43 protein-coding genes and 1 riboswitch (1 of these 44 running past the window's edge) are annotated in these 57671 nt (G+C 58.6%); of the genes, 37 read left to right on the top strand and 6 right to left on the bottom strand.

Translation table 11 applies throughout. The features are described 5' to 3' along the window. On the bottom strand, nucleotides 1-1063 hold the 5' portion of the coding sequence (locus KTAU_RS18605; RefSeq protein WP_151729788.1) for an MFS transporter. 293 nt of this gene lie to the left of the window's left edge; 1063 of the gene's 1356 nt are visible here — the first part of the coding sequence; the start codon lies at nucleotides 1061-1063; its stop codon lies off the left edge, out of view. A 177-nt stretch (nucleotides 1064-1240) separates the two neighbouring features. Continuing rightward, nucleotides 1241-1346: riboswitch (Fluoride riboswitch) on the top strand. 140 nt (nucleotides 1347-1486) lie between these two features. On the opposite strand from KTAU_RS18605, the gene KTAU_RS22230 reads away from it, so the two are divergent. The 3 genes from KTAU_RS22230 (at nucleotide 1487) to KTAU_RS18595 (ending at nucleotide 4065) form a co-directional block, all read left to right on the top strand. After that, nucleotides 1487-1801 (top strand): cation:proton antiporter domain-containing protein, encoded by a 315-nt coding sequence (locus KTAU_RS22230; protein WP_265576355.1) that lies wholly within the window; start codon nucleotides 1487-1489, stop codon nucleotides 1799-1801. After that, nucleotides 1795-2634 (top strand): cation:proton antiporter, encoded by an 840-nt coding sequence (locus KTAU_RS18600; protein ID WP_308789054.1) that lies wholly within the window; start codon nucleotides 1795-1797, stop codon nucleotides 2632-2634. The genes KTAU_RS22230 and KTAU_RS18600 overlap by 7 nt, the downstream gene beginning before the upstream one ends. Before the next feature lie 246 nt (nucleotides 2635-2880). After that, nucleotides 2881-4065, top strand: a complete 1185-nt coding sequence (locus KTAU_RS18595) for an MFS transporter (RefSeq protein WP_151729787.1) — start codon at nucleotides 2881-2883, stop codon at nucleotides 4063-4065. Between the two features lie 73 nt (nucleotides 4066-4138). Here the strand turns inward: KTAU_RS18595 and cobU are convergent, their stop codons facing one another. After that, nucleotides 4139-4786: a bifunctional adenosylcobinamide kinase/adenosylcobinamide-phosphate guanylyltransferase gene (gene cobU, locus KTAU_RS18590; protein WP_151729786.1), complete on the bottom strand. Its 648-nt coding sequence runs from the start codon at nucleotides 4784-4786 to the stop codon at nucleotides 4139-4141. Between the two features lie 24 nt (nucleotides 4787-4810). Then, complete coding sequence (gene cobS / locus KTAU_RS18585) at nucleotides 4811-5662, bottom strand: adenosylcobinamide-GDP ribazoletransferase (RefSeq protein ID WP_151729785.1); 852 nt, start codon at nucleotides 5660-5662, stop codon at nucleotides 4811-4813. A gap of 519 nt (nucleotides 5663-6181) precedes the next feature. On the opposite strand from cobS, the gene KTAU_RS18580 reads away from it, so the two are divergent. The 10 genes from KTAU_RS18580 to KTAU_RS18540 all read left to right on the top strand — a co-directional run bounded on the left by KTAU_RS18580 (nucleotide 6182) and on the right by KTAU_RS18540 (nucleotide 17064). Continuing rightward, nucleotides 6182-7420, top strand: a complete 1239-nt coding sequence (locus tag KTAU_RS18580) for an amino acid ABC transporter substrate-binding protein (RefSeq protein WP_170293422.1) — start codon at nucleotides 6182-6184, stop codon at nucleotides 7418-7420. A 144-nt stretch (nucleotides 7421-7564) separates the two neighbouring features. Then, nucleotides 7565-8437, top strand: coding sequence for a branched-chain amino acid ABC transporter permease (locus KTAU_RS18575; protein ID WP_112427330.1), 873 nt, complete (start codon nucleotides 7565-7567; stop codon nucleotides 8435-8437). A 42-nt stretch (nucleotides 8438-8479) separates the two neighbouring features. Further along, on the top strand, nucleotides 8480-9559 hold the full coding sequence (locus tag KTAU_RS18570) for a branched-chain amino acid ABC transporter permease (RefSeq protein WP_170293421.1): 1080 nt from the start codon (nucleotides 8480-8482) through the stop codon (nucleotides 9557-9559). Between the two features lie 37 nt (nucleotides 9560-9596). Next, on the top strand, nucleotides 9597-10385 hold the full coding sequence (locus KTAU_RS18565) for an ABC transporter ATP-binding protein (protein ID WP_151729900.1): 789 nt from the start codon (nucleotides 9597-9599) through the stop codon (nucleotides 10383-10385). A gap of 107 nt (nucleotides 10386-10492) precedes the next feature. Continuing rightward, the gene (locus KTAU_RS18560; RefSeq protein WP_371875120.1) at nucleotides 10493-11206 is read left to right on the top strand and encodes an ABC transporter ATP-binding protein; all 714 of its coding nucleotides are present in this window, start codon (nucleotides 10493-10495) and stop codon (nucleotides 11204-11206) included. 235 nt (nucleotides 11207-11441) lie between these two features. Further along, nucleotides 11442-12533, top strand: a complete 1092-nt coding sequence (locus KTAU_RS18555) for a LacI family DNA-binding transcriptional regulator (protein WP_151729781.1) — start codon at nucleotides 11442-11444, stop codon at nucleotides 12531-12533. Nucleotides 12534-12584: 51 nt separating this feature from the next. Beyond that, nucleotides 12585-12719, top strand: coding sequence for a hypothetical protein (locus KTAU_RS22225; protein ID WP_265576354.1), 135 nt, complete (start codon nucleotides 12585-12587; stop codon nucleotides 12717-12719). 513 nt (nucleotides 12720-13232) lie between these two features. Next, nucleotides 13233-14654: a GH1 family beta-glucosidase gene (locus KTAU_RS18550; RefSeq protein ID WP_151729780.1), complete on the top strand. Its 1422-nt coding sequence runs from the start codon at nucleotides 13233-13235 to the stop codon at nucleotides 14652-14654. Between the two features lie 765 nt (nucleotides 14655-15419). Beyond that, nucleotides 15420-16142 carry a zinc ribbon domain-containing protein gene (locus tag KTAU_RS18545; protein ID WP_151729779.1) on the top strand — a complete coding sequence of 241 codons (723 nt, stop codon included), beginning with the start codon at nucleotides 15420-15422 and terminating at the stop codon, nucleotides 16140-16142. Between the two features lie 190 nt (nucleotides 16143-16332). After that, a complete protein-coding gene (locus tag KTAU_RS18540; RefSeq protein ID WP_151729778.1) occupies nucleotides 16333-17064 on the top strand; it encodes a metal-dependent transcriptional regulator in 732 nt (243 codons plus the stop codon). Nucleotides 17065-17125: 61 nt separating this feature from the next. On the opposite strand, the gene KTAU_RS18535 is transcribed toward KTAU_RS18540, so the two are convergent. Both KTAU_RS18535 and KTAU_RS18530 read right to left on the bottom strand, forming a co-directional pair. Next, a complete protein-coding gene (locus KTAU_RS18535; protein WP_151729777.1) occupies nucleotides 17126-18169 on the bottom strand; it encodes a universal stress protein in 1044 nt (347 codons plus the stop codon). Between the two features lie 4 nt (nucleotides 18170-18173). Beyond that, nucleotides 18174-19487, bottom strand: coding sequence for an Nramp family divalent metal transporter (locus tag KTAU_RS18530; RefSeq protein ID WP_151729776.1), 1314 nt, complete (start codon nucleotides 19485-19487; stop codon nucleotides 18174-18176). Between the two features lie 449 nt (nucleotides 19488-19936). Here KTAU_RS18530 and KTAU_RS18525 point away from each other — a divergent pair, with 449 nt between their 5' ends. From KTAU_RS18525 to KTAU_RS18495, 7 genes are all read left to right on the top strand, one after another. Beyond that, the gene (locus KTAU_RS18525) at nucleotides 19937-20158 is read left to right on the top strand and encodes a hypothetical protein (protein ID WP_084659063.1); all 222 of its coding nucleotides are present in this window, start codon (nucleotides 19937-19939) and stop codon (nucleotides 20156-20158) included. A gap of 1017 nt (nucleotides 20159-21175) precedes the next feature. Then, the gene (locus KTAU_RS18520) at nucleotides 21176-22657 is read left to right on the top strand and encodes a vWA domain-containing protein (RefSeq protein WP_151729775.1); all 1482 of its coding nucleotides are present in this window, start codon (nucleotides 21176-21178) and stop codon (nucleotides 22655-22657) included. Nucleotides 22658-22946: 289 nt separating this feature from the next. Beyond that, on the top strand, nucleotides 22947-24047 hold the full coding sequence (locus tag KTAU_RS18515) for a hypothetical protein (protein WP_151729774.1): 1101 nt from the start codon (nucleotides 22947-22949) through the stop codon (nucleotides 24045-24047). After that, nucleotides 24044-24733 (top strand): ThiF family adenylyltransferase, encoded by a 690-nt coding sequence (locus KTAU_RS18510; RefSeq protein WP_151729773.1) that lies wholly within the window; start codon nucleotides 24044-24046, stop codon nucleotides 24731-24733. Before KTAU_RS18515 ends, KTAU_RS18510 begins: the two co-directional genes overlap by 4 nt. Before the next feature lie 48 nt (nucleotides 24734-24781). Further along, entirely contained in the window at nucleotides 24782-25621 is an 840-nt protein-coding gene (locus KTAU_RS18505; protein WP_151729772.1) for an SDR family oxidoreductase, read from the top strand. A gap of 179 nt (nucleotides 25622-25800) precedes the next feature. Next, complete coding sequence (locus tag KTAU_RS18500; RefSeq protein WP_151729771.1) at nucleotides 25801-26805, top strand: GAF domain-containing protein; 1005 nt, start codon at nucleotides 25801-25803, stop codon at nucleotides 26803-26805. Between the two features lie 273 nt (nucleotides 26806-27078). Next, the gene (locus KTAU_RS18495) at nucleotides 27079-28338 is read left to right on the top strand and encodes a lactate racemase domain-containing protein (protein ID WP_151729770.1); all 1260 of its coding nucleotides are present in this window, start codon (nucleotides 27079-27081) and stop codon (nucleotides 28336-28338) included. Nucleotides 28339-28535: 197 nt separating this feature from the next. On the opposite strand, the gene KTAU_RS18490 is transcribed toward KTAU_RS18495, so the two are convergent. Beyond that, complete coding sequence (locus tag KTAU_RS18490) at nucleotides 28536-29024, bottom strand: hypothetical protein (protein ID WP_151729769.1); 489 nt, start codon at nucleotides 29022-29024, stop codon at nucleotides 28536-28538. Between the two features lie 858 nt (nucleotides 29025-29882). Here KTAU_RS18490 and KTAU_RS18485 point away from each other — a divergent pair. The 17 genes from KTAU_RS18485 to KTAU_RS18405 form a co-directional block, all read left to right on the top strand. Further along, nucleotides 29883-31010: a DegT/DnrJ/EryC1/StrS family aminotransferase gene (locus KTAU_RS18485; RefSeq protein WP_151729768.1), complete on the top strand. Its 1128-nt coding sequence runs from the start codon at nucleotides 29883-29885 to the stop codon at nucleotides 31008-31010. Then, nucleotides 31001-32182 carry a Gfo/Idh/MocA family protein gene (locus KTAU_RS18480; RefSeq protein WP_151729767.1) on the top strand — a complete coding sequence of 394 codons (1182 nt, stop codon included), beginning with the start codon at nucleotides 31001-31003 and terminating at the stop codon, nucleotides 32180-32182. Before KTAU_RS18485 ends, KTAU_RS18480 begins: the two co-directional genes overlap by 10 nt. Before the next feature lie 33 nt (nucleotides 32183-32215). Beyond that, nucleotides 32216-33679, top strand: a complete 1464-nt coding sequence (locus tag KTAU_RS18475) for a nucleotide sugar dehydrogenase (protein ID WP_151729766.1) — start codon at nucleotides 32216-32218, stop codon at nucleotides 33677-33679. Between the two features lie 71 nt (nucleotides 33680-33750). Beyond that, nucleotides 33751-35064 carry a glycosyltransferase family 4 protein gene (locus tag KTAU_RS18470; protein ID WP_151729765.1) on the top strand — a complete coding sequence of 438 codons (1314 nt, stop codon included), beginning with the start codon at nucleotides 33751-33753 and terminating at the stop codon, nucleotides 35062-35064. A gap of 51 nt (nucleotides 35065-35115) precedes the next feature. Then, on the top strand, nucleotides 35116-36657 hold the full coding sequence (locus KTAU_RS18465) for an exopolysaccharide biosynthesis polyprenyl glycosylphosphotransferase (protein WP_151729764.1): 1542 nt from the start codon (nucleotides 35116-35118) through the stop codon (nucleotides 36655-36657). 253 nt (nucleotides 36658-36910) lie between these two features. Next, complete coding sequence (locus tag KTAU_RS18460; RefSeq protein ID WP_151729763.1) at nucleotides 36911-38968, top strand: tyrosine-protein kinase domain-containing protein; 2058 nt, start codon at nucleotides 36911-36913, stop codon at nucleotides 38966-38968. 5 nt (nucleotides 38969-38973) lie between these two features. Then, nucleotides 38974-40494 carry an O-antigen ligase family protein gene (locus KTAU_RS18455; RefSeq protein ID WP_151729762.1) on the top strand — a complete coding sequence of 507 codons (1521 nt, stop codon included), beginning with the start codon at nucleotides 38974-38976 and terminating at the stop codon, nucleotides 40492-40494. Nucleotides 40495-40541: 47 nt separating this feature from the next. Next, entirely contained in the window at nucleotides 40542-42788 is a 2247-nt protein-coding gene (locus KTAU_RS18450; protein WP_151729761.1) for a glycosyltransferase, read from the top strand. Next, on the top strand, nucleotides 42785-44431 hold the full coding sequence (locus tag KTAU_RS18445; protein ID WP_151729760.1) for a lipopolysaccharide biosynthesis protein: 1647 nt from the start codon (nucleotides 42785-42787) through the stop codon (nucleotides 44429-44431). The genes KTAU_RS18450 and KTAU_RS18445 overlap by 4 nt, the downstream gene beginning before the upstream one ends. Next, a complete protein-coding gene (locus tag KTAU_RS18440; protein ID WP_151729759.1) occupies nucleotides 44428-45696 on the top strand; it encodes a glycosyltransferase in 1269 nt (422 codons plus the stop codon). Before KTAU_RS18445 ends, KTAU_RS18440 begins: the two co-directional genes overlap by 4 nt. Beyond that, on the top strand, nucleotides 45693-46949 hold the full coding sequence (locus KTAU_RS18435; protein WP_151729758.1) for a glycosyltransferase family 4 protein: 1257 nt from the start codon (nucleotides 45693-45695) through the stop codon (nucleotides 46947-46949). Before KTAU_RS18440 ends, KTAU_RS18435 begins: the two co-directional genes overlap by 4 nt. 57 nt (nucleotides 46950-47006) lie before the next feature. After that, nucleotides 47007-47738, top strand: coding sequence for a polysaccharide deacetylase family protein (locus tag KTAU_RS18430; protein ID WP_151729757.1), 732 nt, complete (start codon nucleotides 47007-47009; stop codon nucleotides 47736-47738). 95 nt (nucleotides 47739-47833) lie between these two features. After that, nucleotides 47834-48988, top strand: a complete 1155-nt coding sequence (locus KTAU_RS18425) for a hypothetical protein (protein ID WP_151729756.1) — start codon at nucleotides 47834-47836, stop codon at nucleotides 48986-48988. 364 nt (nucleotides 48989-49352) lie between these two features. Continuing rightward, on the top strand, nucleotides 49353-51398 hold the full coding sequence (locus KTAU_RS18420; protein WP_151729755.1) for a non-ribosomal peptide synthetase: 2046 nt from the start codon (nucleotides 49353-49355) through the stop codon (nucleotides 51396-51398). 127 nt (nucleotides 51399-51525) lie between these two features. Then, entirely contained in the window at nucleotides 51526-52773 is a 1248-nt protein-coding gene (locus KTAU_RS18415) for a cytochrome P450 (protein WP_151729754.1), read from the top strand. Nucleotides 52774-52783: 10 nt separating this feature from the next. After that, nucleotides 52784-56158, top strand: coding sequence for a non-ribosomal peptide synthetase (locus KTAU_RS22475; RefSeq protein ID WP_151729753.1), 3375 nt, complete (start codon nucleotides 52784-52786; stop codon nucleotides 56156-56158). A gap of 72 nt (nucleotides 56159-56230) precedes the next feature. Then, nucleotides 56231-57671 (top strand): condensation domain-containing protein (locus KTAU_RS18405; protein ID WP_228026532.1); only part of this gene is annotated, 1441 nt, incomplete at its 3' end.

Below are 57671 nucleotides of genomic sequence, written 5' to 3'. Positions count from 1 at the left end.
AAGCGGGCAATGCTACTCCGAGGGTGAAAACGAGGGCGGAGCCAGCGCCAATGAGAGCCGCCCAGATAACTTCCAGCCCGGCAGGCGAGAGGAGCCAGCCTATGAGGGAGATGGCACAAACGATGCCTGCCCCAATAAAGGGCCAGCGCCTCCCCGCCAATTGCTGGGCGAAAAGAGTAACCGCCAGACTCGATGGGAGCTGAGCGGTGTTGAGAACGCCCAGCACCAGGGGCGTGACGGCTGCTCGTTGTAGGGCTGCGTTATAGGGGGCAATCCAGGCATTCATGCCGAAATAGATAAGGCTTCCTCCGCCCAGCAAGATGCCCAGGTGCCAGGCATTAACACGTCGCCCTTGCCTTGCCTTTCCAAGATGAGCCTCTGCTTCCTGAGCGGATCGCTGCGTTATCGCCGGCTGGGGTGCTGGAGGCGCTGGTGGCGGCTCTCGAAGCTGTCTGCCCGGTGTACGTGGCGCGAACACCAGCCAGCCCAGTAGCAGGACAAGCGCTGGCACTCCCCAAAAAATAAAGGTGGCTCGCCAGTTGCCAGGACCAAAGAAGCGCTGCATCAGGGGCACGGTTAGTCCAGCAGCCAGCGCTTCGCCGATGATGAGGCCGTCGCTGAAGAGGGCCGTTACCAGGCCCACGGAGCGCGGGAACCAGTGGCGCGCCAGAGGTGGGACGGCTGTCTGAGCAAGCACGATGCCAAGACAGAGCAGCAGGGTAAAGCAAAAGAGCGTCACCGCCGACGGCCACAAGGCTCGCAGGATCGCCCCTATACCAAGCAGAAGCAGACCAAGGGCGACGCAGGTCCGCTCTCCAAGGCGCTCGACAACAAGGCCAAGCGACCAGGCGCTTGCGCCAAGAGTCAGCGGCGGGAGCGCCGTCAACAGGCCAACCTCGAAATAAGAGAGCGCCAGATCATGCTGCACCAGTGGTAGCACTGGAGGGACTCCGAGGATGATGGATCGGAGATTTAACCCAACCAGGGTCAACAGGCCGCAACAGAGAATCATACGCCAGTTGGAGAGGGAACGGACCTCTGCATCAGCTACTACCTGTTTCAATGCTCTGCTCCAGAGATGAGGTTTGAGGGGAAAGGAAGATAACGCTTGCTTCCATCGTGAGCAGCTGCCCTTTCATTATAGGCCGCCGGCTATCCACATCGCAAATCTCCCCCCGCTTCTTGCAAGCTATGGTATAATTACCAAAGCAGTTGAGAGAACAAGCAGCTGCATGCAAAGTATGGGAAAGGCGATGGAGTCCGCCGCGCCACCTGACTTGCGCTGAGCGAGCGAAGTGGCGAAACCGCAGAGGACAACCAGCACTGCTGATGGCTCCTGATTTACGCCTGGCGGCGCAAATCAGGGGTTTTTTGTCTCTCCCGCCAGAGAAGCCTCTCCCCCACTCTCTTCTTCCTCTGTCTGCGTCTCCCAGGCCCTGTCTGTTTGCCAGCAATCACTGGTTCTGTGCCAATCAGGAGGAGAAGAGTGTCGGAAAACCTGTGGTTCATCGCGGCTATCTGGATGGCGCTGGCTCTCTTAGCCAGCTTGATCTCGATTCGCCCGGGCCTGGCTGTTGGCCTGGTGGAAATCGTTCTGGGGGTCATCGGCGGCAATAGCCATCTGCTCTACTCGACGGCCTGGAGTGACTTTCTGGCAAGCCTCGGTTCGGTCTTGCTGGCCTTCCTAGCAGGAGCAGAAATCGAGCCGACAGTTTTTCGTCGTCATCTCGGGCCCAGTCTGCTCATCGGCTGCACCTCGTTTATGGTACCCCCGCTGGGGCTTTTGCCTTCACGTTGTTGATCAGCCACTGGAGCTGGCAAGCCTCAGAGCGGGCCGGGATAGCTCTTTCAACGACATCCGTAGCCGTGATGTACGCGGTGATGGTCGAGACGGGCCTCAATCGAGGCGAGATTGGCAAGCTCATTCTGGCAGCCTGTTTTGTGACTGACCTGGGAACAGTGCTGGCCTCGGGACTACTCTTTGTCGGCTCCTCGCTCTGGATGCTGGCCTTCATCTCAGTCACTGCCCTCGTACTCTGGAGCCTGCCAGCATTTGCCAGCTGGAGTTTTCTCCATCAGGGAGGAGGAGTGAGTGAGTTCGAGGTAAAGCTCTTGCGGCTCGTGCTCTTCGCCCTTGGCGGCCTGGCCAGTCTGGCTGGAAGCAAGGCGGCCTTGCCCGCCTATCTCATCGGGTTGGTAATGGCTGGCCTCTTTGAGCACGAGCGCGCACTGATGCAGCGGCTGCGCTCAATAGCCTTTGCCTTCCTGACGCCCTTTTTCTTCTTGAAAGCCGGTATGTATATCCCGCTATCAGCACTGATAAGCGGAGCCTTCTTGATTCTCAGCCTCTTCTGCATGAAGCTTGGCACGAAGTTCGCTGGTGTATGGCCTCTGGCCCACGCCTTCAGGCTCCAGGCACGCGAGGGAACCTACACAACGCTGCTCATGTCCACTGGCCTGACTTTGGGGAGCATCGCGACTCTCTATGGCTTAACCCACCAGATTATTGGGCAGGAACAGTATACGGCGCTGGCGACCGTGGTTGTGCCTTCGGCTTTCGTACCGACGCTCATCGCTCAGACCCGGTTCTTGCCACGGCATGAGGCTCTGCCCGCACGGAGGATGATCCGCTAATAGAGCTAGTCGAGGCTGAGCATGAGACCCGTGGCTGAAGATCAGATAAGAGGCCACCAGGATCAGAAGAGAGACAAGGAGTCTTTCCCCCTCTTCCTGTGTGGGTGTATGAACGCATAGAATAAGGAGCAGCGGCATGGCGGTAGTCACTTTACCCAACTCCCGTTGTGCCCTGAGCCAAAAGACTTCGTTTTGACAACGACCGATTATTCTCGCCCCGTGAACCGGTGAGGAGAAAGGCTGATTATGAGTAGCCTGACGCTCAAAAGAGCGGCCTTTCGCTTTGTGCTGTTGATCGGTATATTGAGCTTCTTTGCGGACTTCACCTATGAAGGAGCCCGGGGCATCCTCGGTCCCTATCTGGCGCTGCTCGGGGCTGGGGCGGCTTTGATCGGCGTCGTAACCGGGCTGGGTGAGCTACTTGGCTACGGCCTGCGTCTCGTCTCTGGCCCTCTGAGTGATCGCACTGGCCAATACTGGCCGGTCACAATTGTGGGCTATGTCGTGCAGATGGTCTCAGTTCCCTTGCTGGCTGTAGCGGGTAGCTGGCCATTGGCCGCCTTATTGATCATCCTCGAACGAGCCGGCAAGGCGATCCGCAATCCACCGCGAGATGTCATGCTGTCGCAGGCCGCTCATGAGATGGGCTATGGCTGGGCTTTCGGTTTTCACGAGGCCCTCGATCAGTTTGGGGCCTTGCTGGGGCCACTCGCTGTAGCTGCGGTACTGGCCTGGCGGGGGAACTACCGCCTGGCCTTTGCTTCGCTGGCAGTCAGTGCTGCGTTAACCTTGCTGCTTCTTTTGCTTGCTCGTCTGCTCTACCCTCGTCCTCACGAGCTGGCCCCCGCCCCCCAGGTGGCCACCCCCCAAGCGCTGCCAGCTACGTACTGGGTCTATCTGGTCGGGGCCGTTCTGGTGGCCGCCGGTTTCGCCGATTTCCCTCTGATAGCCTATCATTTCGCCCGTGTCTCCAGCGTGCCCTCCACGCTGGTCCCAGTCTTTTATGCCATTGCGATGGGAAGTAGCGGCTTAGGATCGCTCCTGTGTGGACGACTCTTCGATCGTCTGGGGATGGGCATTCTGATTCCTTTGACAGTTCTGGCAGCTTTGTTTGCACCGCTGGTTTTCCTGGGAGGCTTCTGGCTGGCCCTGCTCGGAGTGGTCGTCTGGGGCCTCGGCATGGGTGTCCACGAGTCGCTTATTCCCGCCGCCGTGGCCTTAATGGTACCTGGTCAACGCCGTGCCTCCGCCTATGGCATCTTCACCGCCGGCTACGGTATCTGCTGGTTCCTCGGCAGCGCCCTGATCGGTCTGCTCTACAGCGTGGCACTGCCGCTCGCTATCACCTTCTGCTTGCTGGCCGAGCTACTGGCCATCCCTTTCTTCATAATCGCCAGTCGCCAGTTGCGGCGGGCAGCCAGGCCAGCCTGAGCCTTCTTCAGTACCGCTGCCGGCTCGACTCTCCTTCGTTCATCTACCAGCTACCAGCCAGCGAGAGACGAGGCTAGAGGCCGGACTGCTCGTTATCGAGAACGGCCTCTAGGCCCTCAGTTCTCCAGCGCTTGAGGTCAAGGGGAAGGCCGGCGATGAGGAAATAGGCCCTCGCGGCGGCCCGGGCCAGGCGCTGATTGACCAGCCCTAGCAGGTCGCGGTAACCTCGTCCCAGGGGAGAGAGCGGCACGATGCCTAACCCCACTTCGTTAGAGACGACGATGAGCTGTTGATCAGATCGTAAGGCGCGGGCCGCCTGCAGAAGGCGCTCAACTTCTCCCAGGACCTGGGCCTCTCGCTCGGGACTGATCGCCGCCATCTCTGGCTCTGCTTGCTCATGGGCTTGCAACAGGTTGCTCAGCCAGAGCGTCAGGCAATCGAGCAGGAGCACATCAGCAACTTTGGCTGCTTGATGAACGGCCCACTCCAACCGTAACGGTTCTTCAAAGGTGTACCAGTCCCCAGGACGCTCGGCTCGATGTCGTCGGATGCGCTCAGCCATCTCCTGATCGCTGGCTGTCGCGGTGGCAATAAAAGCTACACGCCGCTTGCTAGCCGCGGCCAGGCGCAGGGCAAAGCGGCTTTTGCCGCTGCGTGCCCCTCCCAGGATAAATGTCAACTGGGCAACGACAGCTCCAGATCCTGTTTTCTCTCCGTTCATGTGAAGCTCACTCCTGACCTTCATCTAAAGAGAGACATGCATCAGTAGAAAGAGCAGCAAGGCGCACACCTCGCAGATCTCGCCCAAGGCCCCACAAACGTCACCCGTCAGGCCGCCAAGCGAGCGTGTCACGGCTACGCCCAGGCCAACGACCAGGAGATTGCTCAGTAGCCAGACAAAGAGGCCAATGAGGTGAGCGAAGAGGAGGGCCATTAACGCACTGCTGAGACCAGCCAACAGAAGACGCCGCAGGGTCACAGCTTGATGGAAGGCCGCCCCCAGCCCATCAGGGCGCGCCGCCGGGAAGAGACCACCAGCCAGCACCATTGCCCAGCGCCCCAGGGTCGGCGCGACCAGGAGCGCAGCCAGCAGACTCCAGAAGGGGAGACTGGCCAGGATAGTGAAACGCAGCAGTAATAGCGTCACAGCACCCAGAACTCCAAAACTTCCAACACGACTATCGTGCATGATCTCCAGGCGACGCTCGCGTCCGAAGCCCCCAAAGAGGCCATCGCAGCTGTCCATGACACCATCCAGGTGCAGGCCGCCCGTGAAGGTGATCTCGACAAGGACCAGCAGAGCTGCCAGGACAAGCGCGGGAACACGTGCGGTGAACAAGACGGCGAACACACAAAGGATCGCCCCGAGGATGAGGCCAACGAGAGGGTAATAGACGCTCCCCACAATCGGCACAGCGCTTCCCTCTTCGCTGCTTGCTAAGAGGCGCCTCCCAGGTAACGGCAAGATGGTCAGAAACAGAACCGCTGCGACAAGCTCAGCATATTGATTACGACAGAAGCGACCCAGCCGGGTCCACGGTCTCCAAATGGCCTGTAAGGCCAGACTGGTCTGGGAATCATCAGAGCGCATACGCATACCATTCCTCCTCTTCGCTTGCAGGCAGCATCGGCTAATCACAGGCCCTGTTCGGCGAGTTGAGTATGGATGAGCAGCCAAACGCTTAATGCTGGCCTGTCAACAGTTTACCGCTCCCTGTTTGACCTATTATAATAGAAATTGTTCAATCTATTTGACCAGCGCAACGATGCATTGCAGAGATGGACAGGTAGTGAAGCGAAGCAAAGGAGACAGCGCCCACGCCAGGCGTCGCCGTTGCGAGCAGCCCTGGAAGGGAGGTCAGGCAAAGACTGCTGGCCGTGCTGTGTGACAGCGTGATCCCTGCTCCATCTCGTGCTCTTCGCGCCCTGCCTCGGGCCAGGCGCAGCGCCAGTCATCTCGTTACGCCGGTGTTAACAGCTACAGCGCCACCCGGAGAACCCAACGATGGGGGGAGAAGCCATGATTCACCTTTTCAGCTACCTCCACCTCCCGCGTCGCCATCTTGCGCACACGGGACACGACTCGTCTTTCCAGTCCCGGAGCAGCGCAACGCATTTGTCGCTGCCGATAATTCTCCTCTCGCTACTCCTCATCCTCTTCTGCTCGACAGGGCTGCTGGCCTGCGGTGGAACAGCGAGCAGTAGCAATACGCTGCTCTTCGGCGCCCCGATTTCGCTCACGGGGTCCACCGCGACCGAAGGTCATCTTACCCTGGAAGGCTACCAGCTTTGGGTCAAAGAGGTCAATGCCCACGGCGGCATTAAAGTGGGGAACACCACCTACCAGGTTGCGCTCAAGTACTATGATGATGGCAGCAGCCCTACCAGGAGTGCTCAGCTCACTCAGCAACTGATTACTGCCGATAAAGTCAATTTCCTCCTCGGCCCCTACGGCACATCAGCCACCCTGCAGGACGAAGCCATTGCTGAACGCTACAAGATCCCAATGGTTGAGGCCAATGGCGCAGCCAAAGCGATTTTCTCTCGCGGTTTTCACTACATCTTCGGCGTACTCAGCCCGGCCTCGGAGTACGCCAAGGTCATGTTGGAAGCAGCCCTGAGCCTGCCTACCCCCCCGCAGACTGTGGCCATCATTTCAGCCAACGACTCTTTCTCTGAGGAGGTGGCTACTGCCGCCCGCGACTTCGCCAGCAGTCACGGCATGGAGGTCGTTTACTATCAGACCTACCCATCGGGGGCTACTGATCTGACAGGAGTACTGACAGCCTTGAAAACTTCGGCCCACGGAGGCGTCCCCGATATGCTGCTTGGCTCGGGTCACGAAAGCGAAGCCGTGACGACCATGAAAGAGTGCAAGCAGCTCAACATCAATGCCAAGCTCTATGCCTTTACAGTCGGACCTGCTACCCCTGACTTTATCACTTCGCTCGGCCCCGATGCCAACTACGTCTTGGGATCTTCACAGTGGACTCCCCAAGAGCGCTATCAGGGCATCGATTTCTTTGGTACTCCAGCCAACTACGAGCGGATTTACAAGCAGACCTTTGGTCACGAGCCATCCTATCAGTCTGCCGAGTCCACCGCTGCTGGTCTGGCCTTCCAGTATGCCATCCAGAACGCCGGTTCGATCGACCCTCAGAAGGTGCGCGACGCCCTGGCTCGGCTCAATATTACGACCTTCTATGGCGTCATTCGCTTCGATGCTACCGGAGCCAATACGTTTAAGCCGATGGCGACCATCCAGATCCAGAATGGCCAGGTGGTGACCGTCTATCCCAAGGAGATCGCTAACGCACAGCTGCTTTATCCAACTCCTCCTCTATCCCAGCGCTAGCATTGTTCATCGGCTCGCTCGAGCAAGAAGAAGGCCACTGACCCGCCACGACACGACAGGTCAGTGAGGGCCGGAGTAATGCTGGTTTTAGCGGTCAGAAGCCTGCCTGTGCGCAGGCTTCCCTTTCACAGAGAGGTATCCGCGATGCTGATTGCGCAGGTGATTGTGAACTGGCTGCTGTTGGGCAGTCTCTACGCCGCGGTAGCCTTGGGCTTTTCGCTGGTGTGGGGGATCATGAATATTGTCAATCTTGCCCACGGCGCATTCATCCTGGTCGGAGCCTATACTGCTTACTGGGCCTTTACCCAGCTGCACATCGATCCTTTCCTCGGCCTCCCCTTAACTATGCTGCTGCTCTTCTGCCTGGGCTGGGTCGTGCAATATGTGGCCATTAATCGCGTTATTCGTGCACCTTTTCTGGTGACATTCCTGCTCACTTTCGGTCTCGATTTGCTCATTGCCGATGTGGTACAGCTCCTGTTCACTAGCGATCGGCGCTCGATTAATACGGCTTACAGCGGCTTCGGCCTGACGCTAGGGACGCTGCATATTCCCTTTGACCGTCTGCTCGCCGCGCTGATCGCTGTGCTGCTGACGGCTGCCCTGAGCCTCTTTCTACAACGTACTCGCACCGGGAACGCTATCCTGGCCACCGGTATGGACCGCGATGCAGCACGCCTGATGGGCATTCGCATTGATCGCATCTACGCGCTCACCTTCGGCCTGGGGGCGGCTCTGGCCGGTGCGGCAGGGGCCATGCTGGTTGAACTGTACCCCTTTGATCCTTCGCAAGGAGGAGTTTTCACGCTGCGAGCCTTCGTCATCGTCGTGCTCGGCGGGTTAGGAACCCCCTGGGGGGCCTTGGCTGGTGGGCTAGTCTTTGGTCTGGCCGAAACGGTGGTTCCTTTGCTGCCTGGCATTGGTCCCGGCTATGACGACGCCATTGCCTTCGCCCTGATGGTCCTGGTGCTGATCTTCCGTCCGCGCGGTATTTTGGGCAAGGCATTCTACGCTTGAATGACGCTGATGGTCGGCCAAAGACCGGAAGGAGAAGGCCCTATGTTTGGGTCCTGGCATAAGCCCTCAACCTCATCCACGGCTACCGCTGAGCCGGGTGCAGAGCAGCGGCCAGCTCAGCCCAAACCAGGCACCCGCTGGCCCTGGTCGCTGTTGACAGGTCTGATCATCCTGGCGCTGGCGGCCCTGATTCCGCTCAGCGGCGATGCCGCTACGCTCCACACCTGGACCTTGATTTTGATGTTCGCCGCCCTCGCTCAAAGCTGGAATTTTCTCGGCGGCTTCACTGGCTACGCCTCTTTTGGGAACGTTTTCTTCTTCGGCGTTGGCGCCTATAGCACTGGTCTGCTGATACTGGCTGGCCGCCCGTTCTGGCTCGGAGTGCTGACCGGAGCCGTAGTCGCCGGATTATTGGCTTTTTTGCTCGGCTTACCTGTTCTACGCCTACGCGGGCACTATTTCGCTATCGCCACGCTAGGGATCGCCGAAGCCACGCGGGAGCTGGTCGCCATTCGCAACCTGGGAGGCAGCGGCGGCGAGGTTGAGCTGCCTCTACCAGCACTCTCCGACACCGCCTTTTACTTTCTTTTCTGGCTGCTAGCCCTGGCGTGCTTCCTACTGACGGCTTATCTGGCGCGCAGCAAACCTGGCTACGCTCTGATCGCCATTCGCGAGAGCGAAGAGACTGCCGAGGCAATGGGGATTCCAACTTACTGGTATAAGATCGGAGCTTTTGTCCTCAGCGCTGTGCCCACGGCGCTCGCCGGCGGCCTCTATGCCTACTGGTCGACCGGCTTCGATCCCCCGACAGTCTTCGATGTTGGCATTTCGGTAGAGATGGTTCTCCTGACCGTGCTCGGCGGGGCAGGAACCCTGCTCGGCCCGCTCATCAGCGCCGTTCTCTTCGAGCTACTCTCGTTCCAGTTTCAGATCAGTGGCTCGACGTTCCACAATTCGTTGCTAGGTCTGACGATCGCGATTGTCACCATCTTCATTCCCCAGGGACTGGTGGGCCTCGTACAGGAGTTTTTCCGACCCCTGGCCCCTGGGATGAGCCGCCGGCAGTTGCTGGTGGAAGGAGTGCGACGTGTCCGACGTGCTATCGCCGCCAACGGCGTCTGAGCCAGCCGAGGCAGGAAGCCAGCAGGGGCCTCAGCCATTGCTAGAGCTGCGGGGGGTGAGCAAGTTCTTCGACGGGCTACCCGCCGTCAAGCAGCTCGACTTTGCCGTCCAACGCGGCGAGATCGTAGGCATTATTGGCCCCAATGGCGCCGGCAAGACCACGATGATCGGGCTAATCAGCGGCTCGTTGCCCTTGAGCAGCGGACAGATTCGCTACCGCGGTCTGGATATCAGTCGCTTGCCCCCTCACCGACGGGCCTACTTAGGTATTGCCCGCACTTTTCAGGTGACTCAGCCGTTCAAGGGGCTGAGCGTGCGCGAAAACGTGATGATCGGCGCCCTCTTCGGACGCCGTGGCCTGACACAGGCCGCGGCGCGCGAGGCTGCTGAGGCGGTGCTGGAGCGCGTCGGCCTGGCGGCCAAGGCTCACTTCAGGGCGGATCAGCTCACGGTTGCTGATCGCAAGCGGCTGGAGTTGGCACGCGCTCTAGCACTGGAGCCAGAGCTGCTGCTGCTCGACGAGGTGATGGCCGGCCTGACGCCCACAGAGGTGGAACAAGCGATCGCCCTGATGCGGGCCATCCACGCCAGTGGGGTGACCGTGCTGGTCATCGAGCATGTGATGCAGGCGATCATGGGCCTATCGCAGCGCATCATGGTCTTGCACCAGGGTAACAAGATCGCCGAGGGACCGCCCGAACAGGTGTTAGCAGATCAGCGCGTCATCGAAGCATACCTGGGTGAGCGCTACGCCCGCGAGCAGCAGAGCCGCCTAGGTACGGTGCGTCCAGTTTCCCAAAAGGAGGGGAAGGAGGAGCAAGGATGAATCCGACTGAGCCACGGTCGGGACCAGGTGCTCTGAGCGAGCAGAGGGGTTTTGTTTCTACCCAGCCCACAGCAGCGTCCAATTCCAGCCAGGAGCGCCAGCAAGCGCTGCTGCAGGTAGATCATCTAGAGAGTGGCTACGATGAAACGCGCGTGCTGTGGGATGTCTCGCTGGAAGTACGCCGCGGCGAACTGGTAGCCCTGATCGGCGCTAACGGGGCCGGAAAGTCAACCTTGCTGGCCACTCTTTCGGGCCTCTTACCAGCCTGGACGGGCTATATTCGCTTTGCTGGACACGATATTACCCATCGGCGAGCTGAGGAGATTGTCCGCCTGGGCCTGAGCCATGTTCCCCAGGGCCGACGCCTCTTCAGCGCGCTGACAGTGGAAGAGAACCTTTTGCTCGGGGCCTATACCAGGCGCGCCGGCTCACAGCAGGCTATCAAACAGGAGCTGGAAGAGGTCTATACGCTTCTGCCAAAGCTGCGCGAGCGCCGCCGCCAATTGGCTGGCTCGCTCTCGGGCGGCGAGCAACAGATGTGCGCTATTGGCCGCGGCTTGATGAGCCATCCTGAGCTGTTGCTGATCGATGAGCTTTCTCTGGGCCTGGCGCCCCAGGTCGTGGACGATCTGCTCAATGCTCTCGATGTGATCCACCGCGAGAAGGGCCTGAGCCTCCTCCTGGTTGAACAGGACGTGCAAATCGCTCTGGAGCGTGCCGACCGCGCTTATGTTCTTGAAAATGGTCATATTGTCCTTGAAGGAACTGGCAGTGAGCTGCTGCAAAATGAGCGCGTGCGCACCGCCTATCTGGGCACTTGAGCACCAGAACAGCTTGCCTCTGCCGCTCACTCGGCCTGTACCCAGAGCGCTCGCTTGCGGGCGGTGACGTTGATACATCGCTGCCCCCTTGACATGAAAGCGGTTTCATATTATGCTTACGTAGAAAGCGATGAAACCGCTTTCATCCCGAAGGCCATGAGAGGGTGACGAGGGAGGTCGTTGAAGAGAGGGAAGAGGGTGAGCATTGGAATGCAGCAGGGAGGGATCAGGCAGCATGAAGCCAAAGGTGACGATAGAGGACATTGCCCGGTTGGCAGGTGTATCGAAGGCCACAGTTTCGCGGGTGCTCAATGAGCGCAGCAACGTGAAGGCTGAGACACGCGAGCGAGTCCTGCGTATCATGCAAGAGCAAGGTTTTGTACCCAGTCTGGCGGCAGCGGGACTAGCCGGCGGTAGGAGCAGACTGGTAGGCGTGCTGACTCCACCCTTCACGCAGCCGACTGTTCCCGAGATTCTGCGCGGCGTGGCCGAAGCGATCGAGCACACCGACTATGAAATTGTTCTTTACAGCACGAATGCCGGGCAGAGTCCGACGACGATTGTCAACCGCATTCTAGCGCTGGGGCTGACCTCCTGCCTGCTGGTAATCCAGCCAGGTCCGTTGACTCCGCGCCTGTTGCAGCTCGCCTCTCAGGGCTTGCCGGTGGTCGTGATCGACGACCAGGGACCGCCGCCGGAGCTGCCTTCGGTTGGCATCGACAACCGCGTCAGTGCCTATCAGGCCACGATGCACCTGATTCGCCTCGGCTATCGGCGCATCGCCCATCTGCAAGGTCCCGCCGAATTCCGCTGCGCACAGGAGCGCTACCAGGGCTACCGTCAGGCCCTCGACGACGCTGGTCTCCCCTTTGACCCTGCGCTTGTCTTCAACGGCACCTTTGAGACCGCCAGCGGGAGGGCTTGTGCTGTAGCGCTAGCCACGCTACCGCTTACGGAGCGTCCCGAGGCTATCTTCATCGCTAATGATCAGATGGCCTTCGGTTTCCTGAGCGCCGCTGAGGCGCTGGGTCTACGCATTCCGCAGGATCTTGCAGTTGTCGGCTTCGACGATATTCCTCTCTCGGCGCATGTGAGGCCAACGCTGACTACCATCAAGCAGCCATTCTACGAGATGGGACGCAATGCAGTCGAGTTGCTGCTCTCGCTGCTGCACGGGCCGGCGACGCAGCCCGTAGCTGGCGCGGAGGGCGGCTATCAGCCTCCCATCCGTATTCAGCTTCCCACTCGCCTGGTGATTCGTGAGTCCTGCGGAGCGTTGACTTTGCATCGCCGTCAGGAGCAGGAACATTCTTTGAGCGATGAGTGAGTAAGGGAGTGAAGCCAGAGCGCCAGCCAGGCCAGGTATACTGTCGGGTGTATGACCAGTATACCTGTCATCCTGGTGGCACTGATCCTGTTGTCCTTATCAATCCGCAAGGGGTTGATCACAGCGCCACTCAGCGCCAGAGGAGAGGAGTACCACCGCAGTGAGGCTTATGGCTTCTACAGCTAGCTGACCTATAGAGAGCAGGCATCACAGAGTGAGTGAGCGCCCAGAGGGCAACGATGGCTCTCCGCTGCTTCTCTCACCTGCTTATTACCCCTTCAGCTCAGTAGGGACGCTTCGTCTCACCTGGTAAAGCAGACATGGATGTGAGTTTAACAGGCAGGGATGCCGCAGGGGTAATCGCCAATCATTAATCGATAGGGCGACTGCGCTTGCGGTCGCCCTATCCTTATTCAAACCCAGTCTGCCTGCTTTGCCTCGTCGGGACCAGGAGAAGCGAAACATCAGCCAGCCTCGGTCAGCCTGGGCCTTGCCCACCTGGACGAGCCGAGCTTCCGCGCTACACTCTATGGTAGAGTGCTTAACGATCTTTACCTGTTCCATGTTCCATTAGCAGCATCGGGGGAGACAGAGACAATACCAATGGCAGCCACAGCGATTCAGCCGGTCGCAGCCCGGCCCGAACTCTACTATTCCAGGCAGCGGCTACTTGCCGCTCCATCTGAACAAGGAGGATTAATGGGTCAACCAGCGCGCACAGCTCCTGATACACTGCCCCATTCTAATACTCTGGAGATCAGCGCCAGCTTCCCACCCGATTTCCTCTGGGGAGTGGCCACCTCGGCTTATCAGATTGAGGGCGCAGCCTATGAGGATGGGCGCGGCCCTTCCATCTGGGACGCCTTCTCAGGTACACCTGGCAAGACCTACCAGGGCGACACCGGCGATATTGCCGCCGACCATTATCACCGGATGGAGGAGGATGTCGCTCTGATGGCTCGCCTGGGCATCGGAGCTTACCGTTTCTCGATCTCCTGGCCCCGGGTGCTCCCCCAAGGCAAAGGCTCAGTTAATAGCCGCGGCCTCGATTTCTATGAGCGCCTTGTCGATTGTTTGCTCGCTCACGAGATCACACCGCTGATCACTCTGTTCCATTGGGATCTGCCCCTGGCACTCCAGAGCGATGGCGGCTGGCTTAACCGCGAGACGGCTCTGGCATTTGCCGACTATGCGGAGATTGTGGCCCGTCGTCTGGGTGATCGCGTACGCTGGTGGGCCACGCTCAATGAACCCTGGTGCAGCGCCTATCTCGGGCATGGGTCCGGCGAGCACGCGCCGGGCCTGCGCGATCTCCAGGCTGCTATCACCGCCGGTCACCACCTCCTGCTAGCGCACGGCCTGGCCCTGCCACGCTTGCGTGCCCATACTCGCAGCGATGCTCAACTGGGAATTGTTTTGAATTTCACCCCCGTCTACCCAGCCGATGAGCAGCCCGAGACTCAGGAAAGCGCGCAGCAGGCCGATGCCTTCCACAACCGCTGGTTTATTGAGCCGCTCTACTGCGCTCGCTATCCCGAGGCGCTCTTCTCGGCATTGCAGGTCCAACCACCGGCGATGGAGGCCTCTGATCTGGAGCTGATTGCTGCTCCTCTTGATTTCCTTGGGGTCAATTACTATACTCGCCTGCTGGTACGCGCTAGCGCTCCGGCTAATGGAGGGCCGATCTCCGCACGCCTGGCCCATGAAACGGTGGCTCCAGTACCCGGCTCCAGCTATACGGAAATGGGCTGGGAGGTCTACCCTTCCGGCTTGAAAGACCTGCTGCTGCGCCTTCAACACGAATATCAGCCAAAGGCAATGGTTGTAACCGAGAACGGAGCGGCTTTCCACGACGAATGGGATGGCAACGAGCATATCCACGATGGCTGCCGGATTGCCTACCTGAGACAGCATATCCAAGCCCTGGGCGAGGCCCTGACTTCAGGGGCTGCTGTGCGCGGCTACTTTGTCTGGTCGCTATTAGATAACTTCGAGTGGGCCTTCGGCTACAGCAAGCGCTTTGGCATTGTCTACGTCGACTATTCCACTCAGCGGCGCATTGTCAAGGACAGTGGCTACTGGTATGCTTCCTTCATCGCCGCCCGTCGCCCTCGCTCCTGAGAGAGCGTGGTGAGCTAGAGCAGGTGACGCAACATCCGGTCGCCTTCACTCTGGCTCACCACGAGATCTGGCCCCTCTTTTGCCCTTCTCTCCTCATCTTGCAGCCTATGTATGGCCTCGCTGCTCCATGTCACCCGCTTTCAGCAGGCGCAGAGGACCACTGGCTGACCAAGACCGCAAGACGCTGAGCGCAGAAATAGACAACCTGATTGCTTGGGGAATGTCATGCAGCAGCGCCTGGAGCGGTAGCGGTGAGCGCAACCGTAACTCCATACATAGCTCTAGACTACGCAGCAGGAGAGAGCAGCTTGTGTTCTCGCCCGCCATTGCCTTTTCTCCACGGTCAGATTAGAATGAAAAAGTAGTTCTCCCAGGCAGCAAAGCGGATATACGAATACGAACCACAGGGATCTGTCGTCCACCTTGCTCGGTCGGGGTAGCAGAGCGTCAGGCCCTGACTGGCAGTAGGCACTTGTGGGATCAGGTGATCCGTGCCCAGGAAGGACTCATCTCACTTTCTCTGACCAAGATGCATCGGCCCCCAGTGGCCGCCACCAAGAGAAGAGATGGAGGAAAGGCCGACACGCTCCCTGGCAGCAACGGCGTTGTCTATGACCAGGCAGATGACATGCTTGCAGTCCGGTCTGGCAGCGTGACGACAGCTGATGTCAGCGCCTGCGGGGGTCAGGCCATGTGGCGTGTTGGTTTCTCGCTTTTGAAATTTGGGGAGGGCGCGGCTCCCATCTCTGCCGCGTAAGAAGTGCGATGAATAGATGCTGTCCCAGCTGCGGTCGTGAGAACGATACCACAAGTAGTTTTTGCGCTTTCTGCGGCAGCACACTGGCGGAGGCGTACACCGATCTGACGGAGCTGCTGCCGCGAGAAGAGCAGGCAGGCTATGTGAATGCTCGCTTTCCACTCGCTTCCAACCTGCCCAACCCACTGGACGAGTGGCCGTACAGGTCGTTGACGCCATCGCTCGCTTCACAGGGGGCCTCGGTCCCTCTCTACTCAGGGGGACAGGCAGTCTATGACCCTTATGCTCAGGGAGCGAGCGAGCCAGCGCCAGGACCATATCCCCTCTCCGGAGGGTTGCCTGTCTCTGTGGCAGCAGAGAAGCAGCCCCGGCGCCGGGGCTGGGGTGAGGCTCTGATCGGCACACTGCTGTATCTGTGGGGAGCCTTCCTCTCCCTTTTTGGAGTGGGCGGCCTCTTGCTCCAGATGCCCTCGACGGTGATGGCTATCTTCGTACTAGTAGCCTGCGCCTGTGAGCTGGTACTTCTTCCTCTGGTGTTGATCTATTATCGCCATCCTCATCTGCGTCTGGGCAAACGCCTGCTGTTCGAGGGCCTGACCCTGCTCGTCGGCTTTCTGCTCCTGCTTATTGCAGCGGCCATAGAGGGCCTCTCCGAGCCTCTGGCCTACTTTGCTATGGGCATAGTTTGCCTCCTCTACGGGGTGGTGACAATGGTGCTGGCTTTCTGGTGAGAAAGACCAGCGGCGGAGAGGCAGCAGGCGCTGATCAGGCGGGTAACCGATCGCTTCACCGAGCGGCCCCTATGGCCGGCCAAATACTGCCCACTTTCGCCGTGTGGTCCCTTGCCATACCTTGCTTACATGCTGAAGATGTGATATAGATTTCCTGCATTAGAAATTTCAGACATCGGGATATGAGCGCATGGATGAACCGATACAGGCCCTGGCCCCGCGCGTCAGCGATTGCTTGAAGGTCATCTATACCATGCAGGAACGTGGCCAGCGAGTCTCTACCTCGGCGGTGAGTGAACGCCTGGGGGTCAGCGATGCTACCGTGACCTTGCTCTTCAAAGAGTTTGCTAAGGCTGGCTGGGTCCAGCATACTCCTTACCGCGGCGTCTGCCTGACCCCGCTGGGAGAGCGCAAGGCGAAGGAGGTCATTCGCCACCATCGGCTGCTGGAGCTGTATCTGGCGCGCGAACTGGGCTATAGCTGGGATAAAGTGCACGAGGAGGCCGATCGACTGGAACATGTGATCTCGGAAGAGTTCGAGGAACGGCTCGATGCCCTTCTTGGCTATCCAACCGTTGATCCCCACGGCGACCCCATTCCCAGCAAGGAAGGGGTTATTGCCCAACGCCCGGGTCAGCCGCTGTTGCAGGTGCCCGAGGGGCAATCTGCCCGTATTCTGCGCGTCAACGACCAGGATGCGGCCAAGCTGCGCTATCTGGGTCAGATGGGCCTATATCCAGAGGTGCGGGTGTATGTGATCGAACGGGTACCTTTCGGTGGGCCGCTGCGCATTCGCGTTGGTGAGGAGAGCCAGGCAGTCGAGCACCTGTTGAGCGCCGAACTAGCCGAACAGATTACGGTGAGCCTCCAGGAAGACGAGGATGATTCGGCGGATCGCCTCCAGCCTAGCTTCTCATCGTAAATGAGAGCATGGGCTAGACCAGGGCGCTGGCTAGCCGTCAGCCATGAGAGTGCGAGCGCCATTAGAGGATTGTGGCACGCACCAGCAGCAGCGGCACGCTCACGCGCCCTACGAGGCGCGGGGCCACACTGCCACTCAGCAGTGCATCCAGCCCGGTCCGACCGTGGCTGGCCAGCACAACCAGATCCAGCTCCTGGCGCTCAAGCAGTTTGACGACCTCTAGCACCGTCTCACCTCGCAAGACTTCTCCCTGAGCCTTGACCCCCTGACTCTGACACTCCTCGGCGACCTGCTTGAGATAGGAGCGCGCTCCTTGCTCAGCCAGGTCAAGGACAGCGCGCATGGTGGCAGGCAACATGGTGCCTGAGACCGCCTGCTCTCCCGCCAGCGTTGTGAGCGTTGGGATTACAAAGACAAGACGCAGCTCTGCCCCAAAAGTGCGCGCCAGAGCGATGGCTGCTGGCAGTCCTGGCTCGTGTTCCGGAGTCCCATCCAGTGGTACCAGGATACGCCTCAGCTTGAAGGGCGGCGCGCTTCCATCCTTGCGCGGCTGGACCAGCCAGATAGGGCAAGGACCCCGCTGCAGGACCTGCTGAGCAATGCTGCCGAAGAGTAGATCACGTACACCGCCATTACCATGAGTGCACATAACTACCAGATCGCTTTGTAGCTCCTGCACATGCTCCACAATGCCCCGCGCAACGCTCTGTTCACGGTTCTCGTGAACATGCACGGTGACCATCAGGTCTTCTGCCCTCAGACGAGCCGCTACCTCTTCAAGATAGACCCTCGCTTCGGCCACGTCGCGCAGATGGCGCTCACCGTGCACCTGGGCAGGCGGATGTTGCTCTAGAATATGCAGGAGCAGGATCTCACCTTGATAGCGCTGGGCCAGGGCGGCTGCGCTTGGGAGTACCGCCTCAGCCAGGCGCGAGCCGTCTAAAGGGACGAGGAGCCTTAGCCTGCCACTCTTAGCCGTGAAGACCTCTCCACGCTCGTGCTCCAGGTCATGCCTGAGGCCCTGCGCAACACCCTTCCCGGCGTCTTGCTTGATAGCCTGCTTCTGGTCACTATCGCTTTCTCCTTTTTCACGAGCAGGCAACATTCCATCAGCCTCCTGTAAAGACCTGATACAAGAGAAAGATATTGAGGGCAATAATCAAGCTGGCAACCAACCAGGCCAGAGCCGTCGTCAGCCGGCTGTTGACTAATACTCCCATGATATCACGGCGCTGCGTAAAGAGAATCAGCGGCACAAGAGCAAAAGGTATGCCAAAGCTGAGCACCACCTGGCTAATTACCAATGTCCGCGTCGGCTCCAGGCCGATCAGGATTACAAGCAGAGATGGCAGCATGGTCACAAGGCGCCGCAACCAGACGGGAATCTGGCGATGGAGAAAGCCCTGCATGATAACCTGGCCCGACATCGTGCCAACGGTCGAGGACGAAAGCCCCGAAATGAGCAGGGAAATAGCAAAGACCCAACTGGCGGCGCCCCCTAGCAAGGGCTGCAACGTACGATAGGCATCTTCGAGGGTGGCAACCTGGCGCAATCCAGCCTGAAAAAAGGTGCCTGCAGCCATAATGAGCATAGCAGCATTGACAAAGCCTGCAATGCCCATGGCGATAATCACATCGAGCAGCTCATAGCGGAAGAGGCGCTTCAGACGCACCGGGTCGCGGACGACAATCCTCTTCTGGGTGAGGGCCGAGTGCAAGTAGATGACATGAGGCATGACGGTGGCGCCCAGAATGCCAGAGGCCAGGAGAATGCTCTCAGGGCCGGAGAATTGCGGCACGAAAGCATGATAGGCAATAGTATCCCAGGCAGGCCGCACGAGTATGGTCTCGATGACGTAACAAAGTGCAATGACACCCACCAGGGCACTAATGACAGCCTCCAAGGGGCGAAAGCCGTAGCGCTCCAGGCCGAGGATGAGAAAGGTGACAATGGCGGTCAGTAGGCCGCCGAGCAGGAGGGGAATGTGAAAGAGGAGCTGAAAGCCGACAGCGGCTCCGAGAAATTCAGCCAGGTCGGTAGCCATAGCCACGATCTCGGCAAGGAGCCACATGCCCCAAACAACAGGACGCGGGAAATAGGTGCGACACATCTCGGGCAGATTCAGCCCGGTGGCAATTCCTAGCTTGGCAGAGAGGGCCTGAATGAGCATGGCCATCAGATTGCTGGCGACAATGACCCAGAGCAGCAGATAACCAAAGGTGGCCCCTCCCTGAATGTTGGTCGAGAAGTTGCCGGGGTCTATGTAGGCCACACTGGCAATGAAGGCCGGCCCTAAAAAAGGCAGAACCCGACGCAGCAGACCACGTCTGGTCTGACCACTCAGCACTTCGTTGGCCGCTCGCACTGTCCCCCCCCTCTCTCCCCCCCCGTTAACGGCGATTTTCGATGACTCTGACCGCATAAACATCCGCTCCTATGACGTTCTCTTGATGGGAAGATGGCGTTGACTACCTCGCAGACATGACTGACTGACTGACAGGCCCTGCCCTCACCAGGCAGACAGACGCTCCCACCACAGCACACTTTCAGGGCCTTTCCTGTCCCGTTCGCTCTTTACTCAGAATTTTATATTTTTAAAATTAATTTTTCCTTCTCTTAAAAGAGAAGTATACGTTCCACGGCACCCTCTGTCAAGAGAAGACAGAAGCCAGGGCAGAAGAACCGCCAGAGGCTCGGCAGGAATGTGTCTGGCCCTCTCGAAATTCGTGCGTCAAACCCCTTGACAAACAGAAGAACAGCGAGTATATTACTCTCGTAAGCGGTAGCTGACATTTCACAAAGAGTTAGCGATTAGTCTCATTCCAGTTCTCGCTCGGCTCGCCAGCAGGGCGACCAGGGAGGTGAGCGCTTATGGCTCAGCAGTCAAGCGTGACAATCTTGCACCTGCGTTACAATGGTCGCAGCGAAGAGCTGCCCCTGGCGGAGCTGGGCCTGAACGGGCAGGCCTCGGACGCAGAGATCAAGGAGGCCCTGGCTCAGCACCTCGATATCGCGAGCGAGCGGCTCGCCTCTCACGTGGTAGTACGCACGAGACAGGCAATCGTCGTGCGCCCGGAGGCCCTCTACGGCTGATTAACGCTGTAGCCTGTTCTTTCGGCCTTGATGGTTTCCGTCTCTGCCGTTATATCAGCGTTCAGCAGGTTTGCACTCGCATCTGAGACGCACTCTCACCGATGGGGCATACATACCAGCGCTGGCGGTCTACCCGCTCCCACTACCCTCGCGGGTAGGAACACGACCTGCCCCTCCGACTCGTGCGTCTCAGCCTGATCCCCTCAGAACAGTTTTGGATTTGGACAGTATTTGTTCTGAGACGCGCCCTGACGCAAAGAGCGTACAAACATCGCATAGGTCAGCCTGTGGAGCTGCCTACCACTGTTTTGGAAGCTCTTTGGACTTGCGCGTCTCAGGCTCAGCTACTCTCACGTACTTGCTGAGGCGCTGCCAGTTGCCATGCTTTGTGCTATTTCCAGGCTGGAACGCGCTCTGACCGGGCGAGCATACACACCGGTCGCGGGTTCGAATCCCGTCAGCCTTCTCAGGCTGTAGCTCAGTGGGAGAGCCGCTCTCTCGACTCGCGCGTTCCAGTCTGACCTGTGCACCACACCAGCCCGCCTGAGCCGGGCGCACCTGCCTGGCGGTAGGTAGGAGCGGCCCCTCGAATCCAAGCCTCGCTTACCTCAGAGGCTCTGGCCCTGCCGCTCTCTTTCCGCTGGAACTGTCACGCAGTAAGCGCTATTTCACCTGAACGCGCTCTGACCGAGCGAGCGTACATACTCTTCGGTATATCCACCCTTCGGGTGGAAGCGGGTTCGAATCCCGTCAGCGCGACCTTGCAGCGCTGTCGCGATAAGGGCATGAAAGCTCTCTCAACTCGCGCGTTCTGAGACCTGGTGCTCGGGGACTGCCATCCCAGGGCACTGGGTTTATTTCTATCGGGCACATTACCTGGGCCTGCCTTCCTGGACAGCGCTATCAGGGCAGGATCACCGTGCGACGCGAGGCTTACAGGCGCAACAGCCAGCCAGCCCGTCCGTCTGTTCGCCTCTGGCATGTTCTGTACTCTATGAAAGAGGGGATGATCGCATCATGAGCCAGTTTCGTTCTGGACCAGAGCAGGATGTGCGAGTGCAGATCTTGAATTCATTTTTGAGTGCACCGCACGGAAAGCTGCAAGACCTGGCGTCGCTGCACCGTGATGCGCTGGAACGCGACCCGCTCTTCTACGGCCATCTGGCTCCGTGGTACTTCGAGCATGGCGAGGTGCGCGATCACAAGGTGCTCTTTGTGGCTCATCTAGCGACCAGCGCCTACCCGGAGTTTCGCGGAGCTGCCTGGGTGCTGCTGCAGCAGCTGGCTCCTTATGAGGTGGCGCGCGTGCTCGACCACGCCAAGCAGGTGATCGGTAAGACCCCGCGCTCGCTGCGCAGCGCCATCCAGCACTACTTGCGGACGCGCGAGGCGAATCCACGCCAGCTCGACAGGGCCGCTCTCCGCGCTCGCTCAGCTCTGAAGCACCTGTACGCCAGCCTGCGCCTTAAGCCCGGACCGCGGGCTCAGGCTCTGCTCTTCGACGAGCAGCCCCCAGCTGATAGCCCCCAGGCGCTGCTGAAGCAGCTGGCCAGGGCAGAAAGCGCAGAGGAACAGGCTCGCCTGATCATCGAGGGAGGCATCCCATATACGACGGCCATCGGGGCTGTGCGCACCATCACTCCGGCACTGCTTGTGGCACTGATCAATGCGATGTCCCCCCAGGAGGTCATTAACGCCCTGGCCTCGCTGAAGCGCCGCGGAGCTTTCGATCACCCAGAGGTCAAGGCCCTGATCGACCAGAAGTTGGCCCTGGCCAGCAGCGATCAGCGTGTCTCAACGATGAAGGTCAAGAAGGCCATCGAGGCCGCTCAACCCGATGAGGCAACCACTCGCAGCCTGCTGCACGTTGCCGATCAGCGCGTGGCAAACAAGGTGGTAATCAGGCGACCAACAGCGCTCTTTATCGACAAGAGCGGATCTATGACCCCAGCGATCGAGCTGGCCAAGCAGCTGGCCGCTCTGATCAGCGCTGTGATCGAGGCCCCTTTCTACGTCTACGCTTTCGACACAGCAGCCTTCTCCATCGAGCCGCCTGCGAGAAAGCGGCGCCCAACGCTGAGTGACTGGGAGCAGGCTTTTAAGTTTGTGCGGGCTGAAGGCGGCACCAGTATCGGTGCCCCGCTGGCAAAAATGACCCGTGAGCAGGTGTATGTCGAGCAGATTCTGGTGGTTACCGATTGCGGCGAGAACACTCCTCCGCTCTTCCACACGGCCTGGCAGGAGTATCGCCACGCACTGGGCATCGGTCCGTCAGTGATTCTGGTCATTATTGGGCAGCACAGCGAGTACTTCGAGAGGCAACTGGTGGAAGCCGGCATCGAGGTAACGAGCTACCATTTCACCGGCGATTATTATAGTCTGCCCAATCTGCTCCCTTTGCTGGCATTGCCAACGCGCGCCGAGCTGGTCGACGAGATCATGGCCTATCCTTTGCCACAGCGGCCACTCTCTTCAACGCAGGCGGTCACTCAAGCCTGAGTGGCTGCTGTCGCATGGCGACCCTGCTCTCACAGTGGTCACGCTCCTGCGCTGCCCGCCAGCTCTTAGCGGAGCGCACGCAGGAGCGTGATCCCGCCCTTTTTGGGCCTTCTCTTCATTGACTGTCAGCGCTATCATGCTCCTAGAGGAGCCTGAGCTGAGTGCCGCCGGCTCGCCTGTCTGGCTGTTCTGCCTGTCTCCTAGCCGAGCAGGCACCCATTCGGAATGATCAACTAGCTGGTTTCCGCTTGCACTCAAGCGCTTCCTGAGAGAAAAAAGAGGTCTGCCCATGCCAGCCCCACCACCTCCATCGCCTGAGGAGCAGCTGCCGCTGCTGCGCCTGATCAGTCGCCTGAGTGCAGCAGCAGAGCGCCTGCGCCAGCAGGAAATCATTGCTCCCTTGTTACCAGGTGGACGTATTCGCACACGCATTGAAGGACTGGTTTATGAGTTCAAGGTGCGCGCCTCCTTTGCTGGCTGGGGCCGCTTCCGTCCTCGCGACGAACAGGAGGCTGAGCTCCTGGGGGAGGCTTTGCCCTGGCAGCGTGGCGCCTACCTGGAATTGCTGCCAGCGCTCCGCATGATCTTGCTTTGGCCCGTCTCAGGGCCGCGGGCCAGCCAGGCTCAACTCTGGCTGGCGCTGCCTTTTAATCCTAGCGATGCCCGTCAGCGGTTCGGCCTTCCCGACGAACCGCTGCCAGTGCTACTCTGTGATCCGTTCAATGGTGCAGAGCCTTTTGAGCGTATTGTAGCTCGCGTTGATGATCAGACTCTCTGGTTCGATGGTCCTGATCTGCGGGCTGATCCCACCCATGCCGCCTGGATGCGCGAGGCCGTTGCTGCTCCTGGGGAAGAGTATGAGCGCTTTCCTGCCGGTTTGACCGCTTCAGAACGCCGCGCTCTGTTGCTCTGGGACCTCCATCGCCTGGAAGAGGAAGCCCTCCGCCAGGAATTGCGGGTTGCCAGCTTCGGCGATGATCAGGCTCCCGACGCCAAGCAGCGGACCAGAGGCCGCTTTGTCCCCACAGCTGGCAGACCTGTGCCAGAGCAAGTGGCGCAGGCCCAGAGTCGCCGGGCGCAACTGGAGTGGCTACAACAGGAGCGCCTGCGCCTCCAGCTCAGCGAGCGCCTGCGCCACGCCCTGGCTAAGGCCGGCGCGGTGCTACACAGCTATACGCTGCTGCCAGCCTCTTCTGGCTCGACCTCAGAAATCATTGTCGAGTGGAGCGAAGAGGGACGACCCTACCGCTATCGCTCAGTGATCGATCCTGAGCTGACGATCGTTTCCAGCGGCATTTGCTTGAGTGGACGTGATCGTGACTTTGATTTGACCAGTATTGTGAGCGTGATGCGCGACTCGCCCTGGAGCGAGGAGGAGCTGGAAGAATGAGCACGATCAACCTTAATCCAAACGATCCGTTTTTCCATGAGGAGCGCCACGCCTCTCTGGCAGCAGTCGCCAGGCGCCAGATTACGATTTGCGGTGCGGGGGCGCTCGGCGCCAATCTCTGCGAGACACTGGCCCGAATGGGCTTTGCACGCCTGCGACTGATCGACCACGATCGGGTCGAGATGCGCAATCTGTCAACGCAGCCGTATCTGCGCGGCGAGATCGGCGCTCCCAAGGCTCGCGCCTTAGTCGCAACGCTCTATCGCGCTGTGCAGGCCCGCCTGGAGCCAGTAACGGTCACGCTTACAGAACAGAACGCCGCTCAGCTGCTGCAAGGAAGCGATCTCGTCGTTGACACTTTCGATAATGAGGCTGCCCGCGCCGCCGTGAGCGCTGCCAGCCGTGCACTGGCGCTGCCCTGTCTCCACGTCGGCTTCAGCGCCGATGGCCTCTATGGCAATGGCGAGTGGGAGCCTGACTATCAACCGCCGCAGGCCGGGGCCAGTGACCCTTGTGATTACCCGCTCACTCGTCCGTTCGCTTTGCTGCTGGCCGCCCTGGCCGCGCGAGCCGTTGCTGATTTCTTCCGCCAGGGCATCGCCTATACCTTCGAGGTTACCTGGAATGACCTGCACCTCGTCTACCGTCCCACCACACTTCGGGAAGCAGCGAGGGGCCAACTATAGGATCTTCTGCACCTTTGCCATCAAAGAAAAGGAAACGAGGGTCGTCACATGAGTCATCGTCTTGCTTATGAACCGGAGCTATTCACCATTGCCAACCAAACAGCGGTGATCACCGGCGGCACCGGCGTGCTCGGAGGAAGTATGGCCCGCTTCCTGGCTCGTCGCGGAGTCCGTGTCGCCCTTCTCAGTCGCCGCGCCGGCCCTACGAGCGAGGTCGTGCGCGCGATTCGCCACGAGGGGGGGGAGGCCCTGGGGCTCTCTTGTGACGTAGGCGACCGTCGGGCTATCGAGCAAGCGGCCAGAGAGATTGAGGCCACTTTTGGGCGCGCGACCATCTTAATCAATGCCGCTGGCGGGAATCGCGAGGCCGCCTCTACGACCTCACAGCTGCCCTTCTTCGATCTGACGCCGGCGGCCCTGCATGAGGTGCTGACACTCAACCTCATCGGCACCTTCTATTGTTGCCAGGTCTTCGGGCGCGGCATGGTTGCCGAGGGGAGGGGAAGCATCGTCAATATCGCTTCTATGGCCGCGCTGCGCCCACTAACGCGCGTCCCTGCCTACGGAGCAGCCAAGGCGGGCGTCGTGAATCTGACACACTGGCTGGCTGTTTACATGGCTCAGGAGTACAGCCCAGCCATTCGCGTCAACGCCATAGCTCCCGGCTTTTTCTTAACCGAGCAGAACCAGAGGCTCCTCGTTGATCCCTCGACAGGCAGCCTGACCGAGCGCGGGCGTCGCATTCTCGACCATACTCCTATGCAACGTCTCGGCCAGCCAGAGGATCTCTTCGGTACCCTGCTCTGGCTGCTGAGTCCTGCCTCGGCTTTCGTCACAGGTATCGTGGTTCCGGTCGATGGCGGTTTCTCCGCCTACGCCGGTGTCTGAAGACAGCATCTATCGATGATCGTTGATTGATAATACATAGCGAAGCGAGCGTTTATTTCGCTGTCGCAGAAAGGGTCGATTCACGTTGATATTTACACAGGATTGGGTTAAAATGAGACAGTCGTAGGCAGATCAGGACCAGCGAGGCAGCACTCAACAATCCCTAGGTAGAGGCAACTATGACAAAGCTGGAGACCTGGCGGAGACTGCTGGAGCAGGCCATTAGCAACGCGCACGAGCTTCGACGCCTGGCCCAGGCTGTCGGAGTCAATAGCGTCACCATCGCGCGCTGGGCCAAAGGGCAAAGCAGTCCGCGCACGGAGCATCTGCGGCAGCTCTATCAAGCCGTGTTCCGCTCCCACCCAGTGTTGGCGGAGCATTTGCGACAGGCCCATCCTGAGATCCTGAGCAGGCCAGCAATTAGCGACAGCGAAGACCAGCAGATCCCGTCGACCTTTTACCGCCGTATCCTCACCACCTGTCTGGAATGCGCACCGGCTCTTCGCTCTGTGACCATGCGCAACCTTATTTTGCAGCAGATGATCAGTCAGTTTGATCCTCACGAGCTTGGGCTGAAAGTGACCCTTATCCAGTGCGTGCCCCCTAGTCTGGCCACCCAACAAGTGCGCAGCCTACGCATCGTCCAGGGGCGTGGCACCCCACCCTGGCGCTCGCTGCCAGAGCCGGAGCTACTGCTGCTGGGGGCCGAATCGCTGGCCGGTCACTGCGTAGCCTCTGGCCACTACGCCATCATTCCAAGCCGGGAGGACCTCAGCTACTATTTCCCTACCCATAGCGAGCCTTTCACAGAAAGCATGCTAGCCTATCCTCTTCTGCAGGGGGGGAAGATCGCTGGCTGCCTTTCCATTGCCAGCACCCAGCGCAACTATTTCCATCAGGCCCAGCTTGACCTGGCCCGCGACTACGCCTATCTTCTGGCCTTGAGCTGTGAGCCGGAAGAGTTCTTTGACAGCAGCCAGATTGCGCTGGGCATTATGCCCTCCGCAGCCGAGCAGCGTCCCTATACTATCAGCTCCGTTGGCCGCGTGCTAGAGCAGCTGCGCGAGGCCGCTCTGCACGGTACTCCCCTCTCGTACAAGCAGGCTGAGCTGCGCGTGCTCCATGAGATTGAAGAGGAACTCTTGCTGCTTGGTCAGCGCTGGCAAGGTCTCACCATCCACTAGAGTCCTTGACCAGCGCGGCAAGCAGACCAGCAGACAACCAAATAACCAGTCCAACACACCATAGCCAACCAATACAGTAGAAGACCCTGGCCCGCTATGTAGGTGATACAATCAGTGACAAGGGGCAAGCAAGAGAGTCAGCTTGCATCACTCAGCATTCAGCTCCTACAATGCCGACCCTCGTGGGTGCCGCTCCAGCATTCCAGGGTGGCCAGCGAGCAAAGAAGACACAATAAGCGCTCAGGCAAGACACCCAAAGGAGAGAAACTTTCGATGCTGCTTGGCGAGGGAAGTACCAGCGAGACACTCAGTTCCAGCCAGGTGAGTGACCTGCTCCAGCGCGCCCTCGAACCGCTGGCCCTTGCAGGCAAGCGCGTCCTGGTCATCATTCCCGATGGAACGCGCAGCGCTCCTATCCCTCTCTTCTTCCGCCTGCTGAACGAGCAACTATACAGTCGAGTAGCGCAACTAGACTATCTCATCGCTCTCGGCACCCATCCCCCTCTCAGCGAGGCCGCTATTACGGCCCTCGTGGGCTTCTCAGCGGAGGAGCGCGCGCAGTCCTATCCCGGCCTGCGTATCTTCAACCACCAGTGGGATCGACCCGAGATGCTACACACTCTCAGCACCCTCAGCGCCGAGGAAGTTGATCAGCTGACTGAGGGACTGCTCAGAGAAGAGATCGTCGTCTCCCTGAACCGCCGCATCCTTGACTACGATCAACTGATCATCTGTGGCCCAGTCTTTCCACACGAGGTTGCCGGTTTTTCAGGCGGGGCCAAGTATCTTTTCCCTGGCATCGCCGGACCAGACATTATCAATACTACCCACTGGCTAGGGGCCCTGGTCACCAGCTTGCACACGATCGGCGTGAAAGACACACCAGTACGCCGCCTGCTGCATCGCGCCGCCGCACTCGTACCCAGGCCACTGCTCGTCCTTGCCCTTGTAATGCAAGGGCAGGATCTACACGGACTCTACATCGGCGACTACCAGCAGGCTTTCGAAGCTGCGGCAGACCTCTCCGCCCGCCTCAACATCGTTACTCATCCACACCCCTATCAACTGGTGCTAGCCGTGGCTGCACCACTCTATCCCGACCTCTGGACTGGCGCCAAAGCTATGTACAAGACTGAGCCAATTGTAGCCGACGGCGGCGAGGTCATCATCTATGCCCCCAAGATTACCGAATTCTCCTATACCCACGGCCCCCTGATCGAGCGCGTTGGCTACCACGTACGTGACTACTTTCTCAAGCAACCTGAACGCTTTCGTACGATTCCCGGCACCATTAAAGCGCATAGCACCCATGTCAAAGGAACCGGCAGCTACGACGCCACCACAGGGCGCGAGCTGCCACGCATCCAGGTCACGCTTGCAACCGGTATCGATGCTGAACGCTGCCGGCGTGTCAATCTGGGCTATCGCGATCCACAGTCAATCGATCCCGAAGCCTGGAAAGGGCAAGAGCACAAGGGCATTCTGGTGGTCGAACATGCCGGCGAAGTGCTCCACCGCCTCCAGCACTCCTGAGCAAGTCAGGAGGCTCTGTCACCATCGCCAGCCAGAAGGCAGAGGCAGCACCAAAACGTTCAGAGACCAGGAGGATGAGAGAGGTCTGGATCAGCAGAGAGGAGAGACACCCCGCAGTGCTGACCCTGCCTCTCTCTATTGGCTTGCTCCCCCTGGCTGTCAGACTAGCCAGCCGTTTGGCTCAGCTCCCTACCAGCTTAGACCACCTCACGCTGGGCCATATCCCCAGCATAGGTCAGGCATGTTAGACTGCACCCCCGCTCGCGCACATTTGAGATCTCCAAACCAAAGTGATGCAGCTTGCTGCGCACCGACGAGAGGGCACGACGGAGTGGACGCAACTCCTGCTGCCAGCGTTGACTGCCCTGGGCTTCTAAGAGGCGCTGACGGCAGCGAGCGATCGAGCTGGCGGTCACCGGAGCCGACGACAAACTGGCTAGCAGAACCTCGTAGGGGCAATAGTGAGGAAAAGCCTGTAAAATAGGTTCAAGCACACGCAACTCATTGATACTGAACTGCTGATCAAGTACCATTTTTCCATCACAAAGTAAAGAGAGCGTCCGCGTGCCTAAACTCAAGGCCAGCGTCTGACCAGGAGGCAAGAGATCCTGAAAAGAAAAATGGAGAATGCGCGTCTCTGTCCCTTTCCGACGTTTTCTAAAACGAGTTAATGTCTGCTCTGACATAGCGTTTTTTTCCTTCATGCCTAAGCGACAACCCAAGTCATACGAGCCAGAGAAGAGCTGACGAACCCGGCAAGATGCCAGGCCAACTCCTTCCGTCAAGGTCAGACAAGCCCCTGTGCAGCAGGGTCTACCCGTCTGTACGCCTGTCCATTGCGATGAGGGGCCAGGCCGGTCGTACTGCCTGGATGAGGGCCCGGCCTCACAGCCGGCAGCGATTGGAGTGCCCATGAATGAATGAATCGACACATACCAATCACAGCCTTCGCTGAAGGGATATATAGCATAGGCATTCGATGGACCATAGGCGAGTAGCCAGAATTGCCGGGGAGGTCCTACGAGTGGCTACCAGGCACCATCAGCCCTGGAAGCCGATTGGCGCCTTTTCGCCTACCTCCAGCAGCCACTGAGTGGTGTGTATTTGTTAACCAGAGTCAGCGGCAAATATTACCCGGAAAAACGGTTATCAGTTCCCGACAAAATAGCCATCAACGGGACGACAATCGCAACCAGGTCAGCTATACTGGTCTTCGGCAGTGTGGCAGTGCCAGGATAGAGCGCTGCCCGAGTAGTGTGGAAGGGACTATTCTCTCAATACTTTCCTAACAATTCGCAAAGTAAAGAGCGTTGCTGAGTGGCGCAGGAGCGTCGAGGCCAATGCCTTTGGCTTATGTCTAAAAATCATCATCTGGCCAGCATGCAGGCTTTGAGAAGCATCCCGATTGCTCAGTAGAGAGAGGCCACCTCCCGCATCTTGCCGCTGACCAGTGAGTGACCCACGGCTCTAGCACTGCTCCGCTTGGTCATACGCAGGCGATTTGACCAGATTCGATCGATGGCGCAGTGAGAAGTGAGAAAGCGATGATTCCGATTGCTCGCCCCCTGCTGGGAGCTGAGGAGGAGGCTGCTATTCGCGAGGTACTGACCTCGGGTTTGCTTGCTCAGGGCAAATACGTCGCTGCCTTTGAGCAGCGTTTTGCCGAACTCTGTCAGGTTGGTGCCGCGATCGCCGTTTCCTCGGGCACGGCGGCTCTTCATCTCGCCCTTCTGGCTCATGATATCGGCCCGGGAGACGAAGTAATCACCACGGCCTTCAGCTTTGCGGCCACCGCGAATGCGATCTTGTTGGTGGGCGCCACGCCGGTTTTCGTCGACATCGAGCCGGAAACCTATACTCTTGACCCCACACAGGTAGAGCTGGCCCTCAGTGAGCGTACGCGTGCCATTCTTCCCGTCCATCTCTACGGTCACCCCTGCGACCTGGGTCGCTTGCTGCCGCTGGTCGAGGCCCACAAATTGATCCTGCTCGAAGATGCCTGCCAGGCCCATGCCAGTAGCTTCGCCGGGAAGCCGGTGGGTAGCTTCGGCACAGGCTGTTTCTCGTTCTACGCAACGAAGAACATGACCACTGGCGAAGGCGGGATGATTACCAGTGATGATCCCGAGGTGGCTGCCCGGCTGCGTCTTCTGCGCAACCATGGCCAGGCCAGTCGCTATCACCAGATTGGCCTGGGCTATAACCTGCGCATGACCGACCTGCAGGGCGCGCTGGGTCTGGTCCAGCTGGCGAAACTGGAGGAGTTCACACAGCGACGCATCGCTAATGCCACTTATCTGAACCAGCATCTGGCCGGCATTGTGCAGACACCGATTACTCGCCCGGGCTGCCGTCATACCTATCATCAGTACACCATCCGCGTTCCTGCCCACCGCGATGAGATCGCCGCCGAGCTGCACCGGCGCGGCATCGCCACCGCTGTCCACTACCCTGTTCCTATCCACCAGCAACCTTTCTACCGCAGCCAGGCGAGCCGCTTTTATGTGGTGAATCCTGAGCGGCAGCAGCGCGTGCGCGGAGACAGCCCTCTGGCACGACTGCCGGAGACGGAGCGGGCGGCGCGCGAGGTGCTCTCGCTGCCAGTGCACCCCGCCCTGACTCAAGATGACCTGGAGACTATCGCCCGGGAGGTAATTGCTCTATGCAGCTGAGAGTAGCAGTGGTTGGCGCCGGCTCAATGGGCTGGAACCACCTGCGCGTTTTGCAGGAGCTGGAGGACTCGGTCCAGCTTGTAGCTGTCGCCGAAACCAATCCTAGCGCTCTCCAGCGCGCAGTTCAGCGCTTCCACATCGCCGGCTATAGCGATTATCGCCAGATGCTGGATGAGCAACGCCCCGAGCTGGTCGCGGTGGTCGTCCCGACTCACCTCCACTGTGAGGTGGCCGCTTTCGCTCTGGATCTCGGCCTCAATGTCCTGGTAGAGAAGCCCCTGACCAGTACGGTCGAGGAGGCTGAGGCGTTGATCGAGCTAGCCCGCCAGCGCGATGTTCGTCTGGCAGTAGGCCACATCGAGCGCTTCAATCCGGCGGTGACAGAGGTGAAGCGCCGCTTGAACGCTGGCACTCTCGGACGCATCTTCCATCTCCATGCGCGACGTATCGGACCGTTCCCACCGCGCATCCGCGACGTCGGCGTGACCCTCGACCTGGCCTCGCATGAGATCGACACGATGCGCTATCTGGTGGACGCCGAGATCAGCCAGGTTTCGGCTCAAATCCAGCAGCATATCCACCGTACCTGCGAGGATTTGCTGCTGGGGCTGCTGCGCTTCAGCAACGATGCTCTGGGAGTACTGGATGTCAATTGGTTGACGCCTACCAAGGTGCGCGAGCTGACCATCACCGGTGAGAAGGGGATGTTCTTACTGAACTATCTGACTCAAGATGTTTTTTTCTACGAGAACGACTATTCCCCTACTTCCTGGGATGCCCTGCGTTCCCTGACGGGTGTGAGTGAGGGAACTATGATCCGCTTGAAGGTACAGAAGGCGGAACCGCTGCGCCGCGAGTATGAGGATGTGATTCGGTCGATCATGAGCGATAGTAGCCCTTCTGTCTCGGGAGAGGATGGCCTGGCTGTGCTGAAGGTAGTTCAGCAGCTGCTGGCTTCGGCGCTAGCCAACAACGGCCTTCTGTCCCAGGCTCAGGAGCCGCATACCTTGCCTGAAGAGGCCGACCGCAGCCCGACAGCAGGGTCCAGCACGTCACTTTCTCACCAGCAAGGGCCAAATGAGCAGGTTCTCCCTCGCCGTATGGCCAGCCCCTCTTCTCTCACCTTGCCACAGAGGCATGAGGAGCATCCCAGCACTCTGAGAGGCAGCTAGACGAGGATGAGAGACTGCAACGCAGAGAAGAGCATGGAGAAGAGATTGTCAAGCGAGTCAATAGCCACCCTGCCACCAGCCACGGCGGTCGTTGTCGGTCTGGGCAAGATTGGCTTGCCGCTGGCCGTGCAGTATGCTCGTCACGGCTGGTATGTCATTGGCTGCGACGTGAATCCTGACGTGGTTGAGCAGATCAACGCTGGTCGTTCCCACATTCATGAGGAACCTGACCTGGAGGAAGCGGTGGCACAGCTGGTCCAGGAGGGACGCTTACGTGCCACGAGCGACACGACAGCTGCTGTACGCCAGGCACGCGCCGTCGTGGTGATTGTGCCAGTCCTCATCGATGAAGCTCATCGCGCCAATCTCACAGCCCTGGAGGCCGCTACCCGCTCCATTGGCAGAGGGCTACAGCCCGAGACGCTGGTGCTCTATGAGACAACTCTGCCGGTGGGAACGACCGCCCGCCACCTGGCCCCATTGCTGGAGAGCGAGTCTGGCCTGCAGGCCGGCTCTGATTTCTGGCTGGCCTATAGTCCCGAGCGGGTCTCTTCTGGCACCATCTTCCGTGATCTGCGCCTCTACCCCAAGGTTGTGGGAGGGATCAACCCCCCCAGCACGGAGGCGGCTGTGGCCTTCTATCGCTCGGTGCTCGATACTTCCGAGATTATTGTGATGCCCTCGACTGACGATGCTGAGTTTGTGAAACTGATCGAGACAACTTATCGCGATGTGAATATTGCTCTGGCTAATGAGTTCGCTCGCTTCGCCGATGCTCACGGCCTGGATGTGCAAGCAGCCATCGCCGCCGCCAACAGCCAGCCCTATTCTCACATCCATACACCGAGCGTTGGAGTCGGTGGCCACTGTATCCCTGTTTATCCCTACTTTTTGCTGGCTGGCGCTGAAGCAGTCACCGAGCAGGTCGATGGCTTCGCTCCTCTGCTCCAGCTTCCCCGCCAGGCTCGCGCCATCAATGATAGCATGGCCACTTATGCCGTCCGGCGCCTCGAAATGGCCCTTGGTTCCTTACGGGGACAGACGGTTTTGATTCTGGGCATTGCTTACCGCGGCGATGTACGCGAGCTGGCCTTTAGCAGCGCAGCTTTGCTGCGCACAGCCCTGGAGAAGCGGGGGGCACATGTACTCGCTGATGATCCACTTTTCAGCTCTGGGGAAATCCGAGCCGCTGGCTATACCCCCTTCTCCCCTTCGGAGGCTGCCGAGGTGAGGGCGATTATTCTGCAAGCAGCTCATACCGCTTATCGCTCTTTTGATTTTCGTCCTTTTAGCCATTGTCAGGTGGTACTCGATGGTCGCCAGGCTCTGCAACGCTCAGCCATTGAGGCACTTGGCATGCGCTACCTCGCTATCGGTGACGGTAGCCCGGGCAGAACCAGGCAGAGACAGCTGGCGGCTTCCCGAAGGCAGGAGGTCACAGCTTCTAGTCAGGAAACAGCAGCGACTACGCGCCGCCGTCCAAAAAATGCTCTTTAGAGACCGTCGATGTCGACTTATTCATACAGCTCTCGTTCTCGTAGCGCTGAAGATGAGGAATAAAAAGATCTATGGCATATATTCTCTTCCTGACTCTGTATTACCCCCCAGAGAAAGGGGCAGCAGCTTCACGAATCAGTCAGTATGCTGAGCATCTTGTGCAGCGAGGTCACCAGGTCACAGTCCTGACAACAGTGCCAAATTATCCGACCGGCGTGGTCCCGCCAGAGTACCGTGGACGCCTGCTCCAGGAGGAGACGCGAGCTGGTGTGCGCGTGGTACGCGTTTGGAGCTACACGAGTCCCAATCGCGGCTTCCTGCGCCGTATCCTGGCTCATCTCTCCTTTGGCTGTCTGGCTCCCATCCTGGGAGCGCGTGCAGTCGGTCATCCCGACCTACTGGTTGTCGAGTCGCATCCCCTCTTTAATGCCATCGCTGGGCGTCTGCTGGCCCGCTGGAAAGGCAGCCCCTATGTGTTCACAGTCTCGGACCTCTGGCCGGAATCGGCGGTGCAGCTTGGCGTACTACGCAATCGCCTGCTGATCCGCCTGGCCGAGTGGCTAGAGTGGTCCTCCTACGAGCGCGCCAGCCTAGTCTGGGTTCTTACCGAGGGGATACGTGATCAGCTGCTGCGCCGCGGTCTGGCAGCTGAGAAGATTTTCTTCCTGACGAATGGCGTTGATACGAGCAAGTTCTTCCCTCGCCCACAGGCCGAGGCGCGGCAGCTCCTGGGCTGGGAGGAGCGATTTACTGTGCTCTACGCTGGCACCCTTGGCATCTCTCATGGCTTGACCACCGTCCTGGATGCCGCCGAGCAGCTGCGCTCCTATCCCGCCATTCGCATTCGCCTGGTCGGTGACGGCGGCGCCAAGCCCGAGCTGCTGGCCGAGGCGCGCCGACGCGGACTGGAGAATGTGATCTTTATGGACCCGTTCCCTCACGAGCAAGTTCCTCTGCTGCTGGCCGCCGCCGATGCTTGTCTGATCATGATGCGCAAGCTCCCTCTCTTTGAGGGGGCCTTGCCCTGCAAAATGTACGAGGCCCTGGCCTGCGGACGCCCGATTCTGCTAGCCGTCGATGGGGAAGCCCGTCGGCTGGCCGAAGAGGCCGGCGCCGCTATTTTCGTTGAACCGGAAAACCCCACCGCCCTGGCTCAAGCCATTGTAAAGCTCTATGAGCAGCCAGCCCTGGCCCAGGCTCTTAGCGCCCGCGGTCGCGCGCTGGCCGAGGAGCGTTTCGACTATGACCAACTGAGTGCCTGCCTCGACGCCCAAATCGCCGCCCTCTTGCCATCCTCTTCCTTCACCCCAACACTGCCCTCTTTAGCGCAAGAACAGCAACATCAGCAGGAATACAAGGCAGATAAATCTATTTCATACAGGTAGATAGAAAGAAAGGTAGCAGATGTCTGGTACAGGAGAGAAAGGGAGGAAGATATGTTAAAAGAGCAAGAATATCAGCAGCAAAGCGAACCAGTGTCGAGGCAAAGCTATCAGGGTAGCACCGCCACGCTGACATTGTCCACCACCTCTCACCGTGAGCAGAGGCGGCTCGGCCTGCGAACGAGACGGCGCATCTCCAGCAACGACTGGCGGCTCATTCTGATTGGCGGCGATAGTGTACTCTTGCTGGTGACCTTCACCCTGCTGATAGTACGCTATCAGCCACCAGTGGAAAGCAGCAGTCGCCTGATCGTACCCTGGGAAACGCACCTCGCCTGGATCGGCTGCGCTGCGCTTCTCTGGGGCTTTGCCGCCCGCCTGACTCGCACCTACGACCTCAATGGCATGTCAAGCCGCCTGGTCAGCCCTTTACGAGCTATCATTACACTGCTCCTACTGGCCGGCCTCTGGTTTGCACTGAGCGCCACACTGGAAGGCCACGCCTTGCGTTCCTTGCTGCTCACAACCCTCTCCTTTACCGGTGTCAGTCTCCCTCTGATCGCCGGCTGGCACCTCGCCATCGCCCAATGCTTGCATATGCCACCCTTTCGGCGCCAGGGGGTAATTGTCGGGATGAACACCATCGGTGAAGCAATTGCGCGAGAACTGCAAGCCGCGCCCAGACGCTCAACCATCGATATCGTGGGTTATGTCACAGAGGAAGAGAACCTACTGGCGCAGGCCGAGCCCGAGCGACAGCTGCCTCTGCCCATTCTGGGCGGACGAGCCACGTTGCAGCGCTTGATTGAACAGCAAGCCATTGACGTGCTGATTATGGCCACCGAGTATCAGGAGAATCCAGCCCTGGTACAGGAGGCCATTACTGGGACCCACCTGGGGATTTCGCTTGTACCCGCCCTCTGCGTCTATGAGAACGTCAGCGGCAAGATCCCTGTGGAGCAGATCGGGGAACAATGGTATATCGCATTGCCAGGTGCCAACCTTTCTCCTCTCTACCTCTGCTGGCGTAAAGCACTCGATTTCACCTTTGGTCTTTTAGGCTTGCTGATACTGATCTTGCTGCTTCCTCCACTAGCACTACTGATCCGTCTTGATTCACCCGGTCCTCTCTTCCACTGTCAAGAGCGCCTGGGCAAGAACGGGCGCAAGTTCAAGATGTACAAATTCCGCTCAATGCACGTCGACGCCGAACCAGAGGGGAAGGCAATGTGGGCCAGCCACAACGATGCACGGGTGACACGAGTAGGGCGCTTTCTACGGGCAACTCACCTTGACGAGCTCCCCCAGGTTCTCAATATTCTGCGCGGGGAGATGAGCCTGATCGGCCCACGGCCCGAGCGGGAAGAGTTTGTGACTGTCCTGGAAAAAACGATCCCCTTCTATCGCTGCCGGCTGAGCGTTCCCCCGGGCCTAACAGGCTGGGCTCAGGTCAAATATCACTATACTTCTACCAGTCAGCAGGCACTGGAAAAGCTACAATATGATCTCTATTATATTAAGCACCAATCATATATGCTAGATATTCTAATTATTTTAAGAACGATTATTGAAGTAATCAAATTGCGCGGTGTCTAAGTGCTTCACACGCTGAGAGCCAGCACCTTTGCGCGGCAACCTCCGCACGAAGGGAGGCAGGCAGATAGGCCGGTGTTTCTGGAGAGAAGAGGAACCAGCCCTGGTCCAGCCCAGCACCGAATCTGCTCATTCGGGGAACAGGACCTTCTTACCACTCTTTCCCCAGAAGTTTACAATTCTCAGCCAGGATCGATACATATAACAATGAGAGCAAAGACAGGGCAAAGGTATCTGCAAGAGAGGAACACCTAGAATGACGATTGCTCAGTACGCAGCCGTGCTAGCCAAGCGCTGGTGGCTGGTTGCCATCTGCTGCATGGCGGTCGGCATCGGGGCCCTGATCGCCAGCAAGCTGATGACTCCCCTCTACCAGGCGTCGGTCCTCATGCAAGTCACCGTTCGCACGGGCAACAATTTGGCTGACTATAATAATCTTTTGGCCAGCGACCAGCTCGTCGATACCGAGGCGACACTGGTCACGAGCCAGCCGGTCCTTACAGAAGTGGCTTCCCATTATCCAGGCTTGAGCGCTTCCACGCTGGCCTCGCGTGTCTCCACTACTACAGAGACAAATACGCAGCTATTCAAGATCTCTGTCCTGGATGAAAGTCCAACGCGGGCCGCGGCCCTGGCTAATGATATAGCTCAGACATTTATTAAGCAACAAGATGCTGCTATCCAGCAAGACAATCAACGTTCTCAACAACAGCTACAACAAGAGCTTACTTCTACAGAGCAGCAAATCAACAGCGTTAGCAATCAGATCAGTAAAATTGAGAGTACCACTAATGATCAGCAGCAGGTCAGTATGCTGCAATCCCGGCTCAAGGCTCTGCAGGATCGCTATTCCCAGGTTCAAGATGCCCTTGTTCAACTGGAGCTGACCGAAGCGGAAAACGGGAATTTTCTGCGTGTTGTCCAGCAGGCCTCTCCCCCGACCAGTCCAGCTCAGCCACGTATCTTACTTAACACCGGGGCAGGACTGGTAACTGGCCTTCTCATCGGCGTGCTACTAGCGCTGCTCCTGGAACAGCTTGATACACGGGTGCGCACCGGCGAGCTGCTGGCTCAGCTCTTCGGCTATCCCGTTCTCGCGACCGTCTGGCGAGTGCGCTCCTCAGAGGAGAAAGAGGTCTTTAATCCCAAGGAGCATGCTGGCCTCATTGAATCCTATCGCATCCTTCGCACGAACATCGGTTTCTGTTCTATTGATACACCTGTTAACTATCTCTTAATCACCAGCTCTGTGCCAGGAGAGGGCAAGAGCACGGTTGCCGCGAATCTGGCTATTTTTATGGCTAAGGCGGGGAAGCGGACTCTGCTTGTGGATGCTGACATGCGCCGCCCAATGCTGCATCGCCTCTTTGGGGTCTCCGCTGCTGAAGCCGGCCTGAGCAGCGCTATTATGGCCATGAGTCAGTCATCGACGACGCCCCTGCCAAGCGTCTCGTCTTCACGCCAGCGCCCGACCGAGCAGGGTGGTATCCTCGATAGCTTTCTCTATGAGACCAGCACTGCTAATCTCTGGCTGATGCCAGCCGGGCATCTCCCTCCCAATCCGCCCGAGCTGTTGGATTCGCAGGCCATGCGCAACCTGCTATCGAACCTGGCGGATTACTATTTCGATATCGTGATCTTCGATGCACCGCCACTGTTAGGCCTGGCCGACGCCAGTATCCTGGCTTCACGGGTCGATAGTGCTCTCTTAGTGGTCGACATCACTCGCTCTCGGAAAGAGCATATCCGACAGGCACGCGCCCTCCTGCGCCAGACAGGCGTACGCATCATTGGCTGTGTTGTCAATAAGCAACAACAGCAGCGCGGTAGTATCACCCCCTACTACTACCAGGCAGTAGGCGATGAGCACAGTGAACAGGTAGGAGCGGCACTGACAAGCAGCCGATGGAGACAGGAACACCAGCAGGCCGCGCTGACGGGAAGAGAGCACTCTCCGGCTGCAGCAAGGGGAGTACATCAACCTTCACCCGCTCCACAGCCGCCAGGGATGCCTGCAACGGCCAGTCAGCAGCGCACTGGGTCAAGTCAGTCACTGACGGAGCCAGCCACTCCTGCCCAGGTTCAGCGAGTCATGACCCCCGCAACGGGGATCGGATCAGGGTCGGACGCGAAAAGTTCTCCGGTCCCAGCTCGTCCTCGCCTGACACGCGAGCGTCCCGGTAGTCTCAACGCCCCAGCGGAGGCAGCCGAAGGCCCTGCTCCACGCCCAGGACAGCGTGGCTCCGATATCACTGAGCTGAAAACGCTGGAGATGCCTTCGATAGAACCGCATAGACAGCGCGGAGAGCGATAGGGACTATGAGTATCGTTCAGAAGACAACCCAGCGCTCAATGTCAAGCGAGCGTGGACGGAGGGAGCTGATCGCTCCCTCCACAGGGCTCGCTGCTCTCCTCATCGGGGCTTTGATCCTGATGGGCATGTTGGAAGTTTTCGCTCCTTTACTCGTCGGGACAATCATTCCTTCCACCAGTGTGACCCGCCAGGCCGCTTCGATGTCAACCGTCTTGATCGCCGGCCTGCTATTTTTAGTTTTGCTGCTTTACCTGCGCTGCGACGAGATTCTGGCGGTGGCTGTTGCCCTGATTCATCTCTACCTTGACTTCTATATGTCCCTCATCGCGACAGCTCAGCTGCTCACGCTCGTCCTCTTGCTGGTGTTCTTCCTCGGTCGCTCACAGCAGCGTCCTTGGGCAGAACCTCGTCCACTCTGGCTCTGGCTCCTCTTTTTGGGCCTGACTTTCTTTCCCTCCCTACGCGGAGCCACAAATTTGGATGATGCTCTCTTCTATTATCCGAATGTCATCGCCGGTTCCTTCCTTTTCTTCTGGCTGGGTCTGAATACGGCACGTAATCTGAAAAGCCTCTGGTTGGTCTTGGAACTCCTAGCAGCCTTTGGCGCTTTGATCGCCGCTCATACGATTGTAATCGCGCTGACAGGCAAATTTATCCTGGGCACCTCCCTCTACGACCCATTCCTGAAGAGCGTTTCGAATTTCACTCTTGGCGATACCGGTGTACAACGCGTAGGGGGCTTCTTTGTAGACCCGAACTGGAATGGGACCTTCTTCGCCTTCGCTCTCTTCATTCCTTTGGGCCTCTACGCACACAGTCGCTCCTGGCTGGCCCGCCTGCTCTATCTGGGTGAGGCACTACTGATTGGACCTGCGCTGCTATTCACCTTTAGCGGTGGCGCCTGGGTAGCTGCCTGCTGCGGCCTGGTTTTCTTCTTGCTCTTTGTGGACAGCTGGAAGCTACGCCTGCAGATCACTCTGAGCATCTTTCTCGTCTCGCTCATCTTGATTCTCTTCTTCTTCGACCAGCTCCAGCTCCTCTTCGCTCATCTGACAGGCCAAGGAGAGCTATCGCTGCGTCTAGGCGCCTGGGAAACGGCTTTGAATGTGATTATGGCCTATCCACTCACAGGCGTAGGTTTCGGCTTGAGCATCTATATGCAGGTCTCAGATCCCTACCGCTCGCCACTTCAGTATGTGCCACTGGCTCATCCCCACGATTCCTATCTGGAATTTGGTGCGATGGGCGGCCTGCCAGTCTTAGCAGTCTTCCTCGCACTCTTGATCTGCTACCTGTGGAAGGCCTGGCGCACCTGGCGTCTCTGTGATCAGCGCCATCGCGCACTGCTTGCCGGTGGTCTGGCTGCCGTTGGAGCGCTGTGCATCAATAGCATCAGCATCAATGGCTGGACTCTGCCCCCCCTGGCCTGCTTCGGCTGGCTCATGCTGGGCCTGCTCTCTTCTCCTCTGCTCCTGGCTAGCCTGACCCCCACCTCCGCCATGACGGATACACCCATGCGCGATTAATATATCTGATCTCTTCTAACTGACAGGTGCATCTCTGGAGAAGATCTATGTCTATCTCTTTTGAGTATGAAAAAGTGCGTAGTGGTAGTGAGCGGCAGGAAGGTGGCTGGCCCCAACAGCCCGGCCCCTATCCTGCAGCGGTTCTAGAGCTTTGTCTAAGCCTGAGCAATCCACTGGCCGCCAGTACGATCGCCTTACCAACAGCCTGGCGCGCTTTGGGTCATTGGAATCGCTCTCTAGAGAGCGGCGATCGCCAGGAAAGGGATCTCTTCCTTGAAGAGGCCAGGCACTTGCTCGCTTTGGAGCAGCCTCTCGGCCATGGAGCTGGCGGCTGGCTGCTAGTCTCGACTCGACCCGGTGGCAGGGGGGCGCTTTGCCTCTCCGCCCCTATGCAGAGCTGCGCCCTGGCCGTCTTGCTGCGCGCTCTGAGTATGACTGGCGACCAGGTTTACGCCCTGGCGCTGGAGCGCTGTCTGGCGACCTTCCGCCGCGATATCCTGGATGGAGGAATTTGCTCCCCGCTCTATGCTGACGGGATCTTTTTTGAGGAGCTGGCGCTTTATCCGGCCACCCACAGCTTCAACGGCATGGCATTGGCCTTGCTCAGCCTCCACGAGCTGATACGGTATTGGCCCGCTTGCGATGAGGCGATTCGACAGCTTTTCCAGCAAGCTCTCACTACCTTTGAGCAGAGTTTGAGTGAGTTCTCCGGGCCTTTTTGGCCCTATCGTGACCTGGCCACGCGCCATCTGGCAACGCCCCAGGAGCTAACTCTCCAGATTGCTTTGCTGGATGCCCTGGCGACCTCGACGAAGAGCGAGGTTTGTGCCCGCGCCCTCCAGCGCTGGCAACGTTATGCGAGAAGCTGGCAGGGCCGTCTGCGCTACCGCCGGTGGCATATCCGGCATTCCTTGAGTGCACGTCTCTGGCGTCGCTGGCAACCGCACCTTTTTCCACGCCCGGTGGACTCCTCCAATCAGCTGCGCGTCTGCGTCCCTCTCCCTGCTTTTCCAGCCATCGGCGGGGTGCTCACGGTCCTGGAAGGGATTGAAGAGGCCATGCAGGGCCATTGGAGAATGGAATATCTCACACGAGCCATTACTGACCAGGAGACTGGTAGGTACATAATCCATCGCTTTGGTCGCTCCTGGATGGGCGCCTCCCACTTCCCGTTTGTCTGGTTCTATGTCTTGACCGGTGCCGCCAGGCTGTTTGCCTTGCTACGCCGGGGGACAGCTTTTGACCTTGTACTGCCGCAGGATGCAGTCTTCTCTGCCTTGCTCTCCGCCCCATTAGGACGCCTGGCCGGTGCACGCGTGATTTGTATTGATCACGGTCATCTGACGCTGCTCCAGGAAGATATTCATCCACTACACCTGGCCGAGCGTAGGCATCTGCTCGCCCATCGTAGCCGCCTACGCCGCTTTATCGGGCGTGTGCAGGAGTGGTGCTACTGGCCCTCCTATCGCCTGATGCTCCGCTTAGCAGCTCGCTGTGTTGACCAGTATCTGGTGCCAGGCGTTGCGGGCGATGGCGTGGAGACGATGGCAGCACGTTTCGGTATTCCTGCCAGCCGCGTGGTGCGCTTCGCTAGCATGGTCAATATCGAGCGCTATCCAGTGCCCTCCGAGGAGGAGCGTGCGCGTCGCCGCCAAGAATATGGGCTAAGGCAGGACGATATGGTGGTGGCCATCGCCTGCCGCCTTACGCCAGAGAAAGGCCTTGATCTCGCGCTGGCCAGCCTGGCTCGCGCCCTGGAGCATTTACAGCCCAGTACCCGAGCCAGGGTGCGCCTGATCATTGCCGGTGATGGGCCTCTGCGCCCGGAGCTTGAGCAGACGATTGATCAGCTCCAGCTCCAGGAGCATTGTGCTCTCTGGGGCGAGCTCCCTGCGCCTGAGATTGCCCGTCTCCTTTCGATCAGCGATATTTTTCTCTACACCAGTACCCGAGGCGCTTGCTTCTCAATGGCCGTACTGGAGGCGATGGCCGCAGGCTGCGCAGTGATCGCTTCAACCCGTCCGCCCTCGAATGCGCTGCTGCTTGCCGAGGGACGCGGCATTGCAGTCAGACCGGCTGATATAGAGGAGACCGCCAGCGCGCTCGTACGTTTGCTTGCCAACCCTGCTCTCTGCCGCCAGATGGGTCAGGCTGCCCGGGCCTATATTGCCGATCGACACAGTCCCGAGGCTTTCCGGCGGGTTCTGCTTCGGGCCTCTGGCTGGGCCGCTCTAGAGCAGATCTCTACAGAAACGGTGGCCCGTACCGGCCTAGAGGGGGAAGTTGAGGATTGAAGCCAACAACACCACAGCCTTACCCAGCCTACCCAGGGCCGCAATATCCACCGTATGCGCCGAGTTATCAGCCGGCGCCAGCGGTGCAGGTCACTCGACCAGTGCAACCGGCTCTGCCAAGGGTGCCGGAACCCAGTACCCCAGCACCAGCCCAAGAGAAGCGCAATGACTATGTAGGTCAGCTGCGCACTCTGGTCAAGAGCAGCGGGATCTACGCCCTCTCCTCTTTGGCTGGCCCGCTGACCTCGCTGGTGTTGGCTCCTTTTCTGACCCACGCGCTCTCGCGCGACGAGTATGGTGCTCTCTCTGTGCTGCTCTCAGCTATCTCGCTAATCGCTGGCATCACTCAGCTCGGTCTGGGGAATGCCTTTTTCCGCGCCTATGGCTACGATTACGAATCGCGCAGTGAGCGCCTGCGCGTGCTCTCGACGCTGGTGGGGCTTCTGCTGGCGATCTCGATTGTGGTCACCCTGGCCATGTCTTTAGGCGCAGCCTTCATTGCCTTGCTCCTTTTCCAGTCAGCCCTTCTGACAGCGCCAGTGCAGGCAGCAGCTTTGGTGGTGCTGCTACAGAATTTGAGCGTGCCGGGCCTGGCCTGGCTGCGAGCTGAGAACCGTCCTACGCTCTATGCGACACTGTCGATCGCTAATCTGCTCGTGGGCCTCGTCACAACCTTGCTCTACGTGGGACCCATGCATTTGGGCATGACCGGGGCCTTGCTAGGCGCAGCCAGCGGCTATGCCATCGCGGTTTTCGGAATATTGCCTGTGATCCTCTGGGAAGCGGGCCTGACCTTCGACCGAGAGATGGCGCGCAATATGTTGTCTTTCGGCGTACCACTGGTGGCAAGCTTCGTGTCCGTCTGGGTGCTGCAGCTCTCAGATCGCTATCTCCTGAGCCGCTTTGGCTCTCTGGCCGAAACCGCCAGCTACTCGATCGCCTATACACTGGGCAACGTCCTGGGCGTGTTGGTCATCTCGCCTTTCAACCTGGCCTGGCCTACGACTATGTTCTCTGTAGCTCGTCGCCGCGACGCGCCACAGATCTTCAGACTGATCTTCCGCTGGTTCAGCGTGATCCTTTTGCTGGCTGCCTTTGGCCTCTCACTCGCCGGTAAGTTCTTGCTAGAGGTCCTCTTCCCCGCCAGCTACCAGGGGGCCTCGCCTGTGATCTCTTTAGTGGCCATGTCTATGGTCTTTTACGGCATTTACAACGTCTTCAATGTGGGAATATCGATCAAGAGAAGAACATGGTATGCAGTAGTCCTGACGGCAGAGGCTGCTATTTTTAACGTAGTGTTGAATGTGGTCCTCATTCCCCTCAGCGGCGCACTAGGCGCGGCCTTCTCAACACTGCTGGCCTACGCCTTCCTCTCGCTCCTCGCTTATCTGGTGAACAACCAGATGTATCCAGTGCCCTTCGAGGTCGGCTTCTTTCTCTGTGCGCTAGCCATCGGGATCGCCCTCTACTTCGTCGCGGCATTCCTCGCCCAAGGCCTCGATCCGCTGAGCAGCGGCGTTCTTTATGGACTGACCTGGCTGGCCTACGCCGTCATCCTGCTGGTACTGGCTCGCCTACCACTACAGCAGCTTGCTCGCCTGTGCCATTCCTTGCCCGGAAGGAGAGTGAAAAGAAGCCTATGACTACTGTATCTGAGGCCCCAGATGTGCCTGTTGACCTCACGCCGCTTTTTCAGGGACAGCGAGTTGTCATGCTCAGGTTCGCTCCAGCCATCGGCGATGCGCGTTTGTGGCGCACCGCTACCGCTCTGAAGGAGGCAGGTCTGCAGGTCACCATTGTGGACGTTGTCGGGTCATACACCTCTCCCCGCGAGGAGATTCACCAGGGGATCAGGCTGAAACATATTCTCATGCCCGCCTGGTTTTCTCCAACGCGCTTTAAGCCCTGGTTCCTGGTGAAGCTGCTCCGCATCAATCTATTAAGTATCCTTTATCTTCTGCGGGAAGAGGCAGACATCTATCACTCATTTGTAGAGCATACATTACCAGCCACCTTTGTGGCAGCCAGACTGCGACATAAGCCCTTGATCTTCGACTCGCCTGAACTGCCTCTGTCTGATCGAGCAGTCCAGCATTGGCCTCGCCTCCTGGCGATTGCGCGCCACGTGCTGCGCTACCTCATTCGACACAGCCAGGGGGTAATCGCTGTCTCACCGCCTATCGTCTCCTTCATCGAGCGCGAGTACGGCGGCCAGCGTGTCACGCTCCTGCGCAATGTACCACCTTACCAGCAGGTTGAGCGTGCTAATCTTTTACGCGAGAGATTGGGCTTATCAAATGATACCCGCATTGCACTCTATCAGGGAAATTTACAGGAAAATCGTGGCCTTGATCTGCTCGTGCGGGCTGCTCCATTTCTAGAATCAGACGTCGTGATCGTCATGCTTGGGGCCGCCCGCGCGCCAATACAACAGAAACTGCAGCAGCTAATCGCCGAGCTTGGGGTAGAGGAGCGTGTGAAACTACTGCCGCCCGTTCCCTACGAGGAACTTCTCAGCTGGACTGCTTCAGCCGATCTCGGCCTGACCCTGCTTCCCTCCGATTACTCGCTGAGTATTCGCTACTGCCTGCCAAATAAGTTTTTTGAGTACTTGATGGCAGGACTTCCCGTGCTCAGCTCTCAGCTGGATGTGATTGCCGAGCTGATTCAGACCCACCAATTGGGAGTGGTTGAGCCGTCGCGTGATCCGGCCACTGTTGCCGCCACGATTAATCGGGTCATCCACGACCAGGAGGCCCTGGAGCGCATGCGCCGGCACGCCCTGGAGATTGCGCGTCGCGAGTTCAACTGGAACCGCGAGCAATTTCAGCTGTTTGAACTCTATCAGGCGCTGTTGCCAGCAAACCCGACTAGCGCGCCAGCGCCACAGCAGGAGGAATCACTTTGACAGAGTTGCTAGCCAGCCAGCGCCCCAATAAGGCTACCAAGGCTTCAAACGGAGAGCATTCAGGAGGTTTACCCTCCCTGCGGGTCTGTATGCATGTACTGGGCCAGGGGAAGAGTGATGTACGAGTAATGCGGGCCGCTACCGCGCTCAGCGCCGCCGGCTGTCACGTCAGCGTGGTCGATTTGGACTCCCAAGAGCAACCTGCTCGTGAGCAAATCCAAGGCATTGCCCTGCAGCATGTACGGCTGGCCCCCGAGTTTTTCTCATCTCGTTTCAAACGTCGCGCTCTATTGCGAGCTGCCTCTCTCCTCGTACGCGGTACGTGGCAGGTGCTGAGCACAGACGCGGATGTTTACCACGCTCATGATGTTGCCGCTTTACCAGCTTGCTACCTGGCCTCGCGCCTGCGCCGGAAACGGCTGGTCTTTGAGGCTCACGAAATGCCTCTGGAGGAGCATCCCCTCTCTTCGATGAGCTGGGGGCGACGCTTACTTCACCATCTGCTGACCCTGCTCATGCAGGGAATGATTCCAGCCAGCGATGGCGTAATCACGGTCTCTCCACCAATTGTTGAGGAGCTTCAGCGCCGCTACCGGATTAAACACCTGGCGCTGGTACGTAATATTCCTCCCTACCAGCAGGTGACACGTACTAGACGGCTACACGAGGCCCTTGGCCTTGCACCTCAGATCCGCCTCGCACTTTATCAGGGACGCCTCCAGGCCAACCGCTCGCTGGATCTTCTGGTCAAGGCCGCTCGCTACCTTGATCCCGAGATCGTGATTGTGCTCTTAGGGAAAGGATTAGGCAACGCCGCAGAGGAGCTGGAACAGTTGATTGCGGCAGAGCAAGTCAGCGACCGCGTGAAGCTCTTGCCCGCAGTACCTTACGCCGAGCTGCTGAGCTGGACAGCCTCGGCGGATCTAGGCTTACTGGTCGCCTCGCCCGACTATTCGCTGAATGTGCGGATGTTTCTGCCCAATAAGCTGTTTGAGTACATTATGGCCGGCGTACCCGTTCTGACCTCGGCCCTGCCTGCCGTGGTAGAGCTGGTGCAGGCTTACGGCCTGGGTGAGGTGGTTAGCGAGCTTACTCCTCAAGCTATTGCCAGGACCATTAATGGGATGTTCGCCCGCCCAGAGACGCTGGCTACCATGCGCCAGAATGCTCTACAGGCGGCCTCTTCCGATCTGCATTGGGAGAAGGAACAGGAAAACCTACTGCAACTATACCAGCAGATCGTCAACAGTTAAAAATCAGCAGACTATAAAGTTCACTCATAGTAGAACCTAGAAACAGGTAGAAGAGCAGTGGAAGACTTTACGTTACAAGGCTATCGTCAACTCCTCTCGGCCTTTGCCAGCCGAGGCTACCGTTGCTCGCTTTTTGACGCTCTTGAGGAGCGGCTAGCAAGCGGCGAGCGGATACTGCTTCTGAGACACGATATTGATATCAGCCTAAAAGCAGCTCTGGAGATTGCCCGGGTCGAACACGAGTTAGGCTTCCAGGCCACGTATTTTGTGATGCTGTCCTCTCCATTCTATAATGTACTTAGCACAGAAAGTGCTCGTCTTCTGGAGCAGATTCATAATTATGGACATGATATCGCCCTTCACATTGATCTACAGGATTATCACGGTCAGCGTCTTGACGTTGCCCACGAAATAGAGATCCTGGCCCACTTCTACCCCTATGTCAAGCGTGATATCGCGAGCGTCCACAGTCCGCGCACGCTCTCCAGCATCCCGGTAGAAGAGGCCAGGCCGATCTATAGGGTCTATCATTTAGCCCAGCGGGGCGACCTTGCCTATATCAGCGATTCCACAGGACGCTGGCGCTATGGCCACCCGCTGCAGTCAGCCGCTTTTCGTGACAAGAAGGCGCTTCAGCTCTTGACACACCCCATTTGGTGGGTAGCCGAGGGAGCAACACCCAGGCAGAAGCTGGAAAGCTGGCTCTATCGTAGCTACGAGGGAAACCTGGAACTGGCCAAAACCTTTCTTCCCAAGCTTTTTGGCCAACAGGAGGTCGAGACGGCTTAGTCACCGGCGAGGAGTTCTCAAGAGCAGCGAGGCCGGGCCGGTCGCCATTCTAGCATGACCATTGCGCAGGAAGTCAAGCAGGGAGCGACAAACGTATGAAGCAGGTATATCATTGGCAGAAGCGCGCCTTTTTGCTGCTCAGCGTGTCGGTTATAGTCATCTTGGTAGGAGCAGGTTGGCTGCTACATCCCTGGTGGGTGATTACCAATTCGCCACTGGTTTCTCAACTGACAATCAGCAGCCCGCGCTTCTCCGGCTCCAGCGGACAGGAGAGCCGCTTCAAGGACCTGCGCCTGATCGGCGGCTTCAGCGTTGGCACTCCTGCCGAGGTAGCTGAGGCTGCTGCCTTGGGGATGCGGGTTGTCTTTGAGTACGGCAATCCTCCCTCGCCTGAGAGCGAACTAGGGCAGGCGCTGCAGGCTGCTCACATGCAGGTCATCGATGGCTATATCTCTAGCTATCTGCAGTATTACGAGTGCCACCGCACAAAGACGGTCAAACCACCACCGCCCGGCGCCCATCCTTACTGCGGGCGGGACTCCGTGCCGATTCCGAGTGAAGAGGCTTTGCTTCAGCTTGTCAGACGGCATCTCGAAGAGACCCAGTCCAATCCGCTCATTCTGGGTTACTGGGTGCTCGATGACTGGGTGCTGTGGGACCCCGGCAGCGCTCGTGAGCTGTTAATCAAGTTTCACGACTTGATCCAGCAATACACGCCACAGCGCCCAGCCATCTGCGGTTTTGGCGCCTCGCCTCCTTCAGGCTTCGATACCGGCTGGCACGATGAGGTGGCGGCTAATTTCACTCCCGAGGGCTGCGACATGATCGGTCTCTACATCTTCACGGTCTTGCAAGCCAAGGAAGATGCCTCAGCCAGCCGCTATGACTGGTCGATGCGCAGCACTCTGAATGCCATGTTCACTAGCCTGCAGAAACGAGGCTGGAGCTACACCCAGACACCTCTGATTGGGATCGCCCAGGCTTTCGGCGGCCCCTCAACACGCGCAGGCTTGAGCTGGCCCCTGCCAAGCACTGCCGATATTGTCCAGCAAAGTCAGAGCTTCTGCCAGCATGGAGCTACCGGCATCGCTTATTACGGCTGGGACGCCAATCTCTACAGTTCGCAGACCCAAACGCCCGCCAATAACCGCGCTATTCAGGAGGGCATTCGTCAGGGTATTGCCGCCTGTCAGCACATTTGGAGCACAGCCGAACAGGGAACTCCCCTGGCAATGGATCAGGTCCGCTAGAAAGCGGTCATCAATGCCGGCAAAGACGGCTATCATATTCAGCTAAAAAAGCTATCCCAGAGGAGCTTCCCAGCCAATAGAGCAGTATACTGTTATCTGACGTTCTTCTTCCTAACTCATTTGAAGGCGCATTCGTTCATACGCGCTCCCCGAGCAGGGAGTCTGGTAGATAGGGAGGATAGTAAGCAGGAATGAAGCACTTCAGAGCTGCTACAGCCACAACGGATTCAGTGACTTTTCAAAAGACGTATCCTCAAGGGTACTGTCTGTCTACGCTTAATCAGCAGGCTGTCTTGATCATAGCCTTCTCCCGGGAGAGGCAATAAGGATATATGATTTATTTGAGTAGGAGCAAGCTATTCATATGGATCTTCAGCAAGAAGAGCTGCACAGTAGCAAACTCTCTGCGCTAGCAATGGTGGCTAGAGGTGTAATCGAGGAGAATCCCGGTCGTCTCCTGGCGAGTGAAGCAGAACAGCCACCCAGCCTCTGGGTCGCAGTTCAGCGAGATTATCCGCGTGATATCTGTATACCGGCTCTTGTTGCTCAGCAGGCGCGCGAGCGCCCGCAGGCTCCAGCAGTAGTGACAGCGGGGACTACTTTGAGCTATCAGGAGCTAAACCGGCGAGCCAATCAGCTGGCTCATTATCTCCGAGCGCTAGGGGTCTACCCTGGTGTTCCTGTCGGCCTCTACCTGGAGCGCTCACCGGAGATGGTAGTGGGGCTGCTAGCTATTCTCAAAGCCGGCGGGGCCTATTTGCCGCTTGATCCGTCTTATCCACACGAGCGCGTATGCTTCATGCTGAAGGACGCGCAGGCCCCCGTATTGGTCACAACTTCTCGTCTGGCCCGCCAACTTGAGCAGGAAGCTGTGATCCCGACGAGGCAGCGTGTCTACTTAGATCAGGATGCCGTCAGGCTGGCAACCCAGTCAACGGGAGAGATCAAGGAACAACAGGCCACAGCAGCCGATCTGGCCTACGTGATCTATACCTCGGGTTCAACCGGGCGCCCCAAGGGTGTGGAGGTCACCCATGATGGCCTGCTGAATTTGATCTTCTGGCACCAGCGTGCCTTTTCCGTGAGCGCTGCCGATAGGGCCAGCCAGGTGACCAGTCCAGCTTTCGATGCAACCGGCTGGGAGCTTTGGCCTTATCTGACATGCGGCGCAACTGTCTATTTGCCTGCTGATGAGCTTCGTCTCTCCGCACCAGCACTGCGTGATTGGCTGGTTGAGCAGGCAATCACCATCGCTTTCTTACCAACGCCGCTGGCCGAACGTTTGATCCAGCTCCCATGGCCTCGCGAAACTGCTCTGCGCTTCTTGCTGACGGGAGCCGATACGCTTCACCGCTATCCGCAGCCCGGCCTGCCCTTCACGCTGGTGAACAACTACGGACCGACCGAGGCCACGGTGGTAGCGACTTCCGGCCCTGTGCCCCCAGTGAGCGAGCCGCTGGCCGAGCCGCCATCTATTGGCTGGGCTATTGACAATACGTCGATTTACATTCTCGATGAAGCGCTCCGCCCTGTGCCCTGGGGAACACCTGGCGAGCTGTATATCGGCGGCCAGGGAGTGGCTCGTGGTTACCGAGGACGCCCAGAGCTGACCGCTGAGCGTTTTCTCCCTGATCCATTTGCTCAACAGCCTGGGGCCCGGATGTATCGTACGGGCGATCAGGCACGCTTCTTGCCAGATGGCCAGATTGCTTTCCTGGGCCGCCTGGATACTCAGGTCAAGATCCGAGGTTATCGCGTTGAGCTGGACGAGATAGCCACGGTGCTCAATCAGCAGCCGGGGATCACTGCCAGCGTCGTCATCGCTCGCGAGGAGCTACCTGGCGAGAAGCAACTTGTGGCCTATGTGGTCACCTCGCCAGAAGCGCGTCCCACACCCTCTCAGCTGCGTACGGCGCTCGCTAAGCAGTTGCCCAATTATATGCTTCCCACGATCTTTGTGCGTCTGGAGGCCCTGCCACTGACTGCGCATGGCAAGATCGATCGGGCGGCGTTACCCCCACCTGAAGCCAGCGAGATCCTGTCAGAAGCTCCAGAGACAGGAGAGGCAGACATGGAAAGCCTGGCCGCTTTGCCTGCGACCGACGCGGCTGCGGCCCCAGCTAACGCTATCGAACAACAGGTGGCCGAGGTAGTCTGCTCGCTGCTGGGACGCTCAGCAATCGATGCTAATGCCAACTTCTTTATGCTCGGTGGCCACTCTCTGCTTGGGGCCCAGCTCATCTTGCGCCTGACCGAGCTGTTCGGGGTGCAGATTTCGCTGCATACGCTGTTTACCGCACCAACAGTACGCCGCCTCGCCGCTCGCATCGAGCAGCTACTGCTTGAGCGCCTGGCCACTATAAGTGAGCAGGAAGCCAGTAGCTTGCTAGAGCAGTTGCGGAACAGGTGAAGCAGGGAGAGAAGCGTGTAACGCGCCTGCCGGCTGCCAGAATAGGGGGAGAGAGCAGCCAGCATGGTTTGCGACTGCAAGAAGAAACGGTCAGTCCGTTGCTGGACAAGAGGAGCCCTAGACAATTATGCAGGAACCGAGGTCGGTGACGCCGCCACAGCGGCAGGAGCCACCACTAAGTTTGTATCATCTACTTGATCCAGAGATTCTGGCAAATCCTTATCCGCTATACCACCGCCTGCGTCGCGAGGACCCTGTTCACTGGGACCCCTTTTTACACGCCTGGGTAGTGACGCGCTATGCTGATGTCATCACGGTCTTTCAGCGCTTTTCTGCCCAGCGCACGCCAACCCCTGAGCAGCTAGAGGCTATGGGGATGCAGGCGCTGACTCCACTGGCCCGCGTCATGGTGAAGCAGATGCTGTTTCTGGACCCGCCAGCCCATACGCGGGTGCGCAGTCTGGCAGCGAAGGCTTTTACTCCTCGCCGCGTGGCCGTGCTGCGCGAGCATATCCGCGACATTGCTAACAGCTTGCTCGATCGCGTTCAAGCTCAGGGATACATGGACGTGATCGCGGACCTGGCTTATCCCTTACCAGCGATCGTCACTGCCGAGATGCTGGGGGTGCCTACGGAGGATTGGCAGCAGTTGACAGCCTGGTCAGCTGATTTCGCACAGGTGCTCGGGAATTTTCAACATAACCCGGACCGGGTGGCTCAGACGATTCGCAGTCTCAATGAGATGACCGCCTATTTTCGCACAGCCATCAGAGAAATTGAGCGCCATCCGCGCGAGGGTTTGATCCATGCATTCTTGACCGCCGAGATCGATGGCGATCGCCTGAGCGAGGAGGAGATTATCGCCAATACGATTATTACGATGGTGGGAGGACAGGAGACAACAACCAATCTGATCGGGAATGGCGTGCTGAGCTTATTGCGCCACCCGGATCAGCTTGCTTTGCTGCGCGCAGACCTCTCACTGATCCCATCGGCAGTGGAGGAGTTGCTGCGCTACGAGAGTCCCAGCCAGCATACGGCTCGTCTGGCCCCCGAGGATACGGAACTGGGTGGGAAGAAGATTCGGAAGCGCGAGGCAGTGATCGCGGTTATGGGTGCAGCCAACCGCGATCCAGAGCGCTTCCCCGATCCCGACCGCCTCAATATTCGACGCGAGGACAATCGCCATGTGGCCTTCGCCTGGGGCAGTCATTTCTGCTTCGGGGCAGCTCTGGCGCGTATTGAGGTTCAAATTGCTATCGAGCTAATTGTGCGTCGCCTGCCTAGTCTACGGCTGGAGCCGGTTCCGCTTGTCTGGCGTGAGAATCTCGGCCTGCGTGGCCTCAAAAGTTTGCCGGTATCTTGGGAAAGGTGAGAGGTGAACGATGAGCGAGAATCACTCGGTGGAGGATGTACGACAACTCCTGCTAGAGCAGTTGCGCCAGAAGAAATTGATCGGCGAATCTCTGGCCCAGAGGCTGCTAACGCCGCTTCCCCGACATGAGCGAGGAGAGGTTGCGCCGCTCTCGTTTGGGCAGCAGCAACTGTGGTTTCTCTCTCGCCTGGCAAAGGAGCCAGTCTATAACGAGTGCGTGACTGTCCACCTGCCAGGCCCACTAGACCGCAAAGTATTCGAGCGCAGTTTTAACGAGTTTATCAGACGCCACGAGATCTGGCGCACGAGCTTCCCCGAAGAGAATGGGCAGCCTTTTCAAAAGATCCATCCCTTCGAGCCGCTTGAATTGCCTTTTATGGATTTGCGGCATCTTCCCCCAGAAGAGCGAGAGAAAGAGGCTCAGCGCCTGGCTGCTGAGCAGGCTCGCCTTCCTTTTGATTTGGCAAACGGTCCTCTTGTACGCGGTCTGCTTATTCAAGTCGAGGATCGGCTCCATCGCCTCTATCTAACTTTACATCATATCATTTTCGATGGAGTCACTCTCTACCAGGTCTTCTTGCCAGAACTGTGGACACTCTATGAGGCATTTTGCGCTGATCGCTCCTCACCTCTGCCGGAGCCAGCTTATCAGTACTCTGACTACACGCTCTGGCAACAGACTTCTGTCAATAAGAGCTTACTTGATCAACAGCTCGCTTATTGGCGAGAGGCGCTTGCAGGGGCACCGGCGTTGATTAATTTGCCTACGGATTTCTCAAGGCCGCCAGTTCAAAGCTTCCGTGGGGGAATGGTACCTTTCGCATTGAGCAGGGAGCTAACCGAGGCCCTCAAGAGGTTGGCGCGTGAGGAAGGTATGACGCTTTATATGGTCCTGATGGCTTCTCTCCAGCTCCTGTTGTATCGCTATACGCAGCAGGAGGAGATTGTGGTCGGAGCAGTCCTGGGAAGCCGTGAACAACGTCCCGAGTTTGTCAGGATGCCAGGATATTTTTTGAATACGCTCCCGCTCTCTTGCAAGTTGACAGGCAGTTCGAGCTTCCGCTCGCTATTGCAACAGGTGCAAGAGAAAGTAATAGGAGCAATCGCTCATCAGGATATACCTTTCAGCTATCTGGTGGAGCAGCTCCAGGTGGAGCGCTCTGCGGCGTGGAATCCACTGTTCCAGGTAGCGCTGACGCTTGAGCCACAGCTGCCAGCGCTGCCTTCGGGCTGGACGATTACGCAGATGGATGTGAGTGCGGGGACATCTAAGTTTGATCTTTCGCTGGAGGTGGATGACCGACCCGATGGGAGATTGATCGGGCGCTTTGAGTATAGCAGCGAGTTGTTTGAGGAGCAGACCATTGTCCGGCTCGCCCGCCACTGGCAGACCCTGCTCTCCTCGCTCGTCTCCGATCCCTCCTGCTCCCTCGCCTCTCTCCCCCTCCTCTCTCCCGAGGAGCGCCACCAGCTCCTCGTCTCCTTCAGCTCCTCCCCCCAGACCCTCCCTCCTTCCCCCGCTCCTGCCATCCACCTCCTCTTCGAAGCCCAGGCCCAGCGCTCTCCCTCCTCCTGCGCCCTCCTGGACCTGCCCTCCGGCTCCTCCTTCTCCTATCACACTCTCAACTCCCAGGCCAATCAGCTCGCCCGCCTCCTGCTCTCCCTCGGCCTCTCTCCCTCTTCTCCCGTCGCCCTCCTGCTGCCCCCCTCCCCCTCCTTCTTCATCGCCCTCCTCGCCGTCCTCAAAGCCGGCTCCTTCTACCTCCCCCTCGATCCCTCTACTCCTCCCTCCCGCCTGGCCTCCCTCCTCTCCCACGTCCAGCCCTCCTTCCTGCTCTCCTGCCAGGCCCTCGCTCCCTCTCTGCCTTCCCTCCCTGCCCACACCTCCCTCCTCCTCCTCGACTCCCCCGACACCCTCTCCCTCCTCTCCTCCTTCCCCACCGAAAACCTCCCCTTCTCCGGCTCCCCCGACCAGCTCGCCTACCTCATCTTCACCTCCGGCTCCACCGGCTCCTCTAAAGCCGTCTCCATCTCTCACACCAATCTCCTCTCCTCCACTCTCTCCCGCCTCCTCTTCTACCACCACCTGCCCCCCTCCCGCTTCCTCCTCCTCTCCCCCTGCTCCTTCGACAGCTCCGTCGCCGGCATCTTCTGGTCCCTCTGCTCCGGCTCCACCCTCGTGCTCCCTCCTTTCCCTCTCTCCGACCACCTCCCCCTGCTCCCCTCCCTCCTGCAGCAGGCCCACATCTCCCATCTGCTCGCCGTCCCTTCCCTCTACCGCTTCCTCCTGCAGCACTCCTCCCCCTCCCAGCTCTCTTCCCTGCGCTGCTGCATCGTCGCTGGCGAACCCTGCCCGCGCTCCCTCGTGCAACTGCACTACTCCCTTCTCCCTCAGACCCCCCTCTTCAATGAATACGGTCCCTCCGAAGCCACCGTCTGGGCCTCCGTCCATCTCTGCTCCCCCTCCGACCCCTTCCCTACCGCCCCCATCGGCCACCCTCTCCCCCACTGCTCCCTCTATGTCCTCGATCCCTCCTTCCAACCCGTCCCCATCGGCGTCCCCGGCGAACTCTTCATCGGCGGCCCTTCCCTCTCCCCCGGCTACTTCCGCCAGCCCTCCCTCTCCTCCCAGCACTTCCTCCCTCACCCCTTCTCTTCTGACCCCTCCGCCCGCCTCTACCGCACCGGCGACCTCGTCCGCTGGCTCCCCAACGGCTCCCTCCTCTTCTTGGGTCGCCTCGACCAACAGGTGAAACTCCGCGGCTTCCGCATCGAACTCGGCGAAATCGAGGCCCTCCTCTGCTCCCACCCCGCCGTCCAGGAGGCCGCCGTCCTCCTTCATCAGCCCTCCCCCGATGATCCCTCCTCCGCTCAACTGGTCGCCTACCTCGTGCCTCGGCCAGGAGCAGAGCTTACCCTGCACAGTCTTCACCAGTATTTAAGAGAGCACTTGCCAGACTACATGATTCCAGGCACATTTGTAAGGCTGGAGCAAATGCCAACCAATGAGCATGGGAAAATCGACCGTGCTTGCTTGCCTAAACCAGAGGAGACCGATATTCTACGTGAGGATGTTCACATAGAAAGAGAAGCCAGGGCTCCAGTCGAAGCCAGAATTGCAGAGCTGGCAGCTTCTCTACTAAAGAGAGAGCATGTCAATCTTGATGAGAATTTCTTCAGACTGGGGGGAAACTCACTGCTGGGTGCACAGCTCATGCTTCGCCTCTCAGAAGCATTTGGTGTCGACCTGCCCCTTCAGATCCTCTTCAGGAGTGGCTCGCTGCGTGCTTTGGCCGTAGAGGTCGACCGACTTCTCCTTGAGAAGATAGAGAGCATGAGCGATGAAGAGGCTGAAGAATGGCTCTCTCGCCTAGGGCTATCATGAAAAGCTGCTCGGTAAAAGATTGTCAAAAAGTACAGATATCTAGCTATAACTAGAAAGCAGGTGTAGTAGAAGATGACATCACAGAGAGATATTTCCAATAAGAGGCGTGCTTTACTTGAAAAGCTGCGTGAAGGGAAGCTGGATCAACAGGGCAGAAAAACTTTGCTACCTCCGTTGCCGCACCACGATCCAGAGCAGCCTGCCCCTCTCTCTTATGGCCAGCAGCAGCTCTGGTTTCTTTCCCAGCTACAGCCTGATTCTGCTGTCTACAATACCCCTATTGTCATTGAGATTCCCGGCGACCTGAACGAGGCTGCTCTTCAGCAGAGTCTTCAGGCCTTTCTGGATCGTCACCATCTCTGGAGATCTTCTTTCCCTGCGTTCAATGGCTCCCCTGCGCAGGTAGTAGAGCCTTGCCTCTCTCTCCCTCTTCCTGTGACCGACTTCTCTTCTCTGCCTGCGCCTGAGCAGTTCGCCGCCGCTCGCTCCTTCGTCGAGCAGCAGGCTCGCCTCCCGTTTGATCTCTCTCAGGCTCCCTTGCTGCGCGCCTGCCTGCTCCATTTTTCCCCACAGCTGCACTGGCTTGTCCTCGTTGTTCATCACATTATCTGCGATGGCCACACCGTTCAGAGTATCCTGCTCCCTGAACTCTTCCACCTCTATCAGCGCTTTTGCCAGCAGCCTTCTCCAAGTATCGAGCCTGCCCCTTATCAGTACGCCGACTACACACTCTGGCAACAGGCTCATCTCTCTGCTGAGCGTTTGCAACAGCTGGTCGCTTTCTGGAAGCGCTATTTAGAGGGCGCCCCGACTGCGCTTAGCTTGCCTACTGACCGTCCACGCCCTGCTCAGCAGAGCTTTCAGGGTAGCACCTATCACTTCACTATTGCTAAAGATATAATGGAAACGGTGCATAGCTTTGTCCACGAGGAGGGTATCAGCCTTTATACGGCCCTGGTGGCTGCTTTCCAGATCTTGCTCTATCGCTACAGCTACCAGGAGGACTTTTTGATTGGTATTTTCACCAGTGATCGCCACCATCGGCCCGAGTTTGAGTCTATTCCAGGGTACTTTCTCAATACCCTCGTGCTGCGCAGTCAATTGAGCAATACGCTGAGTGCTCGTGAGTTAGTGAAACAGACATGGCACAATCTAACAGAAGTGCTGGCTCACAGCGATATGCCTTTCTACCACCTGGTTCAACACCTTCTTCCCGAGCGCGATCTCTCTCAGAATCCACTATTTCAGGTTGCCGTCTCACTGGCACCTGCTCCAGCCTCGTTGCCAGAGGGCTGGCGCGTTCAGGAGAGTGCCCTGTCCAACGGGAGCAGCCGCTTTGACCTCTCGCTGATTCTAGAGGAGCTGCCCGACGGTTCTCTGCACGGCTGCATTGAGTATAGCAGCGAGTTGTTTGAGGAGCAGACCATTGTCCGGCTCGCCCGCCACTGGCAGACCCTGCTCTCCTCGCTCGTCTCCGATCCCTCCTGCTCCCTCGCCTCTCTCCCCCTCCTCT

The sequence above is a fragment of the Thermogemmatispora aurantia genome (assembly GCF_008974285.1).
Classification (GTDB): Bacteria; Chloroflexota; Ktedonobacteria; order Ktedonobacterales; family Ktedonobacteraceae; genus Thermogemmatispora; species Thermogemmatispora aurantia.
Note: the sequence above shows the minus strand (reverse complement) of the source record. Positions and strands in the feature narration are given on the sequence as shown.

Bases quoted from the DNA above. Each gene is read 5' to 3' on its own strand.
- KTAU_RS22225 (WP_265576354.1), top strand. From the start codon at position 12,585: ATGACCAGTATACCTGTCATCCTGGTGGCACTGATCCTGTTGTCCTTA.
- KTAU_RS18525 (WP_084659063.1), top strand. From the start codon at position 19,937: ATGGCTCAGCAGTCAAGCGTGACAATCTTGCACCTGCGTTACAATGGT.
- KTAU_RS18420 (WP_151729755.1), top strand. From the start codon at position 49,353: ATGGATCTTCAGCAAGAAGAGCTGCACAGTAGCAAACTCTCTGCGCTA.
- KTAU_RS18595 (WP_151729787.1), top strand. From the start codon at position 2,881: ATGAGTAGCCTGACGCTCAAAAGAGCGGCCTTTCGCTTTGTGCTGTTG.
- KTAU_RS18450 (WP_151729761.1), top strand. From the start codon at position 40,542: ATGTCTATCTCTTTTGAGTATGAAAAAGTGCGTAGTGGTAGTGAGCGG.
- KTAU_RS18520 (WP_151729775.1), top strand. From the start codon at position 21,176: ATGAGCCAGTTTCGTTCTGGACCAGAGCAGGATGTGCGAGTGCAGATC.
- KTAU_RS18510 (WP_151729773.1), top strand. From the start codon at position 24,044: ATGAGCACGATCAACCTTAATCCAAACGATCCGTTTTTCCATGAGGAG.
- KTAU_RS18575 (WP_112427330.1), top strand. From the start codon at position 7,565: ATGCTGATTGCGCAGGTGATTGTGAACTGGCTGCTGTTGGGCAGTCTC.
- KTAU_RS18415 (WP_151729754.1), top strand. From the start codon at position 51,526: ATGCAGGAACCGAGGTCGGTGACGCCGCCACAGCGGCAGGAGCCACCA.
- KTAU_RS18550 (WP_151729780.1), top strand. From the start codon at position 13,233: ATGGGTCAACCAGCGCGCACAGCTCCTGATACACTGCCCCATTCTAAT.
- KTAU_RS18490 (WP_151729769.1), bottom strand. From the start codon at position 29,024: ATGTCAGAGCAGACATTAACTCGTTTTAGAAAACGTCGGAAAGGGACA.
- KTAU_RS18460 (WP_151729763.1), top strand. From the start codon at position 36,911: ATGACGATTGCTCAGTACGCAGCCGTGCTAGCCAAGCGCTGGTGGCTG.
- KTAU_RS18470 (WP_151729765.1), top strand. From the start codon at position 33,751: ATGGCATATATTCTCTTCCTGACTCTGTATTACCCCCCAGAGAAAGGG.
- cobS (WP_151729785.1), bottom strand. From the start codon at position 5,662: ATGCGTATGCGCTCTGATGATTCCCAGACCAGTCTGGCCTTACAGGCC.
- KTAU_RS18480 (WP_151729767.1), top strand. From the start codon at position 31,001: ATGCAGCTGAGAGTAGCAGTGGTTGGCGCCGGCTCAATGGGCTGGAAC.
- KTAU_RS18495 (WP_151729770.1), top strand. From the start codon at position 27,079: ATGCTGCTTGGCGAGGGAAGTACCAGCGAGACACTCAGTTCCAGCCAG.
- KTAU_RS18475 (WP_151729766.1), top strand. From the start codon at position 32,216: ATGGAGAAGAGATTGTCAAGCGAGTCAATAGCCACCCTGCCACCAGCC.
- KTAU_RS18455 (WP_151729762.1), top strand. From the start codon at position 38,974: ATGAGTATCGTTCAGAAGACAACCCAGCGCTCAATGTCAAGCGAGCGT.
- KTAU_RS18515 (WP_151729774.1), top strand. From the start codon at position 22,947: ATGCCAGCCCCACCACCTCCATCGCCTGAGGAGCAGCTGCCGCTGCTG.
- KTAU_RS18505 (WP_151729772.1), top strand. From the start codon at position 24,782: ATGAGTCATCGTCTTGCTTATGAACCGGAGCTATTCACCATTGCCAAC.
- KTAU_RS18500 (WP_151729771.1), top strand. From the start codon at position 25,801: ATGACAAAGCTGGAGACCTGGCGGAGACTGCTGGAGCAGGCCATTAGC.
- KTAU_RS18425 (WP_151729756.1), top strand. From the start codon at position 47,834: ATGAAGCAGGTATATCATTGGCAGAAGCGCGCCTTTTTGCTGCTCAGC.
- KTAU_RS18465 (WP_151729764.1), top strand. From the start codon at position 35,116: ATGTTAAAAGAGCAAGAATATCAGCAGCAAAGCGAACCAGTGTCGAGG.
- KTAU_RS18570 (WP_170293421.1), top strand. From the start codon at position 8,480: ATGTTTGGGTCCTGGCATAAGCCCTCAACCTCATCCACGGCTACCGCT.
- KTAU_RS18535 (WP_151729777.1), bottom strand. From the start codon at position 18,169: ATGTTGCCTGCTCGTGAAAAAGGAGAAAGCGATAGTGACCAGAAGCAG.
- KTAU_RS18540 (WP_151729778.1), top strand. From the start codon at position 16,333: ATGGATGAACCGATACAGGCCCTGGCCCCGCGCGTCAGCGATTGCTTG.
- KTAU_RS18485 (WP_151729768.1), top strand. From the start codon at position 29,883: ATGATTCCGATTGCTCGCCCCCTGCTGGGAGCTGAGGAGGAGGCTGCT.
- KTAU_RS18530 (WP_151729776.1), bottom strand. From the start codon at position 19,487: ATGCGGTCAGAGTCATCGAAAATCGCCGTTAACGGGGGGGGAGAGAGG.
- KTAU_RS22475 (WP_151729753.1), top strand. From the start codon at position 52,784: ATGAGCGAGAATCACTCGGTGGAGGATGTACGACAACTCCTGCTAGAG.
- KTAU_RS18440 (WP_151729759.1), top strand. From the start codon at position 44,428: ATGACTACTGTATCTGAGGCCCCAGATGTGCCTGTTGACCTCACGCCG.
- KTAU_RS18555 (WP_151729781.1), top strand. From the start codon at position 11,442: ATGAAGCCAAAGGTGACGATAGAGGACATTGCCCGGTTGGCAGGTGTA.
- cobU (WP_151729786.1), bottom strand. From the start codon at position 4,786: ATGAACGGAGAGAAAACAGGATCTGGAGCTGTCGTTGCCCAGTTGACA.
- KTAU_RS18545 (WP_151729779.1), top strand. From the start codon at position 15,420: ATGAATAGATGCTGTCCCAGCTGCGGTCGTGAGAACGATACCACAAGT.